Source organism: Kocuria sp. KH4 (assembly GCF_053711175.1).
In genome coordinates this window covers 1-54,539 of record NZ_JBSJYX010000027.1, presented here as the reverse complement: position 1 = coordinate 54,539, position 54,539 = coordinate 1, and the positions used below count along the sequence as shown (strand labels likewise).

Sequence of the window (54,539 nt, the reverse complement as noted above, 5' to 3'; positions counted from 1 at the left end):
GTAGTCGAGCTGGGCGGTCTCGGTCTTCTGTGCAGACTCGGTCATGTTCTTCGTCCTCCGCGAGTGGATTTCGGTGTCCGGTGTCCGGGGCGGCCCTGCCGGGCGGCACCGGTGGCGCAGCACGGGCGTGTCTCGGGACACAGCGATCGTCACGGTCCAACCTACCTGCTCCGTCGGCGGGCGGACCAATCCCGGCGCCGCGCGGCGGCGCCTCAGCCGCGGGAGAGCCGCTGCACGGCGGCGTCGATCCGCTCGTCCGTGGCGGTGAGCGCGAGCCGCACGTAGCCCTCCCCCGCCGTCCCGTAGAACACGCCCGGGCCCACCACGACGCCCCGCTCGGCGAGACGCCGGACCGTGGCCCAGGTGTCCTCCCCGGCCGTGCACCACAGGTAGAGCCCCGCCTCGGAGTGCTCCACGCGCAGCCCGAACGCCTCCACGGCGGGCACCAGGCGCTCGCGCCGGGCGCGGTAGAGCGCCTTCTGCGCCTGCACGTGGGCGTCGTCGCCGAGGGCGACCCGCATGGCCTCCTGGACGGGGGCCGGGACGATCATCCCGGCGTGCTTGCGCGAGTTCACCAGGTTGGCCATCAGTCCGGCGTCGCCGGCGAGGAACGCGGCGCGGTAGCCGGCCACGTTGGACTGCTTCGACAGGGAGTACGCCGAGAGCAGCAGGGAGGTGTCCCCGCCGCTGACCCGCGGGTCCAGCACCGAGGGGACGGGCGCCCCGTCCTGCTGGACGTCCCACCGGCCCCAGCCGAGCTCGGCGTAGCACTCGTCGGAGACGACCACCGCCCCGAGCTCCCGGGCCTGGTCGACGACGCGGCGCAGCGACTCGACGTCGCGCACGATGCCGGTGGGGTTGGCGGGCGAGTTCAGCCAGACCAGGCGCACCCGGGAGCGGACCCCGTCCTCGAGCTCGTCGAGGTCGTCGGCGGGAACCGCCTCGGCGCCGGCCAGCCGCGCCCCGATGTCGTAGGTGGGGTAGGCCACCGTGGGGCGCACGAGCACGTCCCCCGGGCGCAGGCCGAGCAGCAGCGGGAGCCAGGCGACGAGCTCCTTGGAGCCGACCGTCGGCATGACCGCGGCCGGGTCCAGGCCGGGCACGCCGCGGCGCCGGGCGTACCAGGCCACGACGGCCTCCCGCAGGGCGGGCGTGCCGTGGGTGGTCGGGTAGCCGTGGGCGTCCGCGGCGGCGGCCAGCGCGTCCTGGACCACCAGCGGGGTGGGGTCCACGGGCGTGCCGATCGACAGGTCCACGACCCCGTCCGGGTGCTCCGCGGCGACGGCGCGGTACGGCGCCATCGTGTCCCACGGGTAGTCCGGGAGCGCGAGGCCGAAGGACCGTGCCGTCTCGGTCACTGGGCGCCCTGGTTCTGCGGGGGCAGGGCCGCGATCATCGGGTGGTCCGTGTGGGTGTTGCCGAGCTTGGCGGCCCCGCCCGGGGAGCCGAGGTCGTCGAAGAACTCGACGTTGGCCTTGTAGTAGTCGGCCCACTCCTCGGGGGTGTCGTCCTCGTAGTAGATGGCCTCGACGGGGCAGACCGGCTCGCACGCGCCGCAGTCCACGCACTCGTCGGGGTGGATGTAGAGCGAGCGCTCCCCCTCGTAGATGCAGTCGACGGGGCACTCCTCGACGCAGGCCTTGTCCTTGACGTCGACACAGGGCTGGGCGATGACGTAGGTCACGGCGTTTCACACCTTTCTGCTGGATTTCTCCGACCAGTCTAGCCACCGTGTCCTGGCTACGATGACAGCCATGGTTCCCCCGACATCCGGCTCAACGTCCTCCCCCGTTCCGTCATCCGCGGCCGCGGACTTGCTCGCGGGCCTGCCGCCCGGTACACGGGTGAGCGTGCGCTACGCCCTGCCCGCCGACGACGCCTCCGGGCTGCCGCTCACCGACGCCCTGGGCGAGCTGGTGGACCCGGCCGCCGCGGGGGGTACTGGGACGGTGACGGTGCGTACCCGGCGCGGGGACGTGCTGATCCCCGCCGCCATGGTGCGGGCCGCCCGGGTGGTGCCACCGGCCCCGCCGCGGCGGCGTCCGCGCGGCGGCTGACCGGCCGGCGGGAGCGCGGGCGGCCGGGCGCTCAGGCGGGGCGGGCCGCCCGCCGCCGGGCCCGCACCCAGCGGCCCGTGACGAGCACGGAGACGATCGTCACGGCGAACACCACCACGAACCAGGCCAGGCCCAGGACGCCGACCACCGTGCGCGGGTCCGTCACCACGATCACCGACCCGTCCCCGCCGTAGGCGAAGAACCAGGACACGAGGTAGCCGATCAGCCCGGGCACGGCGGCGGCCCACACGCGGCGGGTGGCGGTGCCGACCCACAGGGACACGCTCAGCAGCAGAGCGGCGGCGAAGAGCAGCCCCCACGGGAGCCACCACCCCGCCGGCGCGTACCAGACCGCCCCGTGCAGCACCGTGGCCACGCTCGCGCCGGCGAGACCGGCGGCCACGGAGGTCACCAGGGTGGTGGGCAGCGAGGCCGGGGCGGCGTCGGCCCGCGTCCGCCCCGCGGCGGCGCCCGGGTCCCCGCTGAGCAGGCGGAAGGTCTCCAGGGCGCTGAAGGGCTGCCACACCCCGTTGGACAGGGCGAAGCGGCCGCCGTCCTCGGCGAGCACCAGCTGGGTGGCGTGGGCGGCCATCGCCGCCCGCTTGCGCCCGGCGGAGCCGTGCACCGCGGCCTGCGGGCGGGGGTCCTCCGCCCGGGCCTCCCCCTCGACGGCCCACACGAGGGGGGTGCGCCACGGCTCGGCGGTCCCGCCCGAGGCGTCCGTGCCCGGACCGGCGGCCAGCTCCGCCCCGCGCACCGCGACGGCGGCCGTGCGGACGTGGTCGGGGTGGCCGTAGCCCCCGTCGTCGTCGTAGGTGACGAGCACGTGGGGGCGGACGGCGCGCACGGCCGCGGCGACGTGGGCCGCGGCCTCCTCGGGGGACGCCGCGGTGAGGCTGTGCGGGGAGGAGTCCCCGGCCGGGGCCGCCCGGCCGTCGGGGCCCCAGGACATCCCGGAGTCGTGGTAGTGGCCCGTGCCGCCGGCGAAGCCCGCGGTCGGGTCCAGGGCGGGGGGCTCCCCCGCGAAGAAGCGGTCGGCCACCCCCAGCGCGGCGGCCGCGCCGTCGAGCTCCCCGACGCGGTAGCGGCCCAGGGCGGTGCCGTCGTCGGTGCAGCCGGGACGGCCGACCTCGAGCCCGCGCAGGGGCCCGGGGATCACCTCGCCGCGCTCCCCCCGGGTCATGGTGAGCAGCACGACCTGCGCGCCCAGCTCCGCGTACCGGCCCATGGTGGCGCCCGTGGCGATGGACTCGTCGTCGGGGTGGGCGTGCACGAACAGCAGCCGGGCGTCCTCCGGGCGCAGCCCGGCGGGCAGCAGACCCGGCAGGGCGTCCTCGCGCACGAGGACGCCCTGCTCGGGGTAGTACGGGACGGGCTGGGTCACGGGACGGCCTGCCGCGCTCGCCTGCTGGGCCGGTCGCTCAGGCGCGGGCGCGGGCGCGGTTGGCCTTGAGGCGCTCGTTGGCGTCCAGGACCACCTTGCGGATCCGGATCGCGTCCGGGGTGACCTCCACGCACTCGTCCTCGCGGGCGAACTCGAGGGACTCCTCGAGGGTCAGCTTGCGCGGGGGCGTGAGGTTCTCGAAGGTGTCCGAGGAGGCCGCACGCATGTTGGTGAGCTTCTTCTCCTTCGTGATGTTCACGTCCATGTCGTCGGCGCGGGCGTTCTCGCCCACGATCATGCCCTCGTACACCTCGGAGGTCGGCTCCACGAAGAAGGAGCCGCGCTCCTGCAGGTTGATCATCGCGAACGGGGTGACCACCCCGGCGCGGTCGGCGATCATCGACCCGTTGGTGCGGTACTCGATGTCACCGGCCCACGGCTCGTAGCCGTCGGCGTAGGAGGACGCGATGCCGGCGCCCCGGGTCTCGGTGAGGAACTTCGTGCGGAAGCCGATGAGCCCGCGGGAGGGGACCTTGAACTCCATGCGCACCCAGCCGGTGCCGTGGTTCGCCATGGCCTCCATGCGGCCCTTGCGGGCGGCCATCAGCTGCGTCACGGCGCCGAGGAACTCGTCCGGCACGTCGATGGTCATGTGCTCGTAGGGCTCGTGCACCTTGCCGTCGACGGTCTTGGTGACCACCTGCGGCTTGCCCGCGGTCAGCTCGAAGCCCTCGCGGCGCATCTGCTCCACGAGGATGGCCAGGGCCAGCTCACCGCGGCCCTGGACCTCCCAGGCGTCGGGGCGCTGGGTGGGGAGCACCTTGAGCGAGACGTTGCCGACCAGCTCCTTGTCGAGGCGGTCCTTGACCTGGCGGGCGGTGACCTTGGCGCCCTTGACCCGCCCGGCCAGCGGGGAGGTGTTGATGCCGATGGTCATGGAGATCGCGGGGTCGTCCACCGTGATCAGGGGCAGGGGCTGCGGGTTCTCCGGGTCGGTGAGGGTCTCGCCGATGGTGATGTCCTCGATCCCGGCCACGGCCACGATCTCACCGGGGCCGGCGGACTCGGCCGGGACCCGCTCCAGGCCCTTGGTGGCCAGCAGCTCGGAGATCCGCACGTTCTTCAGCTCGCCGTCCGCCCGCGCCCAGGCCACGGTCTGGCCCTTCTTCAGGGTGCCGTTGAAGATCCGCAGGAGCGCGAGACGGCCCAGGAACGGGGAGGCGTCCAGGTTGGTCACGTGCGCCTGCAGGACGCCCTCGGGGTCGTAGGAGGGGGCCGGGACGTGCTCGATGATCGTCTGGAACAGCGGCTCGAGGTCCTCGTTGTCCGGCAGGGACCCGTTGGCGGGCTGCTCGAGGGAGGCCCGGCCGTCGCGGCCGGCGGCGTAGACCACGGGCACGTTCAGGACGGCGTCGAGGTCAAGGTCCGGCTCGTCCTCGGAGATGTCGGAGGCCAGGCCCAGGAGCAGGTCCATGGACTCGCCCACGACCTCGTCGATCCGGGCGTCGGGGCGGTCCACCTTGTTGACCACGAGGATCACGGGCAGCTTCGCCTCGAGCGCCTTGCGCAGCACGAAGCGGGTCTGGGGCAGCGGGCCCTCGGAGGCGTCCACGAGGAGCACGACGCCGTCGACCATGGACAGGCCGCGCTCGACCTCGCCGCCGAAGTCGGCGTGGCCGGGGGTGTCGATGACGTTGATGGTGATGGTCTCGCCGTGGGCGGAGGGACCGTCGTAGAACACGGTGGTGTTCTTGGCGAGGATCGTGATGCCCTTCTCGCGCTCCAGGTCACCGGAGTCCATCACGCGCTCCTCGACCTCACCGTGGGCCGAAAACGCGTGCGTCTGCTGGAGCATCGCGTCCACGATGGTGGTCTTGCCGTGGTCGACGTGGGCCACGATGGCCACGTTGCGGAGGTCGGCGCGCTGGGCGGTGGTGGAGGTTACAGACATACGCGTGGGTCTCTCTTCGGGTGGAGATGCGGGGGGAGGTGCAGCCCTCCCGATGGGTGCGGCCGGGGCGCCGCCGCGCGCCCGGAGAGGCCCGGACGGGGGCACCCGCACAGCGGGCCACCGAACAGTCTACCTTGCGGGACCGCCCGGGCGGCACCCCGGCGGGCTGTGACCCCGCCGACCCCACCGCGCCGCCTCCCCCGCCGCGCCGGCCCGGCGGCCGGGGTCCCGGGGGCGGCGGCCGAGGGGTCAGCCGGTGCGCGGCGGGGCGGGGCTCACCAGGTGGGCAGCGCCGGCAGGGGCGTCTCCGCCGTGACGCGCCCGGCCTGCCCGCGCGCCAGCCACGCCAGCAGGCCGGCGCGGTCGGAGCGCACGCGCGCGGCGCCGTCCCCGATCACCCACTCGTCGCCCTCCTCGGTGAGCAGGGTCGTCCCGGGGGCGTCCTTGGCGCGCATGGTGCGCACCGCCGCCTCGAGGGCGTCGAGCAGGGACTCCGGCTCGGCGCGCTCCAGGGTCCAGGCCGTGTCGAGGTCGTGGTGGTGGACGACGATCTCCGCGTTGCGCAGCGCCACGACGGCGAGGGCGGGGATCCGCTTGCCGTGCATGTGCACCTCGTCTACGGCCAGGTCCCCGCCCAGCCGCCGGCACTGCTCGGCGAAGTAGGTCGCGTTCTCGCGGGTCCGGCGCAGCAGCTCCTCGCGCGGCAGGGCGGCGAACTCGTCGATCTCCTGGTTGCGGGCCTCGGGCGAGGCGTAGGGGCGCTGCTCCCGGCCCGTGACCGCCCAGTCGACCAGCCGGACCAGGGCCCGCCCGTTGGAGGCGAGGTGGGCGACGACGTGGGCGCGGCTCCAGTCGCCGCACAGCGAGGGCGCGGCCAGCTCCTCCGCGGTGAGGGACTCGGCCGTGGCGAGGAACCGGTCGGTCTCGCGCCCGAGGCGGGACAGGTCGGCGTGCAGGCGCGTGGGATCGCTCATGGGCCCACCCTATCCAGCGCCGTGCGGGCCCGGCCAGCACCGGGGATCCGCGGCCCGGCCGTGGCCGGCGGCGGCGGGACGTGCTCGGCGGCAGGGCCGGGACGCGTCACAGGACCGGCAGCCGCGCGAACGCCCGCTCGGCGGCGCGGCGGCGGGTGGCCGAGAGCTCCTCGAAGGGCTCCAGCACCAGCCCCGGCGCGCTCGCCCGGCGGCTGCGCGCCCAGGTGCCCACCACGCGTCCGCCGGCCACCACCGTGGGCTTGAAGACCCCGTTGGCGCCGGGGACGATGCGCGCGGCGTGCCGACCCTCCAGCACGTGGGAGCGGTCCCCGTAGCCCAGGACGTACTCGTCGAACGGCGGCAGCAGGTGCACCCCGGCGGCCCGGCGGTCCGCCCGCAGCCCGGCCTCGAGGACCTCGGGGGCGCACCACAGCTCCCGGCCGCCGGTATCGCGCACCGCCACGACGTCGTCGAGCGCCGCCACCGCCGCGCGCACCGTGGCCCGCGGCAGCGCCGCCCAGCGGGCGGCGTCGGCGACCGTGGCCGGGCCGTGGCTGCGCAGGTAGCGGCGCACCCAGCGCACCACGACGGGCGGCACCCCGGGGGCGGCGGGGGCGGGGTCGGGCTCCTCCCCCGTTCCCGGGACCCAGTCCGCGACGGGCACCACGAGCTGGTCGCGGGTGCCCCCGGCCAGCGGCCCCATGCACAGGGTCGCGTCCAGGTGCAGGGCCAGCATGAGGTGGTAGGCCCGGCCCGGGGCGCCCAGCAGCCCGGCCTCCTCCCACGCGGCGTGCAGCCGCTCCCGGGGCTGGGGCCCGTGGCGCAGGGCCGCCAGGGCGGTCTCCCGGGCGGCGTCCAGGCGCTCGTCGACGCCGAGCTCCCGCCGCCGGGCCGCCGTCGCGGAGGCGGTGCGGGGCCCGAGCACGACCAGCCACGCCCGCAGCTCCTCGGCGGGCACGAGGTGCAGGGTGCCGCGCATGGGCCACGTGCGCACGATCCGGCCCTCGGCGAGGGCCTCGCGCACCCCGGCGGCCCCGCCGCCCCGGCGCAGCCCGACCGACACGAGGGCGCCGGGCAGGTCCTGGGCCTGGACGGCCCCGAGGGCGCGCACGACGTCCTCGGGGGCCGCGTCGGCGGGGCGCACGAGCCCGTGCGCGACCAGCCGGGCGAGGCCGATCTCCCGGTCGCCGAGGACGGGCGGGGACGTCATGCCAGGGCCCGGCCGCGCTGCTCGGGCAGGACGAACGCCGCCGCCGCGGCCACGAGGAACGCGGCCCCGAAGACCGCGAACACCACGACCAGGTCGTAGCGCTCCCCGCCCAGGCCCAGCAGGACCGGCACCGACAGCGGGGCGAGGACGGAGGCGACCCGGCCGAACGCGGCGGCGGCGCCGGTGCCCGTCGCGCGCAGCGCGGTGGGGTACAGCTCGGGGCCGATGGCGTACAGCGCGCCCCACGCGCCCAGGTTGAAGAAGGACAGGGCCATGCCGGAGCCGATCACCTGCCAGGGGAGCACGACGGCGCCGACCGAGACGACGCCGAACAGCACCGCGCTCACCGCGGAGCCCCCGAGGAAGACCGCCAGGGTGAGCCGCCGGCCCCAGACCTCGATCAGCCAGGCGGCCGCGGCGTAGCCGGGCAGCTGGGCGAGCGTGATGACCAGGACGTAGCCGAAGGACGTGGTCAGCGTGAACCCCTGCTGGAGCAGCAGCGTGGGCAGCCAGGTGAACGCCCCGTAGTAGGCGAAGTTGACGCAGAACCACACGGTCCACAGCGCGCCGGTGCGCCGCCGCAGCCCGGCCGACCAGAGACCCGCCGACCCGGCCGCCGGTGCGGCCGCGGCCTCGGCGGCCCGGGCCTGCTCCTCCGGCTCCGCCCGGGAGCGGCCCAGGGCCCGGGCGCGCTCGAACGCGCGCACGGCCGCCTCGGCCTCCTCCGTGCGGCCCCGGCTCTCCAGGAAGCGCACGGACTCGGGCAGCGCTCGGCGCACGACCACCGCGTAGGCGGCCGGCACCAGGCCGACGACCAGCGCCCAGCGCCATCCGTCCGGGGAGGTCGGCACCACGAAGTAGCCGACGAGGGCGGCCAGGATCCAGCCGACGGCCCAGAAGGACTCGAGGACGACCACCAGGCGGCCGCGGATCCGGCGGGGCGAGTACTCGGAGACGAGGGTGGAGGCCACGGGCAGCTCCGCGCCGAGCCCCAGACCGACCACGAAGCGCAGCACGACGAGCGCAACCAAGGAGCCCGCGAGGGCGGACGCGCCGGTGGCCAGGCCGTAGACGAGCAGGGTCAGCGCGAACACCTGGCGGCGGCCGAGCCGGTCGGCGAGCAGCCCGCCCAGACCGGCCCCCACCGCCATCCCGACGAAGCCGATCGAGGCGAGCAGGGACAGCTCCCCCGAGCTCAGGGCCCACTGCTGGGCCAGGGCGGCCATCACGAACGACACGAGGCCGACGTCCATGGCGTCCAGGGCCCAGCCGACGCCGGAGCCGACGAGCAGCTTCCGGTGCTCGGTGGTGTAGGGCAGCCGGTCCAGCCGCTGCGACCGCGTCAGCGCGGACGTGCTGCCGGCGGGCCGCGGGCTCTCGTGCATGCTCCGGTCCTTCCCCTGTGCGCGGTGCGGCGACCGAGGCGGTGCTGGGCCGCCGCGGTGCTGCGACCACTGTAGGCGGTCGGCGGCCCGGGCGGCGCCGGCCGGGCGGACGGCCCTCCGGCCCCGCCGGGCGGGGGCCGCGCCCCTAGACTGGGAGGGTCACCACCCACCGGCCCGGCGAGGGAGCCTCCTGTGACAACGGTCGCCGTGTACCTGGTCGTCGCCTTCGGCGCGGGCGCCCTCGCCGTCCTGCTCCGGCTGCCGCCCCTGGTGGGGTTCCTGGCCGCGGGCTTCGTGCTCAACGGCCTGGGCGTGGAGCGGCTGGAGGCCGTGGAGGAGCTCGCCGACCTCGGCGTGACGCTCATGCTGTTCGGCATCGGGCTCAAGCTGGACGCCCGGTTCTTGCTGCGCAAGGAGGTCTGGGGCACCGCCGGGATCCACATCGTGCTGAGCACGGCGCTGGGCGCCGGCTTCCTGGGGCTGTTCATGCTGGCCGGCCTCGCCCTGCCCGACGCGGACCTGCCCACGCTCGCCCTGGTGGGCTTCGCGCTGTCCTTCTCCAGCACCGTGCTGGTGTTCAAGGTGCTGGAGGAGCGCAGCGAGACCACGTCCCTCTACGGGCGCGTGGCGATCGGCATCCTGGTCATGCAGGACATCGCGGCGGTCGTGTTCATCACCGCCACGAACGAGCACCCGCCGAGCCCCTGGGCCTTCGGGCTGGTGCTACTGGTCCCCGCCGCCTGGGTGCTCCGCCGGGTCTGGGACCGGATCGGGCACGGGGAGATGCAGGCGCTGTTCGGGGTGGTCGTGGCCCTGGTGCCCGGCTACGCCGCCTTCTCGGCGGTCGGGATCAAGGGGGACCTGGGGGCGCTGCTGGTGGGCATGCTCCTGGCCTCGCACGCGAACGCGGGCGAGCTCTCCCGGACCCTGTTCACCCTCAAGGACCTGCTGCTGGTGGCGTTCTTCGTCTCGATCGGGTTCAACGGCATGCCGGACTCCACGACGGTGCTCCTGGGACTGCTGCTGCTGGTGCTCGTGCCGGTGCAGGCGATGCTGTTCGTGCTGCTGCTGTGGCTGTTCGGGCTGCGCCGGAGGACGTCGCTGCGCGGCGGGCTGGCCCTGGCCAACCACTCCGAGTTCGCCCTGATCGTGGGGGCCATCGGGGTGTCGGCCGGGATGCTCACGGAGCGCTGGCTCGTGGTCCTCTCGGTGGCGGTCGCGGCGAGCTTCGTGGTCTCCGCGCTGGTCAACCGGCGCGGCTCCCCCCTGATCGGCACCCTGGCCCGGCGGCTCCCGGAGCACCCGGAGCACCGGCTGCACCCGGAGGACCGGCCCATCGACATCGGTCACGCCGACGTGCTGGTGCTGGGCATGGGACGGGTGGGGCAGGCCGCGTACCAGGAGTTCTCCGGGGAGCACGGGTTCACCGTGGTGGGCATCGAGAACGCCACGGACCGGGTCGAGCGGCTGTGCGCCCTGGGCTTCGACGTCCAGGAGGCCGACGCGACCGACCAGGAGTTCTGGGAGCGGGTGATCGCGACCGGCCACGTGCGGATCGCGGTGCTGGCCATGCCCTTCCACGGCTCCAACCTCGTGGCGCTGCGCCAGCTCACGGAGTCCGGGTTCACGGGGGCCGTGGCCGCCGTGGCGCAGTACGACGACGAGGTGCAGGAGCTGCGCGGGCACGGGGTGCGCACCGTCTTCAACCTCTACAGCGGCGCCGGGATCGCCCTGGCCGCGGAGACCGTCGAGGCCCTCGGCCGCCGGGCCGACTGACGGCCGCAGGTGCGGCCGGCCGGGCGGTCCGGCGGGACACAAATGTTCCCGATCGCAACACGTTGTCTTCGACTCCCGAACCCAATGTGTCCCAGGTCACTCGTGTGGTACTTTCATCGCGTTCGCACAAATGTTCCTCGGCGGTAACCCCAGGGTTTCCCGGGCTGCGAGTGCGGAAGTCGAAACCATCGCATGGCCGGCGCGCCCGCCGGCCGACCGGGAAATCGGAGACAGCCCATGTCCACATCCCCCTCCACCCGACGCATCACCCTGGCGCTCGCCGCCACGGCCGCGGCCGTGACGCTCACCGCCTGCGGCGGCGACAGCGGCTCTGAGGACGCGACCGCGGCCGGCGGCGACGTCGACTGCTCCGCCTTCGAGCAGTACGGCGACCTCAGCGGCAAGAGCGTGAGCGTCTACACCTCGATCGTGGCGCCCGAGGACCAGTCCCACATCGACTCCTACGCCCCGTTCGAGGAGTGCACCGGCGCGGACATCGTCTACGAGGGCTCCCGCGAGTTCGAGGCGCAGCTGCTCGTGCGCCTGCAGTCCGGCAGCGCGCCCGACGTCGCGTTCGTCCCGCAGCCGGGCCTGATCCGGACCATCGCCGAGGACCACCCGGACGTCATCCAGCCGGTCGGCGAGGACGCCACGGCCAACGTCGACGAGTACTACGACCCCTCCTGGAAGGAGTACGGCACCGTCGACGGCACCTTCTACGGCACCCCCCTCGGGGCGAACGCCAAGTCCTTCGTCTGGTACTCGCCCGCCATGTTCGAGGAGGCCGGCTACGAGGTGCCCCGGACCTGGGACGAGCTCATGGAGCTCTCGGACACGATCGCCGGGACCGGCGCCAAGCCGTGGTGCGCGGGCATCGAGTCCGGCGACGCCACCGGCTGGCCGGCCACCGACTGGCTCGAGGACACCATGCTGCGCACCGCCGGGCCCGAGGTCTACGACCAGTGGGTCAACCACGAGATCCCCTTCGACGACCCGCAGGTCGTCGAGGCCCTCGACGCGGCCGGGGCGATCCTCACGGACGACAGGATGGTCAACGGCGGCCTGGGCGACGTGCGCTCCATCGCCACCACGGCCTTCGGCGACGCCGGCCTGCCGATCCTCGACGGGTCCTGCTGGATGCACCGCCAGGCGTCGTTCTACCAGGCCAACTGGCCCGAGGGCACCAACGTGGCCGAGGACGGCGACGTCTTCGCGTTCTACCTGCCCGGCGAGTCCGAGGACGAGAAGCCGATCCTGGGCGGCGGCGAGTTCACCGTCGCCTTCGCCGACCGGCCCGAGGTCCAGGCCTTCCAGGCCTACCTGACCAGCCCGGAGTGGTCCAACGCCAAGGCCCAGGCCACCGAGTTCGGCTGGATCTCCGCCAACTCCGGTCTGGACCCGGAGAACCTGAAGTCCCCGATCGACAAGCTGGCCTACGAGCAGCTGACCGACGAGAACGCGGTGTTCCGCTTCGACGGCTCGGACCTCATGCCCGCGGCGGTCGGCGCCGGGTCCTTCTGGAACGGCATGACCGACTGGATCTCCCTCGGCGAGGACAGCGAGACCGTCCTGGCCGACATCGAGAAGAGCTGGCCGTCCGAGTGACCGCCGGCCGTCCGTGACGCACCGGCGGGCGGGCCGGGTCCCCGCGACCCGGCCCGCCCGCCCCGTACCGACGGACGGACCCGCGGCGCCGACCACGGCCCCCGGAACCGAGCCCTGAGGAGCTCTTCGTGGACTTCCTGCTGAACGCCGACACGACGGCGGAGAAACTGCTCGTCATGTGCGTGGCGATCCTGCTGTTCGTCGGGGTCACGGCCGCCGTGCTGTGGCTCGTCGACCGGCCCACCCTGCCCCGCTGGGTGCCCCTGGTGGGCTTCCTCGGCCCCGCCGTGGCCCTGCTGGTGTTCGGGCTGCTGTACCCGGCCGCCCGCACCGTGCTCGGCTCCTTCCAGGCCCGGGACCGGCAGACCTGGGTGGGCCTGGACAACTACCGCACCATCCTGACCGAGGGCGGCTTCCAGGCCGTCCTGCTCAACACCGCCCTGTGGGTGCTGCTCGTGCCCACCGTGGCCACGGCCGTGGGGCTGGTGTACGCGGTGCTCGTGGACCGCACCCGCTTCGAGAAGCTCGCCAAGACGCTGATCTTCCTGCCCATGGCGATCTCGCTGGTGGGCGCGTCGATCATCTGGAAGTTCGTCTACGAGTTCAAGCCGGACCAGCCCGGCGTCCGCCAGACGGGTCTGCTCAACCAGCTGCTGGTGTGGCTGGGCGTGCCGCCGCAGCAGTTCCTACTGGACCCGCCCGTCAACACCTTCTTCCTGATCGCCGTGATGATCTGGATCCAGACCGGCTTCGCGATGACCGTGCTCTCGGCGGCCATCAAGGCCATCCCGGACGACATCATGGAGGCCGCGCGGCTGGACGGCGCCGGGGCCTGGCGCATGTTCGTCTCCGTCACCGTGCCCTCGATCCGCCCGGCGATCGTCGTGGTCGTCACCACGATCGCGATGGGCACCCTGAAGGTCTTCGACATCGTCCGCACCATGACCGGCGGCAACTTCGGCACCTCGATCGTGGCCAACGAGTTCTACACGCAGAGCTTCCCGCTCGGGCAGCCGGGCATCGGCGCGGCGCTGGCCGTGGCGCTGTTCGTGCTGGTCGTCCCGATCGTGCTCTACAACGTCCGGCAGATGAGACTCTCCCAGGAGCAGCGATGACCACCGCCGCCAACATCCCGCCCGCCTCGCCCGAGGACCTCGTCGAGGACGGCCGCCCGGAGCGCCGCGGCCCCGCCGGCACCACCGTGGTCACGGGGCGGCGCCGCGGCCTCGGGGAGCGGGCCGCCCGGGCGCGGAGGAGGCTCAGCTCGCCGTGGGCCTCCCTCGCCGCGGTCGTCATCGCGGTGCTGTGGACGACCCCCACGCTGGGGCTGCTGATCACCTCCTTCCGCCCGGAGCTGGACATCCGCCGCTCCGGCTGGTGGACGTTCTTCGCGGACCCGTCCGTGACCCTGGCCAACTACGAGGAGGTCATCACCGGGTCCGCGACCTCGAGCTTCGCCGCGTTCTTCGTCAACTCCGTGGTGATCACGGTGCCCGCGGTGGTCATCCCGATCACGCTGGCCCTGCTGGCGGCCTACGCGTTCGCGTGGATCGACTTCCGCGGCCGGTCCTGGCTGTTCGTGGCCGTGTTCGCCCTGCAGATCGTGCCGATCCAGATCACGCTGATCCCGCTGCTGACCCAGTACAACCGGTGGGGGCTGTCCGGGTCCTTCTGGGCGGTGTGGCTCTCGCACACGATCTTCGCCCTGCCGCTGGCGATCTTCCTGCTGCACAACTTCATGATGGACATCCCCCGCACCCTCATCGAGGCCGCCCGGATGGACGGCGCCGGGCACGTGACCATCTTCTTCCGGGTGCTGCTGCCGCTGCTGGTCCCGGCGATCGCGTCCTTCGCGATCTTCCAGTTCCTGTGGGTGTGGAACGACCTGCTCGTGGGCCTGACCTTCGGTTCCAACCTCAACGTGGCGCCCCTGACGGTGCGCCTCGGGGAGCTGGCCGGCACGCGCGGCTCGGAGTGGCACCTGCTCTCCGCCGGGGCCTTCGTGTCCATGGTCGTGCCGATGGTCGTGTTCCTGGCCCTGCAGCGCTACTTCGTCCGCGGGCTGCTGGCCGGTGGCGTGAAGGGCTGAGCGCCCGCCGGCCCCGGCGCGCGGAGGAGCCCCCGGAACCGCCGGTCCGGGGGCTCCTCCGTGCGCCCGGACCCGGGCGGGGCGGGGCTGGGCTCAGCCGCCCTTCTGCACGGCCTTGCACAGCTGGACCAGTCCGCTGATCGCGCGGTGCGGGGCGCCGGTGGGCCGGAGCGCCTCCTCCCGGGCGGCGACGGTGAACCGCACGAGCGCCCACGCGCGCAGCCGTTCGGCGTCGGCGCCGGCCGCGAGGGACAGGGCCTCGATCCGGTCCTCGAGCGCCGCAGCCAGGGCCCCGCCGTGGCCGGCGGCGCCGGTCCGGGGCCACAGGGCGGGGACCAGGGCGAACTCCACGGTGCCGAGCACCGGGTCCGCCCCGGTGGCCAGCCACGGGGCGCGCCGGGCGGCGCACACGGCCCCCGGGTGCAGGTCCTGGTGCACGAGGGCGGTGTCCAGCTCGTCGCGCAGCAGCCGGTCCAGGGCCGCGACCGCCTGCCGCCGGAAGCGCCGCGGGAACCGGGCGTCCAGCTCCGCGGCACCGGCCAGCTCCTCCCGCCAGGCCCGGGCCGCGGCGGACAGGGCCGGGAACGGGGGCCGGGGCGGGCGGGCCAGGGTGCGGGTCAGCTCGCCCAGCACCCGGCAGGCCTCCAGGTCCGGCAGCTCCCGCAGGTCGCGCTCGCCGGTGCGCTCGAGCAGCAGCGCCCGGTCCGCGGGCTCCGCCCGGAGCAGCCGCACGGCGCCGCGCCCGCCCCACAGCCGCAGCGCCAGGTGCTCGTGCTCGGCCCGGGCGCCCGCCGGGCCCAGCCGCAGCAGCGCCGGCTCCCCCGCGCGGGTGCGCACGGGCAGCGCCAGGGCGCCGTCGTCGTCGCGGGACCGCCCGTCCGGGACCAGCTGCCAGGCGGCCAGGTAGCGCTCCGCGAGCCCGGCCCGGAGCCGGGCCGCGCCGTCGTCGGTCATGGGTCCGTTCTCCTCGCGAGTCACCGGACCATCTTCGCCCACGCCGCCGCCCGCCCCTCCCCCGTTCGCTAGACTGCGAGCGCCCATCCCCCGGACGGAACGGAGCCCACCCGCCCGTGCACGAGCTGCTGTTCGCCTTCGGGCTGACCCTCTTCGCGGGGCTGGCCACCGGGGCGGGGGCCTTCCTGGCCCTGGTCACCCGGCGCACCGACGCCAAGTTCCTCGCGGTCAGCCTCGGCTTCTCCGCCGGGGTGATGATCTACGTGTCCCTGGTGGAGATCTTCGTCAAGGCGCGGGTGGCCCTCGTGGCGGAGCTCGGGGAGCGCGCCGGGGCGTGGGCCACGGCGGGCGGGTTCTTCGGGGGGATCGCGCTGATCGCCGTGATCGACCGGCTCGTGCCCAGCCGCGTCAACCCGCACGAGTACCCGCACGACGACGGCGCCCGGCAGCGCCGGCTCATGCGCATGGGCACCCTGACGGCGGTGGCGATCGCGATCCACAACTTCCCGGAGGGCTTCGCGACCTTCGTCGCGGCGATGCAGGAGCCGTCCGTGGCGATCCCGGTGGTCGTCGCCATCGCCCTGCACAACATCCCGGAGGGCATCTCGGTAGCCGTGCCCATCCACTCCGCCACGGGCGACCGGCGCAAGGCGTTCCGCTACTCGTTCCTCTCCGGCCTGGCCGAGCCCCTAGGCGGGGTCCTCGGCTACCTGATCCTGCTCCCGTTCATGGGCGACGCCGTCTTCGGCGTGGTGTTCGCCGCCGTGGCGGGGATCATGGTCTTCATCTCCCTGGACAAGCTGCTGCCCACGGCCCAGGAGTACGGCGAGCACCACCTGTCGGTCTACGGTCTCGTGGCCGGGATGGCGGTCATGGCCGTGAGCCTGCTCCTGTTCGTCTGAGCCCGCCCGGCGCCGGCAGGTTCGAGGACCGACGTGCTCGGGACCGGCGTGCTCAGGGCCGGGGCCGCCGGGCGGGGTCGTCGTCGCTCGGGAGACCGGAATCCGGCAGCACCCCGGCGGCGCGCCCCGCCTCGGCGAAGGCCGCGGCCAGGCCCGCCCGGGAGGCGTGGGCGTTGAGCCCGCTGGGGCTGGGCAGCACCCACAGCTGCGCCCCGGCCAGCTCCCGCTCCTGGCGCCCCAGCACGGCGCGGGGCTCCGCGAACGCGTGCCGGTAGGCGGTGACCCCGGCGACCGCGACGACGGCGGGGCGCCGCTCGGCGACGAGCCCGGCCAGCCGCTCCCGCCCGGCCACGAACTCGGCGGGGTCCAGCTCGTCCGCCCGGGCGGTGGCCCGGCGCACGAGGTTGGTGATGCCGAGGCCACGGCCCACGACGTGCTCGCGGTCGGCCTCGCTCATCCCGGCGGAGCAGTCCACGAGGTGGCCGGTGAGGCCGGCGTCGTACAGGGCCGGCCAGAACCGGTTGCCCGGGCGGGCGAAGTGCGCCTGGGTGGCCGCTGCCCACAGGCTGGGGTTGATGCCGCAGACCAGCAGCCGCAGCCCGGGGCCGAGCAGGTCCGGCAGGGTCGTGTCCCGCGCGGCCTCCAGGTCCGCCCGGCTCGGCCGGGTTCCCCGCGGTGTCCGTGCTGGTGCCATCCCGCCATGCTAGGCCGTCCCGCTACCGTGGGGACCATGCCGCCACCGGACGAGATCACCGTGCCCACCGAGACCGGCCCCGGACGCCTCCTGGTGTCCGCGGCGTCGTGGCCTGCCGGCGCCCCCTGGTCCGTGCTGTGGCTCGGACACGGCGCGGGCGGCGGGGCGGACTCCCCCGACCTCGCCGCGCTCGCCGCCGAGCTGCCCCGGCACGGCGTCACCGTGGTGCGGCACGAGCAGCCCTGGGTGGTGGCCGGCAAGCGGATCGCGCCCCGCCCGGCCGCCCTGGACGCCGCCTGGCTGGCCGCCGCCGCGACGGTCGCCGAGCTCGCCGGCGCCGCGCCCCTCGTCGTCGGCGGCCGCAGCGCCGGAGCCCGCGTCGCCTGCCGCACGGCCGGGGCCGTGGGCGCCGCGGCCGTCGTGGGCCTGGCCTTCCCGCTCCACCCGCCGAAGCGGCCGGAGCGGTCCCGGGTCGAGGAGCTGCTGACGCCGCGGGTGCCGGTGCTGGTGGCGCAGGGCACGCGGGACGCGTTCGGCTCCGCGGCCGAGCTGCGGGCCGCCGTGCACGGGGCGCCGGCGGTCGAGGTGCTCACGGTCGAGGGCGCCGACCACGGCCTCAGGACGGCCCGGTCGGCGGCCCTCGGGCAGGAGGCGACGCTCGAGCGGGTGGCCGCCGAGGTGCTGCGCTTCCTGCGCGCGGCCGCCGCGCCGGACTGAGCCGGGCCGGGGGTTCAGCAGCGCCCCGCCGCGGGCTACGGTGGGACCACGAGCGACTCCGCGAGCGTCCGCACCAGCAGGGAGAGAACCGTCATGGCACGCACCCCCGATTCCCCCGACGCACCGCGTCCCGGCCTGCCTCCGGAGGACCGGCGGCCGGGCGAGCCGACGACGCCGGCTCCGCCCCCGGTGCGCACCGACCCCGCCCTCGACGAGCACCAGAAGCGGGGCGTCTCGGGTGCCATGTGGACGGCCCTGCTGCTCGGTCTGCTCATCCTGGTCCTGCTGCTGGTCTTCATCCTGCAGAACAACGTCCCGACGCAGTTCCGCTTCCTGGGCTGGGAGTTCGGCCTGCCCCTCGGCATCGCGATGCTCTTCGCGGCCGTGGCCGGGGCCCTGGTCATGGGTCTCGTCGGCTCCGTCCGGCTTTTCCGGCTGAGCCACCGGGTGCGCAAGCTGGAGAAGGAGCGCGCGGACATCAAGCGCGCCCTGCGCTGAGCCCCGGCCCGTCGGACGGGGCGCCGCGCCGGACGCGCCACGGCGCCCGGTCCGGCCCGGCGGGCGCAGGAGCGCGTAGCCTGACAGCACCCCGACGAAGGACGGACACCATGACCTGCCCCGCTCCCCCCGACGACGCGGCCGGCGCCCCCGACCCGGCCGCCCCCGCGACCGTGGTCGACCTCGCGGCCGGCGCCGCCCACATCACCCCCGTGGTGGTGGACGGCGAGGCCCGCTACGCCGTGGACCTGCCCGACCGGCTCCTGGACGAGGACGACGTGACGAGTCTGGCGGTGGCCCTGCAGGTGGCCCAGGCCGGGCCCGCCGTGCTGGTGGACGTCGAGGAGTACCGGGAGCTGGAGCAGGACCTCCCGGACGCCGGCGACCCCCGGCCCTAGCGCGCCGGAGGGCGTCCCCGCCCACGTCCGGAGCCGGGCACCCCGCCGGCGCACCGCCTGCGGCACGTGCACCGGCACGCGGTGCACTACGCGCCGCTCGACGCGGATCCCGGCGCCGCATGCAGACGGTCGCGACCCGGTGGGAATTCGTGCACCGGGGCCGCGTCGCGGCCCCGGCCTCGAGCGCCACGGGCGCGCCCCGCCGTCGGCGCCGCGCGCCCGAACGGGCACCGCTGGTCCGGAAAACGCACTGGTGGGAGCGGATGCTGGCGGGGCGCGCCGCCGGGCCCCGACCATGGAGGGGCGGCCGGGGCCGGCCGCAGCACCGTCGCGCACGGTCGTGACCACGGGTTCGGGGGCGGAGCCGGGGCGCGGGGACGAGCCAGGGGGAGGCAACGATGGACGACGTCGGACAGGCGGGAGCACGCCCGGACGCCGCGGATCCGGGGACCCGGTGGGTCGCGGAGGCCACGGTCCGCACGGACGGCCGGGTCAACGCCGGCACGGTCGAGGCGCTCGCGCGGGCCGGAGCGGTGGCCCGGTGCGCGGCCCGCTGCAGCGGGGCGCAGGGGCTCTCGGTGCGGATGGACGTCGTGGCGGAGAGCTGCGCCGGGGCCTACGGCGCGGCGCTGGCCCTGCTGGCCACCGTCATCCTGCCGCTGCTCGACGGCGCCGACCTGACCGACCTGCGGATCGTGCCGGGCGGCGAGCACCCCGGGGACCGGCACGGGCGGACGGAGCCGGCCGCCGCCTGAGCCTCAGCCGCCCCGGGAGACCCGGAGCCCCAGCCAGGCCGCGAGGTCCTCGAGCTGCTCGTCCACGGCCTCGGCCGTGGACGGGGAGAAGGGGACGTCCTCGTGCACCGCGGCGACGGCGAGCGTGCCGCTGCCGCGGTCGGCCGTGGCGTCGACCTTCCCGATCAGCCGGTCCCCGTGCAGGACGGGCAGCGCGAAGTAGCCCCACCGCCGTGCGGCGCGCGGCTTGTACATCTCCAGGGTGTACTCGAAGCCGAAGAGGTCCCGGATCCGGGTCCGGTCGTGCACCAGCCGGTCGAACGGCGACAGGAGCGCCGTGCGTCCCGCGAACGGCCGGCCCAGCGCCTCCGGGTCCACCCGCCACGTGCCCGGGACGCCCTCGACGACGGCCTCGACCCCGACCTCCCCGAGGGCCAGCGGCTCCGCGGGCGTGCCGGGCGCGCCGGCCCGCACGATGCCGAGGGAGCGCAGCCGCCGGGCGGTGCGCCCCCGGTGGGCCTCCTCCGGGGACAGCACCGGGGTGCCGGCGGGGTAGACGCGCTCCGCGAGGTCCCACAGCCGCTGCCGGCCCCGGCGCCCGGCCACGGCCACCTCACCGCGCAGCATGAGGAGCTCCAGCATCTGGGTGACGTTGCGGCTGTCGGTCCAGCCCGTGGACCGCCACGGCACCGCGCTGGTGTCCGGGATCTCGCGGGAGGGCAGCGGCCCCGCCCGGCCCAGCAGCTCCAGCACGTCGCGGCGAAACCGGTCGTTCGCGCGCAGCCACTCCCGCGGCGCCTCGCGGGTTGGCCAGGCCGCCATGGCCGGCAGGTGCAGCGCCAGGTCCTCCATCGGGCGCACCATGGCGTTGTGCTCGAAGAGCGTGCGGTCCCGCTCCAGGGCCTGCTGCAGCTGCGCCGGCCGGTAGCCGCGGCCCAGCCGGCTCCACAGGACGAGGTCGGCGCTGGGCGCCACGGCCGCGACCGGGTCGATCTGCAGGAGCGTGAGTCCGCGGACCACGGTGAGCAGGTCGTCCGGCCGCGGGGCGTCCAGCAGCTGCGCGCGCACGGCGATGCGCCGGGCCTCGGCGGGGTCGAGGCGGAGGACGGTCATGCCCCGAGGATAGCCAGGCCCCCGGACGCCCCGGCCCGGGACGGCACGAAGGCCCCGGACCGATGCGGTCCGGGGCCTTCCTGTGGTTGCGGGGGCAAGATTTGAACTTGCGACCTCTGGGTTATGAGCCCAGCGAGCTACCGAACTGCTCCACCCCGCGGCGACTCGTCGAGTGTACGCGCTTCCGGGCGGACATGCACATCGGGGACGCAGCGCCGCCGCCGCCGTCCGGACGGGAGGGACGGCGGCGGCCGCGTCGGGGGTGCGGCACAATCGGAGGGTGGACGATCTGCACGTGCCCGCGGGCCCCGGCGCGCCCCGCGGCCTCCGGGTGCCGGCGGGAGAGCTGCTCGAGCAGTTCTCCCACGCCTCCGGGCCCGGCGGCCAGGGCGTCAACACCGCGGACTCCCGGGTGCAGCTCTCCCTGGACCTGGCCACGACGACCGCGCTGAGCGACGCCCAGCGCGCCCTCGTCCTCGACCGGCTCGCCGGCCGGCTGTCCGGCACCGTGCTGACCGTCAGCGCCGCGGAGCACCGCTCGCAGCGGCGCAACCGGGCCGCGGCGAGGCAGCGCCTGGCCGGGATCCTCCGCGAGGCCCTGGTCCCGGCCCTCGTGCGGCGGCCGACCCGCCCCACGCCCGGCTCCCGGCGGCGGCGGCTCGAGGGCAAGCGCCGGCGCTCCGAGACCAAGCAGAACCGACGGCGCCCCGGCCCGGACTGAGCCGGGCGCCGTCGCGGACCGGCCCGTCGTCAGACGTTGAAGCGGAACTCCACCACGTCGCCGTCGCGCATGACGTAGTCCTTGCCCTCGATGCGCACCTTGCCGGCGGCCTTGGCCTCGGCCATGGACCCGGCGGCGTCGAGGTCCTCGAAGGAGACGATCTCGGCCTTGATGAAGCCGCGCTCGAAGTCGGTGTGGATCACCCCGGCGGCCTGGGGGGCGGTGGCGCCCACGGGGATCGTCCAGGCGCGGGACTCCTTCGGCCCGGCGGTGAGGTAGGTCTGCAGCCCGAGGGTGGAGAACCCGGTGCGGGCGAGCTTGTCGAGCCCGGCCTCGTCCTGCCCGGACATCTCCAGCATCTCCTTCGCCTCCTCCTCGTCGAGCTCCACGAGCTCGGCCTCGAGCTTGGCGTCGAGGAACACGGCGTCGGCGGGGGCCACGAGGTCGCGCAGCTGCTGCTGCTTCGCCGCGTCGCCGAGCACCCCGTCGTCGGCGTTGAAGACGTAGATGAACGGCTTGGCGGTGAGCAGGCTCAGGTCGCGCAGCTGGTCCAGCTCCAGCTTCTCTCCCTCGGCCGCCCCGAAGAGGGTGTCCCCGCGCTCGAGGACCGTCTGCGCCTGCTGCATCGCGGCGAGCTTGGCCGGGTCGGCCTTCTTGATCTTGACCTGCTTCTCCAGGCGCGGGATCGCGTTCTCGAGGGTCTGCAGGTCGGCGAGGATCAGCTCGGTGTTGATGGTCTCCATGTCGGAGGCGGGGTCGACCTCGCCGTCGACGTGGATGACGTCCGGGTCGTCGAAGGCGCGGACCACCTGGGCGATGGCGTGGGCCTCGCGGATGTTGGCGAGGAACTGGTTGCCCAGCCCCTCCCCCTCGGACGCGCCCTTGACGATGCCGGCGATGTCCACGAAGGACACGGTGGCGGGCAGGATCCGCTCGGAGCCGTGGATCTCCGCGAGCCGGTCCAGGCGGGGGTCCGGCAGGTTGACCACGCCGATGTTCGGCTCGATCGTGGCGAACGGGTAGTTCGCCGCCAGGACGGTGTTGCGGGTCAGCGCGTTGAACAGGGTGGACTTGCCGACGTTGGGCAGTCCGACGATTCCGATAGTAAGAGCCACGGGAGACCATCCTACCGGGGCGCCCCGCACGGTGCGCGCGGGGGCCGTCCGCCAGGAATCGCCCGGCGCCCGGTCCGTGCTCCGGCGCGGGGCATGGGCCAGAGTAGGGGCATGCACACCACCACCGGGACCGCGCCGACCGACGACGGCGCCGTGCCCGCGATCGAGGTCGTCGGCGCCCGCAAGCACTTCGGGCACGGGAGCCGCCGGGTGCAGGCCGTCGACGGCGTGGACCTGCGGATCGGGCGCGGCGAGGTCGTCGCGCTGCTGGGCCCCAATGGGGCCGGGAAGACCACGCTGCTGGACATGGTCCTCGGCTTCACCGATCCCGACGACGGCACCGTGCGCACCCTGGGCGCCGCGCCCCGCCGCAGCGTCCGGGCCGGGCGGATCGGCGCCGTCCTGCAGACGGGCGGGCTGCTGGACGACCTCTCCGTGCGCGAGACCGTCGCGATGGTCGCCACCCTGCACCGGCAGCACCTGCCCGTGGACGAGGCGCTGGCCCGGGCCGGCGCCGCGGACTTCGCGGGCCGGAAAGTCTCCAAGTGCTCCGGGGGCCAGCAGCAGCGCCTGCGCTTCGCCCTGGCCCTGCTGCCGGAGCCGGAGCTGCTGCTGCTCGACGAGCCGACGGCCGGGATGGACGTCAACGCCCGGCGGGAGTTCTGGACCGCGATGCACCAGGAGGCCGACCGCGGCCGGACGGTGGTCTTCGCCACCCACTACCTCGACGAGGCGGAGGAGTTCGCGGCGCGGACGGTGGTGATGAAGGGCGGGCGGATCGTCGCCGACGCCCCCACCGCGGAGGTCCAGTCCCTCGCCGGGACCCGGGTGGTCAGCTTCCGCTGGTCGGGGTCCGGACCCGTCGACGTGCCCGGCGCCACGCCGCTGCCGCCCGTGGGGGCGCGCCGGCGCCTGACCGGCCCGGACACGGACGCCATCGCCCGCCGGCTGCTGGCGGACCCCGCGGCGAGCGACCTCGAGATCAGCCACGCGGGCCTCGAGGAGGCCTTCCTGGGCCTCGTCGCCGACTGACCGCCCGCCCCGCACCCCGGCCCCGCCCGCCCTCCGGAAGGTCCCCGCCATGAGCCTCGCCTACGCCGCCCACGACCTGCGCCGCACCGTGCGGATGGTCCCCACCTCGTTCTTCGCCGTGGTCCTGCCCCCGGTGCTGTACCTCATGTTCACGGCGCTGCAGGACTTCGCGGACCTGCCCGTGGGGCACGGCAACGCCGGCGGGTACAACATGATCTCCATGGCGGTGTACGGGGCGGTCACCGCCACGACCTCGATCGCCGGCTCGGCCGCCGTGGAGCAGGCCCGCGGCTGGGGACGCCAGATCGGGCTGACGCCCGCGCCGCGGCACGGCTACGTGCTGGCCAAGGTGGCCGTGGCCCTGTCCGTGGCCGTGCTGCCGGTGCTCGCCGTGTACGCCGTGGGGGCCGTGACCGGCGCCGAGCTGGGCGGCTGGCGCTGGCCGGCCACGGGGGCGATCGTGGTGGCGGGCTCGTCCGTGTTCGCCCTGTACGGCCTGGCCGCCGGGCTGCTGTTCCGCTCCGAGTCCGCGGTCAGCGCCGCGTCGGGGCTGCTGGTGGTGCTCAGCTTCTTCGGCAACCTCTTCGTCCCGCTCACCGGGGTCATGCTCGACATCGCCCGGTTCACCCCGCTCTACGGCCTGGCCGGGCTCGCCCGGTATCCGCTGGTGGAGGGGGACGTCGTGGCCACGAGCGGGCCGCCCGTGGAGTCCGACCCCCTGTGGGCGCTGGCGCTCAACACGGGGGTCTGGGCGGTGGTCTTCGCCGTGGTCGTGCTGCTGGCCGTGCGCCGCACCACGATCCGCCGCTGACCGCCGGGCGGGCGGCGGCCCACGGCGGTCCTACCGTGCGGTGTCCGGGTGGCGTGCCACACTGCTGGGCATGACCGTCAGCCTCGCCGTCGCCCTCATCGTCCTCGCCCTGCTCGGGGGCGCCCTGCTCGGCGCCGCGGCCGCCCGGGCCCGCACCGCCCGGGAGGTCCGGACCGCGGAGGAGGAGCGGGCCGGGCTGCAGGCCGAGCTCGCCGCCGTGCAGGACCGGCTCGTGGACCTGGCCTCCGAGCGCGCCGCGGCCGTCGAGGCCCGGGCCCAGCTCGAGGACCGGCTGCGCGACGCCGACGCCCGCTCCGTGCAGGACAACAACGTGCTGCGGGCCCTGGCCCCGGTGGCCCACCAGCTGCGCTCGGTCGAGGAGCACGTGGCCGCGCTGGAGCGGGACCGCGCCGAGCAGTACGGCGGGATCACCCAGGCGCTGGCGCACACCCGGGAGGTCGGGGACCACCTGCGCACCGCCACCACCTCGCTGTCCTCCGCGCTGCGCTCGGGCTCCGCGCGCGGCACCTGGGGCGAGGTGCAGCTGCGCCGCGTGGTCGAGGCCGCGGGCATGACCGCCCACGTCGACTTCCGCGAGCAGGTCGCCTCCACCGGCACCACCGCCGACGGCGAGCGCAGCGCGATCCGCCCCGACATGGTCGTGCACCTGCCCGGCGGCCGGGACATCGTGCTGGACGCCAAGGCGCCCATGACCGCCTACCTGCGCGCCCAGGACGCCGGGGACGACGACGCCCGCCGCGCCCAGCTGGCCGCCCACGCCAAGGCCGTGCGCGGGCACGTGGACGCGCTGTCGGCGAAGAAGTACTGGGAGGCGCGGGACGCCTCCCCCGAGCTGGTGCTGTGCTTCCTGCCCGCCGAGTCGGCGCTGTCGGCGGCCCTGGACACGGACCCGACCCTGCTCGACCACGCGGCGGGCCGCAACGTGGCCCTCGTCTCCCCGGTCTCGCTGCTGGCCTCGCTCAAGGCCGTGGCGTTCACGTGGCGCCAGCACGGGCTCGCGGAGAACGCCAAGGAGCTCTTCGACCTCTCCCGCCAGCTCTACGAGCGGCTGGGCACGGTGGGCAAGCACCTCGACGACATGGGCCGGTCGCTGCAGAAGTCGGTCGAGACGTACAACCGGCTGGCCGGGTCCGTGGAGACCCGGGTCTTCCCCACGGCGCGGCGGATCAACGACCTCGACCCCACCCTCGCACCGGACGACCGGCTCAGCACGCGGCCCCTCGTGGTGGCCCCGCGCCCGCTCACCGCCCCGGAGTTCACCGAGGCGCAGTCCGCCGGGGCCCGTTCCACAGAGTCCCGGTCCGCCGAGGCGCTGCCCGGCCGGGCCGAGGTCGTTGCGTCCGAGGTCGCCGCGGCGGAGTTCCCCCGGGCGGAGCACGGCGGGGAGCGGGCGGCCGGCTGAGCCCCGGCGCCCGTCGCGCGGGGACGGGGCCCGGCGCGGGGACAGGGGTCAGCGCGTGGGGCGGGCCCCGCGGCCGCCGAGGCGGTGGGAGGTGTCCCCGGCCGCGGTGAGCCGGGCGCGCAGCTCCTTGGGCAGGGAGAACAGGACGTCCTCCTCGGCGGTGACGACCTGCTCCACCTCGCCGTAGCCGTACTCCGCCAGCAGCCGCAGCACGTCCTGCACGAGCACCTCGGGCACCGAGGCGCCGCTGGTCACCCCGACCGTGGCGACGCCCTCGAACCAGGCCTCGTCCACCTGGTGGGCGAAGTCCACGCGCTCGGCCCGGCGGGCGCCGTACTCCAGGGCGACCTCCTTGAGCCGCACGGAGTTCGAGGAGTTCGCGGAGCCCACCACGATCACGAGGTCGGCGTCCGGGGCGATCTTCTTGATCGCGGTCTGCCGGTTGGACGTCGCGTAGCAGATGTCGTCGCTCGGCGGGTCCTGCAGGGACGGGAAGCGCTCGCGCAGCCGCTGGACGGTCTCCAGGGTCTCGTCGACGCTGAGGGTGGTCTGGGACAGCCACACGACCTTCTCGGGGTCGCGGACCACCACCTGGTCGACCTCGTCGGGGCTGTTCACCACCTGGATGTGCTCGGGGGCCTCGCCGGAGGTGCCCTCCACCTCCTCGTGGCCGTCGTGGCCGATGAGCAGGATGTCGTAGTCGCTCCTCGCGAAGCGCACGGCCTCGCGGTGCACCTTGGTGACCAGCGGGCAGGTGGCGTCGATGGTGCGCAGCCGGCGGTCCTCGGCCGAGCGGACGACCGCCGGGGAGACCCCGTGCGCCGAGAAGATCAGCAGGGAGCCCTCGGGGACCTGGTCGGTCTCGTCGACGAACACGGCGCCCTGCTCCTCGAGGGTGCCGACCACGAACTTGTTGTGCACGATCTCCTTGCGCACGTACACCGGGGCGCCGTAGTGCTCGAGCGCCTTCTCCACGGCGATCACCGCGCGGTCCACCCCGGCGCAGTACCCGCGGGGGGACGCGAGCAGGACCTTCTTGGGGCCGTCGACGGGGGCGGCGGCGGCCACGTCCGCGGGCGAGCGCCGCTGACGGGGGACGGTGGGCATGGAGAGCGCAACGGGGGTCGGCATGGCCTCCATGCTACGCGGTGGGCCGGACACCGCGCCGTGATCCGCCCGACAGCGCGATCGCCCCCACGAGGCCCACCACGCCCGTGATCCCGGCGGCCCAGGCCGCCGTGGCCATCTGCTCGCCGAGGGAGCCGGTGAGCAGGACCAGCGTCCGGTCGGCGGCCAGCCGGACCACCGGGTCCGGGCCCAGCATGCTCGAGGCCCGCTGCACGCCCTCGCCCACGAGCAGCCACACCGCGCCGAGCCCGGCCAGCGAGCCCAGTCCCAGCACGGCCAGGGTGGCGAGGCGGTGCCGGGTCACCAGCAGCGCGAGCACCGCCAGCGCCGCGGCGGCCCAGGTCAGCGGTCCGGCCAGGTCCGTGAGCCGGGTCCCCGCCGCGATCAGGCGCCCGGTGTTCGAGCCCGGCACGGTGATGGTGCTCTCCCGCCCCGCGAGGCCGACGTCCACGCCCGCGGCCCGCTGCACGGCCGCGTCCACCTCCTGCAGGACCGGGCCGATGTCGAGCACGAGGTGCTGCGGCGGGGCGTCCGCCGCACCGTCGGCGGGGACGTTGGCCTCGTGGGTGCGGGCCAGCGCCTCCGTCCACGCGCGCTGGTAGGCGGGGTCGGCGGTGAGCCCGGCCGCGACGTCCGCGGCGCGGCGGACGGCGTTCTCCAGCATCCGGTCGAGGAAGCCGACGCCGGTGGCCCGCTCCCCCACGATCCGCTCGGCCGCGCGGTCCACCGCGGTGCGGGCGAGCTCCTCCTGGAACGGCTCGTCCTCCGCCAGGGTGCCCACCACCCGGGTGAAGCCGTCCTTCGACACGAGGGTGTCCCCGGCCCAGTGCAGCGGCACGAGCACCGCCACGAGCGCGGCGGCGGCCAGGCCCAGGACCGTGCCGAGGCCGGTGCGCAGGACGGTGGCGGAGCGTCGTCGGGGACGGTGTCCGGAGAGGGGGGGCGCGGAGGTCGTCACGGCACCACTGTACGGGCGGGACCCGCGCGCGGCTGTCCTCGCCGGGTGGTAAGCATGGGACATGACCTATCTCGAGCCGCAGGAGGACGTGCCGCCGGGCGGCGGACGCGAGCTGCCCGCGCGGGCGGACCGGACGACCCCGGAGAACCCCTGGCCGCTGCGGATGCTCTCGGAGAACCTGCACGCCTACATCGCCCGCTGCGCCCCCACGTGGGTCGAGGGCCAGATCATCGAGCTCAACAAGCGCGCGCGCGTCACCTACGTGACCCTGCGCGACGTCGAGGCGGAGATCTCCGTGCCCGTGACCCTCTTCGCCAACGAGACCGCGCACCTGGACCGCCCGCTCGAGAAGGGCATGCGGGTGGTCGCCCAGCTCAAGCCCGACTTCTGGGCCAAGACCGGCCGGCTGTCCATGCTCGGCCGCGGGATCCGGCCGGTCGGGCTCGGCGACCTCCTCGAGCGCCTGGAGCGGCTGCGCCGGGCCCTGGCCGAGGAGGGCCTGTTCGACGCCGGGCGCAAGAAGCCGCTGCCCCTGCTGCCCCGCCGGGTGGGACTGGTCACGGGGCGCAACTCGGACGCCGAGAAGGACGTGATCCGCAACGCCTCGCTGCGCTGGCCGGCGGTGCACTTCGAGGTCCGCGAGGTCGCCGTGCAGGGCTCCGGCGCGGTGCGGGCGGTGACCCAGGCCCTGCGCGAGCTCGACGCGATGGCCGAGGTGGACGTCATCGTGATCGCCCGCGGCGGCGGGTCCTTCGAGGACCTGCTGGCCTTCAGCGACGAGGCGCTGATCCGCGCCGTGGCCGCTGCGCGGACACCGGTGGTCAGCGCCATCGGGCACGAGAACGACCAGCCGCTGCTGGACTGGGTGGCCGACCTGCGGGCCTCCACCCCCACGGACGCCGGCAAGCGGATCGTCCCGGACGTCGTGGAGGAGCGGGCCGGGGTGGCGCGGGCCCGGGCGTCCCTGGACCGGGCCGTGCGCACCTTCCTGGACCGGGAGGCCGCGGGCCTGGCCGGGATGCGCTCCCGCCCGGCCCTCGCCCAGCCGGAGGACGTGATCCTGCTGCGGGAGGAGGACGTGGACCGGTGGCGCACCCGGGCGCTGTCCGCCGTGGACTCCCGGGCGCTGCGGGAGCGGGACGCCGTGCGCCACCTGCGCGCCCGCGTGCGCGCCCTGTCCCCGCAGGAGACGCTGCAGCGCGGCTACTCCGTGGTCCTGGACGCCTCCGGGGCGGTCGTCACCGACGCCGGGGCCGTGCGCGCCGGGGAGCTGCTGGGGGTGCGCCTGGCCGCCGGGGAGCTGGGCGTGCGGACCGAGACGGTCTCCGCCCGCCGCCCGGGCGAGCACCCCGGCGGCGCCTGAGCCCCGGCGCACACCCCGGCACGCGGCGGGAGCCGGAGAGTGGGAGAATGGGCGCAGCCGCGGGCCGGACGAGGTCCGCCCGCACCCCACGCACCGTTCCCGCCGCAGAGAGGCCCCACCATGGCGAGCACCGACCGTCCCGCAGCAGCGCCCGATCTGTCCGACATCGCGGACCTGGGCTACGAGCAGGCCCGCGAGGAGCTCGTGCAGGTGGTCTCCCGGCTCGAGGCCGGGGGGACCTCGCTCGAGGAGTCCCTGGCCCTGTGGGAGCGCGGGGAGGCCCTGGCCACGCGCTGCGAGCAGTGGCTGGACGGCGCCCGCGAGCGCCTCGACGCCGCCCGGGCCCGCCGCGCGGACGCCGAGGGCGACGACGACGCCCGCGGCTGACCGGTCCCCGCGCACCGGCGGGGCCGCGGCCCGGGCCGCTCAGAGCTCGGCGAGCCTGCGCCGCATCTCCGCGACGTCGTACTGGGGCTCCGGCCAGTCCAGGTGCAGTCCCGCCAGGGCGGAGATCAGCAGGTCCTGGACCACGGCGCGGGCGTACCACTTGCGGTCGGTGGGCACCACGTACCAGGGCGCGTGGTCGGCGTCGGTGGCGTCGATCGCCCGCTCGTACGCGGCCATGTAGGTCTCCCACCGGCTGCGGGCGGTGAGGTCCGAGGGGTCGAACTTCCACTGCTTCGTCCGGTCGCCCAGTCGCGCCATGAGGTTGCGGCGCTGCTCGTCCCGGCCCAGGTGCAGGAAGACCTTGACGAGGACGGTGCCGTCGTCGGCCAGCTCCTGCTCGAAGTTGCGGATCTCCTGGTAGCGCCGCTCCAGCTGCCGGTCCTCGAGCACGTCGTGGACCACGGGCACGAGGACGTCCTCGTAGTGGGAGCGGTCGAAGGCGCCGATCACCCCCGGGCGCGGCAGGTGCCGGCGGATGCGCTCGAGGAAGTGCTGGGACGCCTCCTCGGCGGTGGGCCGGCCGAAGCCGTGGGTGTGCACGCCGTGCGGGCTCAGCCCCCCGAGCACGTGCTGGATGACCCCGCCCTTGCCGGAGGTGTCCATGCCCTGGAGCACCAGCAGCACCCGGTGCCGGGCGCCGGCGGTGGCCTCGGCGTAGATGAGCCGCTGCAGCTCGGACAGCTCGTCCTCGCGGGCGGCGCGCAGGGCGGTGCCCAGCTTCTTGGACCCGGAGAACCCGGGCGTGGACCCGGTGTCCACGTCGGCGAGGGCCAGTCCCGGCCGGGCGCGCAGCAGCGGCCGCACGTCCTGCTCGAAGCCGGTGCCGGGCTTGCGGTCGACAGCGCTCATGCGGGGCCTCCTGGGGTGCGGGCCGCGGCGCGGCCGGCGGGTCACTGGCGGTAGCTGCCGAGGAACTCCTCGATCCGGTCCAGGGCGGTCGCGAGCACCTCCGTCGACGGCAGGAACACGAGGCGGAAGTGCTCCGGGGTGTTCATGTTGAAGGCGCTGCCGTGGCTGACGAGGATCTTCTGCTCCTTGAGCAGGTCCAGGGCGAACTTCTCGTCGTCGACGATGTTGAACTTCTCCACGTCGAGCTTCGGGAACAGGTAGAGCGCCCCGTCGGCCTGGCGGCAGGACACGCCGTCGATCTCGTTGAGCCTCCGGTGGGCGAGGTCGCGCTGGGCCTTGAGCCGCCCGCCCGGGAGGATGAGGTCGTTGATCGACTGGTAGCCGCCCAGGGCGGTCTGGATCGCGTGCTGGGCCGGGACGTTGGCGCACATCCGCATGTTGGCCAGCAGCTTCAGGCCCTCCAGGTAGGACTCGGCCTTCCAGTTGGGGCCGGTGATCGCCAGCCACCCGGAGCGGTAGCCGGCCACCCGGTAGGCCTTGGACAGCCCGGAGAACGTCAGGCACAGCACGTCCTCGCCGGTGAGGGTCGCGAGGTTGACCATCTCCGCGGCGTCGTAGGTGATCTTCTCGTAGATCTCGTCGGCGAACAGGATCAGCTCGTGCTCCCGGGCGAGGTCCGCGATGGCCTGGAGCACCTCCCGGGAGTACACCGCACCCGTGGGGTTGTTGGGGTTGATCACCACGATCCCGCGGGTGCGCGGGGTGATCTTCGCCGCGAGGTCCTCGAGGTCGGGGTTCCAGTCGTCGTCCTCGTCGCAGCGGTAGTGCACGGCGGTCCCGCCGGAGAGCGTCGTGGCCCCCGTCCACAGCGGGTAGTCCGGGGCGGGCACGAGGATCTCATCGCCCGGGTTGCACAGCGCCTGCAGGGCCATGCTGATCAGCTCGGAGACGCCGTTGCCCAGGTAGACGTCGTCGACGTCCAGGTTCATGATCCCCCGGGTCTGGTAGTACTGCACCACCGCCGTGCGCGCCGAGAAGATCCCGCGGGAGTCCGAGTAGCCCTGCGCGGTCGGCAGGTTCTTGATCATGTCCACGAGGATCGCGTCGGGCGCCTCGAAGCCGAACGGCGCGGGGTTGCCGATGTTGAGCTTGAGGATCCGGTGACCCTCCGCCTCCATGTGCTCGGCCTGCTCGAGCACGGGACCCCGGACGTCGTAGCGGACGTTCTTCAGCTTCTCGGACTGCTTCACCACTGACATGCGGTACACCCTACCCCCGGGCGAACCGCCTCCCGCGGCGGCGCTCAGGTGTCGCCGCCGCCCTCCAGCCAGTACCGCGCGGCCTCCTCGGGGGTGTACGGGTCGCGGGCGGTGGTCATCCGGGTCATCAGCACGAGGTCGTCGGTGTCGATCTGCGCGGAGACCTCCTCGACGACGTCCACGGCCGCGTCCGGCAGCTCCTCGGCGCCCACCGGGACCACGCGCTGGGGGACGAAGTTGTTGAGCGGGTCGGCGAGGACCACGAGGGCGTTGTCCTCGATCGCGGGGGAGGCCGTGAACAGGGCCGCGGCCTGCACCCGGTCCCCGAGCAGGGCGTCGACCAGCTCCGCCTGGTCGTCGAACGGCACGAAGCGCCCGGGGACGCACTCGTAGGCGTCCGCCAGTCCCTCCGGACCGGAGGAGCGGCCCGCGAAGTCCACGTCGGTGCCGAGGGCGAGCTCGTCGCACACGGGACCGAGGTCCTCCAGGTCCTCGAGCCCGTGCTCCACGGCGGTCGCCCGGGTGACCACGACGGCCACCGTGTTCTCCGCCGGCGCCGGCTCGAGGGCGCGCAGCCCCTCCGGCAGGACCTCGCGCACCCCGGAGAGCACGTCGTCGTCGTCCGCCCGCTCCTCGCCCAAACCCAGCAGCTCGGAGAGGTCCTCGGCGAGGCCCCCGTCCTCGCGGGCCGGCGCGGCGCCGGCGGAGCCCGTGGGCGCCGGTGTCGCGGACCCGACCGGGGCCCGCCCGCGCAGGTGCAGGTAGAGGTTGCCGGAGTAGTCGGCGACGAGGTCGACGTCGCCGCGCTCCAGGGCCGCGAGGTAGTCCCTGCGCTCGGTCCCCGTCCCGACCACGCGGGCGTCGAAGCCCGCCTCCCGCAGCCGCCCGGCGTAGACGTGGGCGAGCACGGCCGTCTGCCCGGTGGGTCCGGCCGCGATCCGGACGGCGTCCGCCGGGGCGGACGAGCCCGGGGCCGGGGAGGCCGGCGCCGGGACCCCGGAGGTGCCGGCGCACCCGGTGAGCACGGCGAGGGCGAGCAGCCCGGCGCCCGTGCGGCGGCGCCTCACCGCTCCCGCCCCGCGGGCCGCGCCGCGGCCGGGGCGAGGCCGGCCAGGTCCAGGCCCACCGTCACCAGGCTCACGAGCGGCAGCTGCGGGACCTCGTCGAGCGGGAACCAGCGCGCCTCGTCCGAGGAGCCGCCCACCTCGGCGGTGAGCGTCCCGCCCGTGATGTGCGCGCGGTAGATGACGCGCAGGGCGTGGAAGGGGCGGCCGCGCCCGTCCAGGCGCTCCTCGGGCCCCATGTGCCGGCTGTGCACGCCGAGCAGCTCGTCGAGCTCCACGGTGAACCCCGTCTCCTCGGCGACCTCCCGCAAGGCGGTCTGCGCGGGCTGCTCCCCGATCTCCATGCCGCCGCCGGGCAGGCTCCACGCCCCCCGCAGCGTGGGGTGGCGGGGGTTCCAGTGGCTCAGCAGCACCGCCCCGTCCTCGACGATGACGGCGTAGGCGCCCACCCGGGTGTCCATGGGGAAGCTCATGGGCCCATTCTAGGAAGACCGCGCGGGACCCGACGACCGGCGGCGGCGAGCGGCGGGCTCAGGAGTCCCCGCGCTCGCGCCGGGAGGCGTCGGACAGTCCCCGGCGGTTGCGCAGCACCCGCCGCACCACCCACCAGACCAGGAAGACGGCCACTGCGACGACCACGATCCGGGAGAAGATCCCGGCGTACTCCTCCGCCACGTGCCAGTTCTCCCCCAGGTAGTACCCGGCCAGCACGAAGAGGGTGTTCCAGATCAGGGAGCCCGCGGCGCTGAGCAGGACGAACAGCCCGAAGGACATCCGCTCGATGCCGGCGGGGACGGAGATCAGCGAGCGGAAGATCGGGATCATCCGGCCGAAGAAGACCGCGGCCTTCCCGTGCCGGTCGAACCACGCCTCCGTGCGGTCGAGGTCGTGCAGGTCCACGAGCGGCATCCGATCGACGATGACGCGCAGCCGGCGGCGGCCCAGGGCCGCGCCGATCCAGTAGAGGGCGATCGCGCCCACCACGGACCCGAGGGTCGTCCAGAAGATCGCCCCACCCACCGTGAAGCTGCCCTGGCTGGCGGTGAACCCGGCGAGCGGGAGGATCACCTCCGACGGCAGCGGCGGGAAGAGGTTCTCCAGCGCCACGAGCAGCCCGGCACCGGGGGCGCCGATCGCCTCCATGATGCTCACCGCCCAGTCGGCGATGCCGCCCAGGCTCTCCGCCGCGGGCTCGGCGGCGGGGTGGAGGGCTGCGGGCAGGGCGGTGCTGGGGAAGGTCATGGGGTCCTCGGGGTCGGGGCGTGTGCGGCGGCGCCACGGGTGCGTGCACCATTGTGCCCGACGGCCCCGGGTGCCGGCTGGGTGCCGCCCGCCGGGGCGACGACCAGTGCCGGGCTTCGCTACGCTTCCCCCATGCTGCTCCCCCGCTCCTCCCCCCTGCCGCTCCCCGCGCCCGGCCTCGGCTGGGACTTCTGGCTCGACAAGCCGCTGCGGATCGTCCTCGTCCTGCTGGGGGCCACGCTCCTGGCCGCGGTGGTGCGCCTGTTCCTGCGCCGAGTCACCGGCGGCATCGCCCGGGGCACCCGGTCGCGGATCGTGCGCCGGCTCGACCGGGGCCGGCCGCGCTGGGTCGAGGACGCCGGGCTCGCGGGCGCCCGGCAGGCCCAGCGCGCCCGCACCATCGGGTCGGTGCTGTCCTCCGTCGCCACCGTGGTGATCTGGGCGGTGGCGCTGCTGATGGTCGTCTCGGAGCTCGACTACGACATCGGCCCCGTCCTGGCCAGCGCCGGGATCGCCGGGGTGGCCCTGAGCTTCGGGGCGCAGTCCCTGGTGAAGGACTACCTGTCCGGGATCTTCATCGTGGCCGAGGACCAGCTCGGGATCGGCGACGTCGTCGACCTCGGCGAGGCCAGCGGCACCGTGGAGTCCGTGGGGCTGCGGGTGACGCAAGTCCGGGACGTCAACGGCACCCTGTGGCACGTGCGCAACGGCGAGATCCTGCGCGTCGGCAACCAGTCCCAGGGCTGGGCGCGCTGCGTGCTGGACCTGCCGGTGCCCTACGACACGAACATCGAGCTGATGAGCGAGCTCATCCTGCACGAGGCCACGCTCCTGCGGGACGACCCCAAGGTCGGCGAGTACATCACCGAGGACCCGGAGGTGTGGGGGGTGGAGGCCGTCACCGGCGAGTCGGTGACCGTGCGCGTCGCCGTGCGCACCGTGCCCCTCAAGCAGTGGGACGTGGCCCGGGCGCTGCGGCTGCGGATGAAGAAGATGCTCGACCGCGAGGGCCTGCACGTGCCGCTGCTGAACCAGACGGTGCTCCGGCAGGAGGGGGCGCAGCCCGGCCCCGCGGGGGCGCCCGAGACGGGACAGGTCCGGGCCGTCCGGCGCGGTGTGCCAGGATCGGGCGCATGAGCATCGTCAAGATCAACGCCATCACCGTTCCGGCCGACTCGGGGGACGAGCTGGGCCGGCGCTTCGCCGCCCACCGCGGGTCCATGGCCGGGGTCCCCGGGTTCGAGGGCTTCGAGCTGCTCCGGCCCACGGACGGCCGCACCCAGTGGCTCGTGCTGACCCGCTGGGCGGACGAGGAGTCCTTCGCGGCCTGGACGTCCTCCCAGGACTTCGCCCGCTCGCACGGCCGCGGCGGCGCGGGCGGCGCCGGCTCCGGGGCGGCGTCCTCGGGGCGCCCGGCCCCGGTGGGGACCTCCTCGGAGCTGTGGTCCTACACGGTGGCCCTCGACCAGCCGTAGGCGGCGCACGGTCGGCGCGGGGTCAGCGCCGGCCCCGGCCCCCAGAGCGGCGCCCGCCCTTGGCCCCTCGGGCTCCTCCGGCGCGCCCGCCCCCACCGCGGGCCGGGCCGCGCGGGACCCGGGCGGCGCCGCGGGAGGGCGCCGTCGTCCGCGCCTTCCCCGCCGCGGCCGCCCCGTCCTCACGGGCCGGTGCGGCCGCCGCTCCGCGGGAGCTGTTGAGGCCGCGGCCCCGGACCACGCCCACGAACTCCTGCACGAGCTCCTCCTGCTCCTCCGGCAGATCCTGCGGCCACACCAGCAGCACGGGCACCGTCGCGGCGTCCGGCACCACCCGGTGGACGAGGTCCTTGCGGTGGTGCAGCCGGGCCACCGACATCGGCACCACGACCAGTCCCAGCCCCGCGGCGACGAGCTCGATCGCGTCCCGGGCGTGGCGGATCGGCGGCAGCGGGGCGTCCGCGGCCGCCGCCTCCGGGGAGCGCAGCCGCTCCCGCTCGGGCAGCGTCGCGGGCTCCTGCAGCAGCACCTCGTCCACGAGCTCCGCGACGGGCACCTCCTCGAGCAGCGTCAGCTCGTGCTCGCGCGGCAGCACCACCACCTGCTGCTCCGCGTAGAGCTCCACGGCCCGGAACTGCCGGCGCAGGGCGGCGAGGTCGTCGGCGCCGGCCCGCGGATGGGCGGGCAGCCGCACGAAGCACGCGTGCGCGCGCCCCGCCTCCAGCTCTCCCCGCCACGCGTCCGTCTCCAGCGGGTGCTCGGCCAGGTTCCGGCCGCGGTTGCGGTCCCGCCAGCGGAAGAACCACTTGCCCGGCATCACCCCGGGCACGAACGCGACGGTGAGGTCGGCCGCCCTCCCGGCGTCGTCGTCGGTGGGGTGCAGGGGCCCGGGCGCGTCGTCCATGGCCGCCAATCTACCCACTGCCGGGACGGTTCCCCGACCACCGGGCGGCACGCTCCGCGGCACGCCGTTCCCCCGAGATGCGAAAACGGGCGCCGGGTGTATAGGATGGAACGGTTGCTCCGGGGCTATAGCTCAGTTGGTAGAGCGTTTCGTTCGCAATGAAAAGGTCAGGGGTTCGATTCCCCTTAGCTCCACCGGATCAGGAGGCCCCCACCAGGCAGGACGCCAGGTGGGGGCCTCCGTCGTGTCCGGGCTGGCCGGCCCCGGCGGGGCCCGCCGGCCCGGAGGCCCCGCGCTCAGGCGAGGTCCGCGCGCAGCTGCGCCAGCAGCACCCCCACGACCTCGGAGCCGCTCTCCGCGCCGGCGTGCAGCCGGGCCGCCTCGGCGCCGTGCAGCAGGCCCACCACGTAGCGGTCCTCCCCCGAGCCCGCCAGCGCCCTCGCCCGGCCCGCGAGCCACCGCTCGACCACCGTGGCGTCCATGACCCGGCCGAGCGCGTCCTGGTAGTCCTCCGCGTCCCGGGCGGCCCGGCGCAGCGCCTTCCCGGGGCGGAACCCGGCCCGGTCCAGGACGGCGTCGACGTAGCGCACCCGCTTGACGGCCTTGCGGATGTCGTGCAGGTGCTCCAGCCGCTGCTCTGGGGCCGTCTCCCCGGACTCCTCCGCGGCGGTCCCCCGCTCGGCCACCCGGACGACCTTGCGCAGGGCCCGCTGCACCAGGGCGTCGGCGACCTCCCGCGCCGAGAGCCCGGCGCACTCCTCGGTCAGCGGCGGCGCCGCCGCGAACTGCCGGACGTCCGCCAGCAGCTGCAGGTGCCCCGGGGAGGTGACGTGCCGGCGGACCGTGCCGGCGGCCCGGTGCGCCTGCTCCTCCGCGGCCCGCTGCAGCAGCTGCGCCGCGGCCGGACCCACCCGGCCGTCCAGGGCCGTCACCCGCCCGGCGAGCAGCTCCGCGGTCACCTCCGCGTCCCGCGCCGCGGACAGCGCCCCTGCGAGCGCGCGCAGCCGCCCGTCCAGCTCCTGCGCGGCGTCCCCGGCGAAGAAGGGTGCCGCCGCCCGCAGGACGCTGCGCAGCGACCGCGAGGTCACCCGCATCTGGTGGACGGCGTCCGGGGCATCCAGGCGGACCTTGAAGTCCCACAGCACCAGCTGCTCGGCCAGCCCGTGCAGCACCGCCCGGAGGACCGCCGGGCCCGTGCCCTCCGCCTTCGGGCCCTCGTCCTTCTGCTTCTTCGCCTTCTGCTTCTTCTCCGCTTTCTTCTTCGCCTCCGCCTTCTTCTTCGCCTTTCCCTGCTTGCCCTTCTTCCCCTGCTCGCCCTTCTGCGCCGAGTCCTTCCCCGTCTCCTGACCGGGCTCCTCGCCGGGCTCCGCCGCCCCCTCCGCAGGTCCGTCCGGCACGGCTGCGCCGGGCGTGCCCCCGGGCCCGTCCTCGGCGCCGAGCGCGCGGGCGATCTTCGCCCGCGAGCTCGAGCGCCGGCCGCCCACCGCGAAGATCGCGGACTCGACCGCGTCGAAGATCTCCTCCTGCCGGTCCTCGGGGATCGACCCGTCGAGGAGCTCGACCTCCCACTCGGACCAGGAGCGCGCCGTGCCCGTGCGCTCGTCGACGGCCTCGACGACGTCGGCGGCGAGCTCGGCGACCTCGTCCCCGCCGGCGTCGCTGACCGTGAGGACCCGCCGGACGGTGCGCAAGGTCGCGATCGGCCGCAGCGGCTCCCCCCCGGTGAGTCCGGCCAGCAGGTGGCGCACGGCCGCGGGCATCCGGTCCGGGGTCCGCAGCAGCGGGACCTGCCACTCCTGCCGGCCGGTGGCCTCGGAGAACTTCACGTGCCACCCGTCGTCGGCGCCGCCCCGGCGGCGGCGCAGCGCCACGGACCGCCGGCCCAGCGCCATGTCCTGGGTGTCGTAGTAGACCGCCTCCATGCGGTGCTCCACCGGCTCCGCGGAGACCGTCCAGCCCGGCAGCCCGCTCCAGTCGATGCGGTTCTCGGCGCCCTCCGGCACCTCGTACTTGCGCTCGACCTCGCGGTGGGCGACGGCGGTCATGGGTCCTCCTCGGTCGGGGCGTCCGACGGCGGGAGCCGGCGGCCGGCTGTTGCGGCGATGATACCGGGACGACCTGCACGGCCCCCGAACGGCTCCGCCGCCCGGTCGGCGACCGGGCGGCGGAGCGGGGTGCGGGCGGGCCGCGGCGCGGGCGCCTCAGGCGCGGCGGCGCTTCAGCACGTCGTCGAGGTCGAGGGCGGCGCGGCCGCGCTCCTCCCCCGTGCGCACCGCGTCCTTGAGGCTGCTGGAGCGGGATGCGGGCTGCTCGGGCACGGGCAGCGGCTCCGGGGCGGGGCGCTCCACCACCGGGGCCTCCGCGTAGGTCGGCCGCGGCACCGGCACCGGCTCCCAGGTGCGGGCAGGATCGGCGGACTCGCGCGCCACCCGCAGCGCCTCGGCTCGCAGCTCCTCCACGGTGAACGCCGGGGGAACCCGAGGCTGCTCGTGCTCGGCCGGGAGGTCGAGGTCCTCGGCGGGCTCGTCCTGGGCGGCGGGGAGCTGCGCGGCGGGGAGCTGCGCGGCGGGGAGCTGCGCGGCGGGGGTCTGCTCGACCGTCCCGTCCTCGTTGTCGAACAGGGCCACGTCCCCGCGGGGGGCGTGCGGGTCCACGGTCGCGGCCGGCACCGGGCGCGACCGGCGGCGGGTGGCCCGGTCCTGGACGGCCAGGTAGCGCAGGGCGAGCACGGAGCCCACCCCCAGCAGCAGGAGGAACACGGGCCACGGCCAGCTCACCGCGGCCGAGAAGGGCGCGACGACGGCGGTGAGGAGCGCGGCCAGGAGCGCGGTGCAGCCGGCCAGGAAGATGCCGGCGCGGCCGCGCCTGACGCGCAGCGTCCCGGGGCGGCGGGCCGCGCCGGACGACGGGGGAACGGTGTCGGTGGTCGCCATGGTGATCCTTCGTCGGCGGGACTCGGGGAAGGGAACCGCGGCCTGCGGGAGAAGCTCCCCCGCGGCAGGGGCCGCACCGGCCACGTCCGTGCCGGCGTCCTGGGCCCGCGCCGCGACGGGGACCCCGCGGCGGCGCTGCAGACGCGGTGCGACCCAGAACAGGCAGAGCGCGCACACCGCGGCCAGCACGGCCGAGCTGCTCACCCAGATCATGGTCGTGGTCCTGCCTCTGCGGTCGCTCGGACGAGCGGACGGGGACCGCCGGCGCGCGGCGTGTCCCGGCCCGGGGCCGGGCCGTGAGGCACAGCCTACTACCGGGGGGCGCCGCCTGTGGGTATCCCTGTGGACACGGCGGGCCCGGTCACTCCCACACGGCGGGCCGGTCCGAGCCGGTGAACCGCCGCACCAGCCCCTCGGGCACCTCCGGGGCGGTGATCGCGAAGCTGCGGTGGTCCGTCCAACGGCCGTCGATGTGCAGGAAGTCCTTGCGCAGGCCCTCGTCCCGGAACCCGAGCTTCTCCACCACCCGCAGGGACTTGGTGTTCTCCGGGCGGATGTTGATCTCCATCCGGTGCAGTCCCAGGCCCTGGAAGCAGTAGTCGGTGGCCATGGCGACCGCCATGGGCGCCACGCCGCGCCCCGCCTGCTCCCGGTCCACCCAGTAGCCCAGGCTCGCGGAGAGGAAGGACCCCCAGGCGATCCCGGAGACGGTGAGCTGGCCGATGAGGCCGAACTCCTCCGTCCCCGGGACCCGCTCCGTGATGACGAACGGGAGCGCCGTGCCCTGCCGCGCCTGCTGGTCCAGCGTGCGCACGAACTGCCCGAACGTGGGGGCCGCCCCGCCGGGGACGGGGTTCGTCGCCTCCCAGGGGTCGAGCCACTCCCGGTTGCGGGCGCGCACGACGTCCCACTCGCGGCGGTCCCCCCGGGCCAGGGGGCGCAGCCGGAGGTCGCCCCAGGAGACGACGACGGGCCACCGGAACTGTCCGGCCACGGGAGCGCGGTCTCTCAGCCGACCGGCAGCGACCGGGTGTAGTCCTTGAGCCACTCCCGCAGCTCCGGGCCCAGATCCTCCCGCTCCGAGGCGAGGATGATGTTCGCCTTCAGGTAGCTGAGCTTGTCGCCGGTGTCGTAGCGGCGGCCCTTGAAGACCACCCCGTACACCCCGCCGCCCGCCCCGTCGCGCCCGGCCAGGGTCTGCAGCGCGTCGGTGAGCTGGATCTCCCCGCCCCGGCCCGGGGCGGTGTTCTCCAGCACCTCGAACACGTCCGGGTGCAGCACGTAGCGCCCGATCACGGCGAGGTTGGAGGGGGCCTCCTCCGGGGCCGGCTTCTCCACCAGCCCGTTGATCCGCACGTACTCGTCGCCCTCCACCACGGTGACGTCGGCGCAGCCGTAGGCGCTGATCTGCTCGGGCTCGACCTCCATCAGCGCCACGACCGAGCCGCCGGTGCGCTCCTGGACGGCGATCATCTGGGTGAGCAGGTCGTCGCGGGCGTCGATGAGGTCATCGCCCAGCAGCACCGCGAAGGGCTCGTCACCCACGTGGATCTTCGCCCGCAGCACCGCGTGCCCCAGGCCCTTGGGGTCGGCCTGGCGCAGGTAGTGGATCTCCCCGAGCTCGGAGGCGTGCTCGACCTCGCGCAGCAGGGCGGTCTTGCCGGACTCCTCGAGCTGGTGCTCCAGGGCCGGCACCCGGTCGAAGTGGTCCTCGAGGGCTCGTTTGGACCGGCCGGTGATCATCAGCACGTCCTGCAGGCCGGCGTCCACGGCCTCCTGCACCACGTACTGGATGGCCGGGCGGTCCACGACCGGCAGCATCTCCTTGGGCATGGCCTTCGTCGCGGGCAGGAACCGGGTGCCGAGCCCGGCGGCGGGGATCACGGCCTTGCGGACCGCGCGGGGGTTGCTGTTTCCACTCATGGGCACAGGCTAACGGATCGGCGCGCCCGACCGGTTGATCCCCACGCCGCCCGCGGCTACCCTCGCACCACCGGCCCGGGCGGGCCGGTCGGTCCGGGACGTCGTCCCGGCCGGGCGCCGGACAGGAGCGGACGCGACGATGACCGACCCGGGGACCCCGGCCGAGGCGAAGGCCCGACTGCGCCAGGAGCTGCGCGCGGCCCGCAGCCGGCGGGCGCGTGCCGCACGCGAGCACGCCGCCGTGGGCTTCGACCGGCACCTGACGGAGCTGCTGGCCGGACGCCCCCACCTCGACGTCGCGGCCTACCTGCCGATGCCGACCGAGCCTCCCCTCGAGCCGGCCCTCGCCGCGGCGCACCGGCGCGGGCACCGGATCTGGGTGCCGGTGTGCGAGCCCGGCCGCCGGCTCGCGTGGGCGCACTGGACCCCGGACGCCCCGGTGCGCACCGGCGGGCTGGGCGGCCTGCGCGAGCCCGCGGGGACCCGTCACGGACCCGAGGCGATGCGCGCGGTGGGCGTCCTGCTGGTCCCCGCGCTCGCGGTCTCCCACGACGGCGGGCGGCTGGGCTTCGGCGGCGGCTACTACGACCGGTTCCTGGCGGACCTGCCCCGCACGGCGCACCCGGAGCTGCGCACCGCGGTGTGCGTGTTCGCCGACGAGGTGCTGCCCGCCGGTGCGGTCCCCCTGGAGCCGCTCGACGCCCCCGTGGGTCTCGCGCTCACGGAGGAGGGGCCCGTGCGCCTGGGCGCCCGCACGGGTGCCGGCACACGGTAGAATCAGCACTCGACACCTTCGAGTGCCAGAGAGCGCACCCGGCGACCGTTTCCAGGAGGACCCATGCCCGTCTACGCCTACGCCTGCAAGGACTGCGGCCACGCGTTCGACATCCGCCAGTCGTTCAGCGAGGACGCCCTGACCGACTGCCCGGAGTGCGGCGGCGGTCTGCGCAAGAAGTTCAACACGGTGGGCGTGGTGTTCAAGGGCTCCGGCTTCTACCGCAACGACTCGCGCTCCGACCGCTCCGGCACGAGCTCCTCCGCGCCGGCTCCCTCGGCCGCTGCCGCGACGGCCGAGGCCGCGCCGGCCGCCGCCGCGGCTTCCACGGCGTCCGCCGCCCCGTCCACCGCCGGGGCGTCCGCCGGCACGGGCGGCTCCGCCGCCTGACCCGGCGCCCTCCCGGCGTCCGCGCTCCACCGGCCCCGCGCCGGGGCCCGGCGCCGCGCCCCCGTCCCGGGGTCACCGTCCCGCCGTGCCCGGGGGCGCGCCGGGACCGTAGCGTGCCGGCCATGAGCCCTCGTCCGCGCCCCGTCCGGCGCCGCTACCCGCTGTCCCTGCACCTGCGCTCGGCGCTGTCCCGGCGCCGCCGGCTCGCCGCGGCCGTCCTCGTCAGTCTCGCCCTGGCCCTGGTGGTCCTGCGTCTGGGCCCGCCCCGCGCCGGCACCGTGCCGGTCGTGACCGCCGCCGAGACCCTGCCGGCGGGCACGGTGCTCGCGCCCGAGCAGCTCGCGGTGGCCGCCTATCCGCGCGGGCTGGTGCCCGAGGGCGCCCTCGCCGACCCGGCCGAGCTGGCCGGGCGCACCCTGGCGGGCGCCGCGGACGCCGGCCAGCCGCTCACCGGCGCCGCCGTCGTGGGCCCCGGTCTGCTCACCGGCCGCCCCGCGGGGGCCACCGCGGTGACGCTGCGCATCGACGACCCGGCCGTGCTGCAGCACGTGCGCGCGGGGGACCACGTGGACGTCGTCGGCCTCTCCGACGGCGACGTCTCCGGCGGCTCCACCGGGGATCCCGCCGACGAGCGGCGGGTCCTGGGCCGCGCCCTGCCCGTCCTGTGGGTCCCCTCCCCCGCCCCGGGGGCGGACGGCGGGCTGCTCGGCGCGTCGCCCGGGGAGGAGGCGGGCCTGCTGGTGGTGGGGGCCCCGCACGAGGACGCGGCCCGGCTCGCCGGTGCCGGGCCCAGCACCGTGGTGCTCGTGCCCGCCCCCGTCAGCCCCAGTGCGGAGGCCGCTGCGCCCTGAGCCAGTCCTCGTGCGCCTCGACCGCGGCCTCGTCCCCGACCTCGTCCCCGACCTCGTCCCCGGACGCCGGGCCGGTCAGGCCGGCCAGGCGCGGCTCCGCCCCGGAGAACGTGCCGCCGGTCGCCCGCCGGGGCCGGCGCCGCACCGCGGGCCGGTCCGGGGTGGAGCGGTCCTGGGCGGGGCGGTCCTGGGCGGGGCCGTCCTGGGCGGGACCGGGCGGACCCGCGGCCTCCGGGTCACCGGGCACGGGAGCCCCGCTCCGGACCGGTGGGCAGGCCGAGGTAGCGCCGGATCAGGTCGGCGACCGTGTCGGGGTCGGTGAAGACCTCGATCGTCCACAGGGTGAGGTAGTTCCAGCCGGTGCGCTCGAGCTGCTGCGGCCGCAGCCGCGAGCGCTCGCGCACGGACAGCGCCGCGGCCTCGGCGGAGCCGTCGGACTGCCCGGCCACGGGGATGCGCAGCGGGCGGCCCGCGGTGCGGGTCCGGCCGTCGAGCACGGCCCCGGCCGACATCGACTCGGTGTCCGCCCAGGCCACGAGGTCCACGGCCCCGGCGTGGTGCAGCCGCACCGAGGCGCCGCGCTCCGCGAGCCGGCGGGCGAGGTCCACCACCAGGGCGTCCTCGTGCGTGCGGCGCGCGCCCTCCCCGGGCGCGGCGCCGGCGCCCAGGTGCATGGCGAGCACGCGGGCGAAGTCCCGGGCGCCGTGCTGGAGACCCTTGGCCTCCACCTCCTCCGGGTGCAGCGAGGTCACGATCCGGGTGGTGTGCCGGGCCCGGGTCATGGCCAGGACGAACGCCTGCCGGCCGTGCCGTTCGGAGAGGGCGCCGAGGTACGGCACGGTGCGGCCGTTGGCGGTCTTGCCGAAGCCCAGGGAGAAGATCACGGTGTCCCGGACGATCCCCGCCGCACGGTGCAGGTCGACCACCCGGAAGGACTCGGGCCCCGGGGCGAAGAACGCCGCGGTGGCCGGCTCCTCCCGCATCCGCCGCCGGACGGCCTCGGCGATCCGGGAGGCGTGCACCGCGCTGGCCGTCACCACGGCCAGGGAGCGGCGCGGGTGGCGGGCCGCGTGCTCGAACACGAGCGCCACGACCCGGCGGACCTCGGCGGCGGGTGCCTGGATGCCCTCGATCCCGGCGGTCAGGGCGCCCACGCCGTCGGGGACGTACTCGACGGAGAGCGCCGGGACGGCGCCGGTGACGGACTCCCCGTGCGGCAGCCGGCGCAGCCGCCCGCCGTAGAACTGCTCGTCGAGGTAGCGGAACACCCCCTCGTCCATCGACCGGTGGACGGTGCGCAGCGTCCGCTCCGGCACTACGCGCGAGAGGGCGTCGAAGGCGCTGTCCACCTCGACCACGGGGTGGGCGCCCGGGGCCGGGGCCGCGGTGGGCGCCACGGTGAAGGGCTGGGGCCGGCCCAGGTGCGGGTCGCCGAACGCGATGACCTGCCGGCAGCGGGTCAGCGCCGGCAGCACCGCCGCGAGCGGGGAGCTCTCGGCGTCGAGCACCACCACGGCGTCGAACTCGTGCTCCTCGGGCAGCGCCGCCGAGAGGACGAGCGGGCTGGCCGTCCACACGGGCACCAGCGCGCCGATCAGCTCGCCGGCGGAGGCGCTGACCTCCTCCAGCGGGGCGGCCCCGGCGCGCAGCATCCGGCGCAGGGCGGCGCCGGCGCGCGGGGACCGCCGCACGGTGCGCTGCCAGCGGTCGGCGAGCTCCCACAGCAGCCGGCCGGCGCCGGAGGCGATGTGCGCCGCGTCGGCGCGCCGGAACGTGGACTCCACCGCGCGCAGGGTGTTGCCCTCGGGCATCGCCAGGAAGTCGTCGCCGGTGATCATGGCCTCCAGGGTGGACTGCCACCACGCCAGGTCGAACTCCCCGGGGACCTGCTCGCGCGGCACGGTGCGCCGCACCAGGTCGTCCACGAGCTCGCCGAGACCCTGGCCGCGCAGCTCGTCGAGCAGGACCGTGCGCTCGGGCAGCATCTCGAGGTTGTCCTCGTCGTTGATCAGCCCGTCCAGGACCTCGCGCAGGCGCTCGACCGGCCGGACGAGGAGGTCCTCGCCGGCCGGGGAGCCCTCGAGCGCGATCGCCAGGCCCTCCAGGTCCTCCACGAACCGGGCCTGCACGGCCGCGAGCTCCTCCACCCGCTCCGAGACCACGGGGTGCTTCGACGACGTGGCCCACTCCTGCCACCGCTCCCGCTGCGACTGCACCCGCACGAGGGCGCTGTGCAGGTCGGGCAGGTGCACGCCGTGGCGGATGTACTCCTTGGCGGCCTTGCGCAGCCGCGAGCGCTGCAGGCCGGTCATCTCGATCCCGTGCTCGCGCCGCCAGGCGGAGCCGGCGGTGGCGGCGACCAGGTCCGTGACCGGCCGGTCGTAGATGTCCGGGGTGAAGCGGGTCAGGGAGTCCTGGACCTCCTGGAGCAGACGCAGCTGCCGCCCCCACTCCGGGACGGTCGTGCCGCCGCGCAGCCCGCTGGTGGCGAGCACGTGGCGCATCCCGGTCTCCAGGGTGGTCAGCTCGAGCAGCAGGGACTGGGCGAGGCGGTGGGCCTGACGGGACTCGTCCTCGTTGACCAGCCGCGCCCCGCTCCAGGGCCCGGCCAGCATCCCGGCGTCGAAGGCCCCCAGCTCCGCGGCGCGCTCGAGGCGGGCGACCACGGCGTCCCGGTCCGCGACGGCGTCGAGCACCGAGCGCGGGAAGCGCACCGCGGTGGCCGGGGCCGGGCGGCGGGAGGTCAGCTCGGCGAGGGCCTGCACCGCCCGGTACGGGGAGACGGACCAGCGCGGACGCACGGTGTGCAGGGACCGGACGTGCTCGGCCAGCTGGTCCCGGCTGGTGCGCAGCGTCTCGTGCAGCTCGGCGAGGTCGGGGCGCTCGGCGCGCTCGTTGCGGGCGACCGCGCGGATGAGCTGCTGGGCCACGTCGGCGTCGCTGAGCTGGGAGGACAGCGGCAGCACCGCGGTGCCCAGCCCGAGCCCGTCCATCCGACGCCCGAACGCCGCCAGCGTGGTGCGCCGCTCCCCCAGCACCAGGACGGTGCGCCCGGCGGCCACGAGGCTGCCCACGGTGTTCACGGCGGTGTCGAGCTGTCCCGTGCCGGGCGCGGCGGTGACCACGAAGGAGTGTCCCTGCGCCGCCAGGTCGAGGACCTCCTGCTGGGGACCGTCGGCGTCGAGCAGCAGCAGCTCGCCGGCGGGGTCGCGCTCGTCCAGCGGCGGCGCGTCGTGGGCGATCTCCTGCACCTGGGGCATGCGCCCCACGGCGGCGGCCTTGAGCCGGGCGAGGTCCCGCACGACCGCGGTACGGGCGACGACCGACAGGTCGGCGGGACGGTCGTGCAGGTCCGCGAACGTGGAGACCAGCAGCCGGTGCTCCACGTGCATCCCCGGCACCGCCCCGGCCAGGGTGCGCAGGGTCTCCAGGGCCGGGGCGGGGTCCAGCCGGCGGGTGCCGTAGGCGAGCCGGGCCAGCTCCCCGGAGGTGAGGTCCACGCCGTGGTCGGCCGCCAGCCGGCGGACCATCGCGGGGTTGAGCCGGGCGGGGCCCACGAGCTGCAGCTCGAAGTCGTCGAGCTCGGGGCGCGGCCTGAGCCGGAGCGGGGCGAGCAGCACCGGGGCGATCCAGCGCCGCTGACCCGCACCGGTCGGGTCCGAGCCCTTGGGGCGGGCCAGCCAGGAGGCCGTGCCGGCGGCGAGGTACGCGGCGTCGAGCCCGTGGTTGACCGACAGCTCGTGGATCTTGGTGCGCAGGGAGCGCGCGGCCCGCACGGCCAGCCCGTAGGCCTGGGGGTCGTGCACGATCGTGGACAGGCGGGTGGGCCGGCCCATGAGCAGCTGCGCCTGGCCCGAGGAGTTCGCCTCGGTCAGGTCGATGCAGACGTTGTCGACCTGGTTGAAGTCCAGCAGGGTGTCCGGGCCGGTGTAGGCGTCCATCTGCCGGGTCCACGGCTGCAGCGAGACGCGCTCCGGCGACGTCCCGGGGGTGTCCGACGTCCGGGGGGTGCGGTCGGATCCGATCGACATGGTTCTCCTCCTGCGCCGCGGCCAGGGGCCGGGCGCGCACGGGTCGGGCGGTCCGCGCGGACCGCCCGACCCCGGCTGCTCGTGTCTCGCCCGTGCGGGGGGCGGGCCCGGCGGGCCTGCGCCCGCGCGGTGCCTACCCCCGCTGGATGCCTACTCCCACTCGATGGTTCCCGGGGGCTTGGACGTGACGTCCAGCACCACCCGGTTGACCTCTTCGACCTCGTTGGTGATCCGGTTGGAGACGCGGGCGAGCAGGTCGTAGGGCAGGCGCGACCAGTCGGCGGTCATGGCGTCCTCGCTGGAGACCGGGCGCAGCACGATCGGGTGCCCGTAGGTGCGGCCGTCGCCCTGCACGCCCACCGAGCGCACGTCGGCCAGGAGCACGACCGGCATCTGCCAGACCTCGTCGTCGAGCCCCGCGCGGGTGAGCTCCTCGCGGGCGATGGCGTCCGCCCGGCGCAGCACCGCGAGGTTGGCCTCGGTGACCTCCCCGATGATGCGGATGCCCAGGCCGGGGCCGGGGAAGGGCTGGCGGCCCACGATCTCGTGCGGCAGGCCCAGCTCCCGGCCCACGGCCCGCACCTCGTCCTTGAACAGGGTGCGCAGCGGTTCCACGAGCTCGAACTGCAGGTCCTCGGGCAGCCCGCCCACGTTGTGGTGGCTCTTGATGTTGGCGGCGCCCTCCCCGCCGCCGGACTCGACGACGTCGGGGTAGAGGGTGCCCTGGACGAGGAAGCGCACGGGCTCCCCCTCCTGGGCGGCGGTGCGGGCCACGGCCTCCGCGGCGGCCTCGAAGGAGCGGATGAACTCCCGGCCGATGATCTTGCGCTTCTGCTCCGGGTCGGTGACGCCGGCGAGGGCGCCCAGGAAGCGCTCCTTCTCCTCGGCCACGTACAGGTTGACGCCGGTGGCGGCGACGAAGTCCTTCTCGACCTGCTCGGCCTCACCCTCCCGGAGCAGGCCGTGGTCCACGAAGACGCAGGTGAGCTGGTCGCCCACGGCCCGCTGGACCAGGGCGGCGGCCACGGCGGAGTCCACGCCGCCGGAGAGCCCGCAGATCACGGAGGCGGAGCCCACCTGCTCGCGGATCCGCTGGACGTGCTCCTCGATGATGTTGCCGGTGGACCAGGTCGGCTCCACGCGGGCGCCGTCGAACAGGAAGTGCTCCAGCACCTGCTGCCCGTGCACGGAGTGCTTGACCTCGGGGTGCCACTGCACCCCGTACAGCCGGCGGGTGTCGTCGGCGAACGCGGCCACCGGGGTGGTCTCGGTGGAGGCGAGGACCTCGAACCCGGCGGGCGCCTCGACCACGGAGTCGCCGTGGCTCATCCACACGGTCTGGGTGCCGGGCGAGCCCTCCAGGATGGAGGCGCCGGGTCCGCCCACGGCGGTCGCGGTGGTCGCGCCGTACTCGCGGGCCCCGGTGTGCGCGACCGTGCCCCCGAGGGCCTGGGCCATGGCCTGGAAGCCGTAGCAGATGCCGAAGACGGGCACGCCGGCCTCGAAGAGGGCGGGGTCCTGCTGCGGGGCGTCCTCGGCGTAGACGGAGGAGGGCCCGCCCGAGAGGATGATCGCCGCCGGCTGCTTGGCGAGGATCTGCTCGGTGGACCAGGTGTGCGGGACGATCTCGGAATAGACGTTGGCCTCGCGGACCCGGCGGGCGATCAGCTGCGCGTACTGCGCGCCGTAGTCGACCACCAGGACCGGGCGCTGCTCCAGCTCGGTGCGGGTCTCAGGTGTTTCGGTCACGCCCTCCATCCTAGGCCAGGCGCGGGAGGGGCTCAGTACCGCTTGGCGGCCTTCGGATTGGCGCGCAGCTCCGCGGTGGTCGAGGCGTGGATCTTGCGCTCCACCACGAAGGACAGGAACGGCACCACGCCGCCGAGGGCCATGACCACCAGCTGGGGGAAGGGCCAGCGCATGAGCGTCCAGACCCGGAAGCAGGAGACGAGGTAGACCACGTAGAACCAGCCGTGCACGATGAGGATCCACGTGGAGATGTTGACGCCGCCGGCGAGGTTCTCCAGCTCCAGGTCCTGCCAGCCCAGCGCCACCGTCTGCCCCGTGAGCTTGTCCGTGCCCCCGGCGATCAGGTCGTAGCCCAGCCCGTAGCGGGTGATCATCTCGGCCACGAGCAGCAGCAGGAACGTCCCGGAGATCCAGGCGCAGACCATGTAGAAGGTCAGCGCGCCCCGGATCTGCGCCTCGGTGCCGCCGAAGCGCCGGCGCGGCTGCAGGGCGGCCCGGCGCGGGACCCGGCCGGGTCCGCCGGACGCGGGCCGGGCGTCCTGCGGGAGCGAGACCCGCACCCCGTCGGTGCGCTCCTTCGGGGAGGGGGTCGGCTGGGTGGGTTCAGTCATGGTGGGCTCCGGTCCTGTCCTGGGTCCTGTCCTGGGTGCTGTCGCGGGGGCTCGCTCCGCCGGCGCGGTCGCCGGGCCCGTCTGCGGGCTGGTCGTCGAACCAGTAGTACTCCCCCGCCTCGCGGTCGTAGTAGTAGTAGCGCCCGCTGGCCTCGTCGCGGTAGTACTCGCCCTCGAAGTAGAAGTACTCCTCCGGGTGCTGCTCGCGCAGCCACTCGTCGCGCACGAACCGCCACCAGATGTAGAGGGCGAAGCCGGCGAAGACCACCCACTCGACCGCGTAGAAGAGGTTGAGCAGGTTCACCGACTCGTCCGTGGGCTGCTGGTCGATCTCCAGCTCCGACAGCTGCGGGCTCAGCAGCGCCGGGTCCGCGACGAGCGTCCCGTCCTCGCGGAGCTGGAAGGGCGCGGAGGCCGGGTTCTCGGCGAAGGCCGCCACGAACCCGGCGTAGAGCGGGGCGTCCCAGAGGTTGGTGAGCTGGGCCGGGGAGACCGTGCCCACCTGGCCGTCCGGCAGGTCCGCACCGGGCACCGGGCCCTCGGCGGGCAGGTAGCGGCCGACCACGCCGACCCGTCCCTCGGGCTCCGCCGGCACGGCCGCGGGATCGGCGGTCCAGCCGCGGGCCACGGCCACGGTGAGCTCGCCGCCGGCGGCCGGCCACCGGTCCGCGCTGTCGGCCACGGTCAGGGCCGAGACGACCCAGTAGCCCTCGGTCCCGCCCTGCAGCCGCCCGGGGACCAGGAGCGTGGAGCCGTCCCGGTACTCCCCGGTGACCGTGATCAGCTGATCGGCCTGCGCCGTGGTGACGGGAGCGCCGGCCTCGGCCGCCTCGGCGAGCGGGGCGGCCACGTCCTTGGCGGGGTCCGCCACCGTGCGGGCCTGCTCGCTGGACTCCAGCTGCCACTGGCTGAGCAGCACGAAGGCCACGGCCAGCCCGAGGCTCACGAGCAGCGTGAGGATCGATCGGGGGCGCAGGGCGGTCGTGAGCACCCGTCAAGGCTAGTGCGCCTACCTGGGCGTTCGCCAATTCCTGTCCCGCCCGCACGGCGCGGCGGCGCCGGCCCCGCGCCGGGGTCCGCGGGGACCCCGGCGCGGGCCGGGCTCAGCCGCGGATGACCACCTCGGCGCGCTGGAACTCCTTGAGCTCCAGGTACCCGGTGGTGGCCATCGAGCGGCGCAGCGCGCCCACGAGGTTGGAGGTGCCGTCCACGTGCCGGGAGGGCCCGAAGAGGACCTCCTGCAGCGGCCCGACCGTGCCCACCCGGGTGCGCAGCCCGCGCGGGAGCTGCCCGTGGTGGGCCTCCGCGCCCCAGTGCCAGCCCTGCCCGGGGGCCTCGGCCGTGCGGGCCAGGGCGGTGCCCAGCATCACGGCGTCGGCGCCCATCGCGAGGGCCTTGACGATGTCCCCGGAGACCCCCACGCCGCCGTCGGCGATGACGTGGACGTAGCGTCCGCCGGACTCGTCGAGGTAGTCCCGGCGGGCGGCGGCGACGTCGGAGATCGCCGTGGCCATGGCCGCGTGGATGCCCAGGGTGTTCTGGATCCGCATGGACGCGCCGCCGCCGAAGCCCACGAGCACCCCGGCGGCGCCCGTGCGCATGAGGTGCAGGGCGGGGGTGTAGCCCGCCGCGCCGCCCACGATGACCGGGACGTCGAGGTCGTAGATGAACTTCTTCAGGTCCAGGGGCTCCTGGTTGCGGGAGACGTGCTCCGCGGAGACCGTGGTCCCGCGGATCACGAAGACGTCCACCCCGGCGTCCAGGACCGTGCGGTAGTGCTCCACGGTGCGCTGCGGGGTGAGCGAGCCCGCCACGATCACGCCGGCCTCCCGGACCTGGGCGAGCCGGGCGGTGATCAGCTCGGGCTGCACCGGGGCCTCGTAGAGCTCCTGCATCCGGCGGGTCGCGGCCGGGGCATCGTCGCCGGAGAGGTCCGCGATCTCGTCGAGCACGGGCTGCGGGTCCTCGTAGCGGGTCCACAGCCCCTCGAGGTCCAGCACGCCCAGTCCCCCGGCGCGGCCGAGGGCGATGGCGGTCTCCGGGGACGTGGCCGAGTCCATCGGGGCGCCCAGGAAGGGGATCGAGAACCGGTAGGCGTCGATCTGCCAGTCCGTGGAGACGTCCCGGGGGTCGCGGGTGCGGCGGGAGGGGACGAGGGCGATCTCGTCCAGGGAGAAGGTGCGGCGGGCGCGTTTGGACCGGCCGATCTCGATGTCGTAGCTCATGGTGTCCTTTCCGGAGGGTGCTCCAGGTCGCCGCTCAGCGCTGGTAGTTGGGGGCCTCGACGGTCATGGTGATGTCGTGGGCGTGGGACTCCTTGAGCCCGGCCGAGGTGATCCGCACGAAGCGGCCCTTCGTCTTCAGCTCCGCGACGTCGTGGGCGCCCACGTAGAACATGGTCTGGCGCAGGCCGCCGTCGAGCTGGTGCACCACGGCCGAGAGCGGCCCGCGGTAGGGCACCTGGCCCTCGATGCCCTCGGGGATGAGCTTCTCGTCGCTGGCCACGTCCGCCTGAAAGTAGCGGTCCTTGGAGAAGGAGGTGTTCTTGCCGCGCGACTGCATGGCCCCCAGCGAGCCCATGCCGCGGTAGGTCTTGAACTGCTTGCCGTTGACGAACACCAGCTCCCCCGGCGACTCGTCGCAGCCGGCGAGCAGCGAGCCGAGCATCACGGAGTCCGCACCGGCCACGAGGGCCTTGCCGATCTCGCCGGAGTGCTGCAGCCCGCCGTCGGCGATGACGGGGACCCCGGCGGGGATGGCGGCCTTGGCGGCCTCGTTGACCGCGGTGATCTGCGGGACGCCCACGCCGGCGATGATGCGGGTCGTGCAGATCGAGCCCGGGCCCACGCCGACCTTCACGGCGTCCGCGCCGGCGTCGACGATGGCCTGCGCGCCGTGGCGGGTGGCGGCCTGGCCGCCGATCACGTCCACGTGGGCGGCGGCCCGCTCCGCCTTGAGCCGGGCGATCATCTCCAGCACGCCCTGGGAGTGCCCGTTGGCGGTGTCGATGAACAGCGCGTCCACCCCGGCCTCCACGAGGGCCATGGCGCGCTCGAAGCCGTCGCCGAAGAAGCCGACGGCGGCGCCGACGCGCAGGCGCCCCTCGTCGTCCTTGGTGGCGTGCGGGTACTGCTCGGCCTTGGTGAAGTCCTTGATGGTGATCAGCCCGGTGAGCCGGCCGGCGTCGTCGACGAGCGGGAGCTTCTCGATCTTGTTCGACGCCAGCAGGGCGTGGGCGTCGTCCTTGGCCATCCCGACCTTGCCGGTGATCAGGGGCATGGGCGTCATGATCTCGTGCACCCGGCGCTTCGGGAAGTCGCTCTCCGGCAGGTAGCGGGTGTCCCGGTTGGTGATGATGCCGAGCAGCTTCTGCTCCGCGTCCACCACCGGCAGCCCGGAGACCCGGTAGTAGCCGCAGAGGCGGTCGAGCTCCTCGAGGGTCGCGTCCGGGGAGATGGTCACGGGGTCGGTGATCATGCCCGACTCGCTGCGCTTGACCCGGTCCACGTGCTCCGCCTGGTCCTCGATCGAGAGGTTGCGGTGGATCACGCCGAGGCCGCCCTGGCGGGCCATCGCGATGGCCATCGGGGACTCGGTGACGGTGTCCATGGCGGCGGACAGCAGCGGCACCTCCAGGGTGATGCGCCGGGACAGGCGGGTGCGCGTCGAGGCCTCCGACGGGATGACGTCCGTGTTGCCGGGCAGCAGCAGGACGTCGTCGTAGGTCAGCCCGGTGAACCCGAACGGGTCCTCGGACAGGGCGGTGGGGACGGCGGTATCCGACACGGTGGGGCCTTTCAGCTTCGAGGGAATCCCGACCATTCTACGGGCCCGGCCCCGGTCCGGACCCGGCCGGGGGCCGGGCTGTGCCCGGTCTCACGGTGCCGGGCGGGGCGCGACGCCGTCGGCGGCCAGGGCGTCCCGGACCCGCTCGACGAACATGGGGGCCAGCGTCCGCACGTACTCGACGGTGAGGTGGTTGTTGTCCCAGTAGGTGTACACGTTGCCGACGACCGGTGGGCAGCGTCCGTCCGGGCAGATCAGGTCGCCCATGTCGACCATCGACACCCGCTCCAGCTCGTCGGCCACCGGCGCCAGCGGGCTGTCCGGGCCCAGGATCGAGTGGGAGGCGGCGCACTCGGGGGCGTCGGCCCCGTGGTCCACCGCGCACTGGGCGGGGACGAAGTCGAAGCGGGCGTTGTCGCGCAGCGCGACGACCTGGATGCCGCGCTCGGCCAGGCCGCGGATGCGCTGCTCCGTCCCGGGGGTGAACTCCTCCTCGCCCTCGTTCGTGCTGCGGGTGCCCTGCAGCAGCACCAGGTCCGGATCCACCGCCTCGACCACGGGGTCGGTGCCCTCCAGCCAGCGGGTGCAGGCCTCGCGGTCGACCTCCTGCTCCTCGACGGTGGAGTAGGTGCAGCTGCCGCGGATGTAGGTGACTACCCGCCAGTCGTTGGCCGCGGCCAGCCGCTCGATCGCCGGGATCCACATGTGCACGTGGCTGTTGCCGACCACCAGCAGGGTCGCGGCGGGCTCGGCGTTCGGGACCGTGTCGAAGCACCACTGCTGAGAGCTGTCAGGAACCTCCAGCTCGGCCGGGCAGGGCTCGCCCAGCCCCGGCTTCTGGTAGTAGTCGCCGGTGACCACCGGGATGGCCGGCGCGTCCGGGTCGGCCTGGCCCCGGAACCCGGGCAGCAGGACGGCGGCCCCGGGGTTGTTGCGATCCGCCGCGGCCAGGACCTCGGCGGCACGGCGGTCCTCGACGTGCTGCAGGAACAGCACCGGGGCCGCGACCAGGACCAGGCAGAGCACCACGACCCCGGCCAGGCGCCGCTTGGTGCGCTCGGGCCAGGTCCAGGACTTCAGCCGGTCCTCGACGAACCGGGTGAGCAGCACCGCCAGCAGCACCGACAGCAGCACCAGGGCCACCCCCGAGCGGGGTCCGGCCATCGGCCGGTCGCGCAGCACCAGGTAGGTGATCAGCAGCGGCCAGTGCACCAGGTACAGCGCGTAGGAGGCGTCCCCCAGCCGCACCAACGGCTTCGAG

At 75.1% G+C, this 54,539-nt stretch carries 53 protein-coding genes and 2 tRNA genes (1 of these 55 running past the window's edge); 22 read left to right on the top strand and 33 right to left on the bottom strand.

What is annotated here, in order from left to right; genetic code table 11:
• From ACWCOM_RS16395 to fdxA, 3 genes are all read right to left on the bottom strand, one after another.
• On the bottom strand, positions 1–45 hold the beginning of the coding sequence (locus ACWCOM_RS16395) for a citrate synthase (RefSeq protein ID WP_454549806.1). It extends 1,254 nt beyond the left edge of the window; the window shows 45 of its 1,299 coding nt (coding positions 1–45); the start codon lies at positions 43–45; its stop codon lies beyond the left edge, outside the window.
• Between the two features lie 167 nt (positions 46–212).
• Positions 213–1,358 (bottom strand): succinyldiaminopimelate transaminase, encoded by a 1,146-nt coding sequence (dapC, locus tag ACWCOM_RS16390; protein ID WP_454549804.1) that lies wholly within the window; start codon positions 1,356–1,358, stop codon positions 213–215.
• Entirely contained in the window at positions 1,355–1,684 is a 330-nt protein-coding gene (gene fdxA / locus ACWCOM_RS16385; RefSeq protein ID WP_047801516.1) for a ferredoxin, read from the bottom strand. Before fdxA ends, dapC begins: the two co-directional genes overlap by 4 nt.
• A gap of 130 nt (positions 1,685–1,814) precedes the next feature.
• Between fdxA and ACWCOM_RS16380 the strand changes: the two genes are divergently transcribed.
• Positions 1,815–2,057 carry a putative acetyltransferase gene (locus ACWCOM_RS16380; RefSeq protein WP_454549809.1) on the top strand — a complete coding sequence of 81 codons (243 nt, stop codon included), beginning with the start codon at positions 1,815–1,817 and terminating at the stop codon, positions 2,055–2,057.
• Between the two features lie 31 nt (positions 2,058–2,088).
• On the opposite strand, the gene ACWCOM_RS16375 is transcribed toward ACWCOM_RS16380, so the two are convergent.
• The 5 genes from ACWCOM_RS16375 to ACWCOM_RS16355 all read right to left on the bottom strand — a co-directional run bounded on the left by ACWCOM_RS16375 (position 2,089) and on the right by ACWCOM_RS16355 (position 8,961).
• Positions 2,089–3,441 carry a PIG-L family deacetylase gene (locus tag ACWCOM_RS16375; protein WP_454549803.1) on the bottom strand — a complete coding sequence of 451 codons (1,353 nt, stop codon included), beginning with the start codon at positions 3,439–3,441 and terminating at the stop codon, positions 2,089–2,091.
• 37 nt (positions 3,442–3,478) lie between these two features.
• Positions 3,479–5,392, bottom strand: a complete 1,914-nt coding sequence (gene typA / locus ACWCOM_RS16370) for a translational GTPase TypA (protein WP_454549802.1) — start codon at positions 5,390–5,392, stop codon at positions 3,479–3,481.
• A gap of 275 nt (positions 5,393–5,667) precedes the next feature.
• Positions 5,668–6,366: a maleylpyruvate isomerase family mycothiol-dependent enzyme gene (locus ACWCOM_RS16365; protein WP_454549801.1), complete on the bottom strand. Its 699-nt coding sequence runs from the start codon at positions 6,364–6,366 to the stop codon at positions 5,668–5,670.
• Positions 6,367–6,472: 106 nt separating this feature from the next.
• Positions 6,473–7,576 carry a winged helix DNA-binding domain-containing protein gene (locus ACWCOM_RS16360; RefSeq protein WP_454549800.1) on the bottom strand — a complete coding sequence of 368 codons (1,104 nt, stop codon included), beginning with the start codon at positions 7,574–7,576 and terminating at the stop codon, positions 6,473–6,475.
• Positions 7,573–8,961, bottom strand: coding sequence for an MFS transporter (locus tag ACWCOM_RS16355; protein ID WP_454549799.1), 1,389 nt, complete (start codon positions 8,959–8,961; stop codon positions 7,573–7,575). The genes ACWCOM_RS16360 and ACWCOM_RS16355 overlap by 4 nt, the downstream gene beginning before the upstream one ends.
• A 192-nt stretch (positions 8,962–9,153) precedes the next feature.
• Here ACWCOM_RS16355 and ACWCOM_RS16350 point away from each other — a divergent pair, with 192 nt between their 5' ends.
• From ACWCOM_RS16350 to ACWCOM_RS16335, 4 genes are all read left to right on the top strand, one after another.
• The gene (locus ACWCOM_RS16350; RefSeq protein ID WP_454549798.1) at positions 9,154–10,737 is read left to right on the top strand and encodes a cation:proton antiporter domain-containing protein; all 1,584 of its coding nucleotides are present in this window, start codon (positions 9,154–9,156) and stop codon (positions 10,735–10,737) included.
• Positions 10,738–10,974: 237 nt separating this feature from the next.
• A complete protein-coding gene (locus ACWCOM_RS16345) occupies positions 10,975–12,342 on the top strand; it encodes an ABC transporter substrate-binding protein (protein WP_454549797.1) in 1,368 nt (455 codons plus the stop codon).
• 128 nt (positions 12,343–12,470) lie between these two features.
• Entirely contained in the window at positions 12,471–13,457 is a 987-nt protein-coding gene (locus ACWCOM_RS16340) for a carbohydrate ABC transporter permease (protein ID WP_454549796.1), read from the top strand.
• Positions 13,454–14,431 carry a carbohydrate ABC transporter permease gene (locus tag ACWCOM_RS16335; RefSeq protein ID WP_454549795.1) on the top strand — a complete coding sequence of 326 codons (978 nt, stop codon included), beginning with the start codon at positions 13,454–13,456 and terminating at the stop codon, positions 14,429–14,431. The genes ACWCOM_RS16340 and ACWCOM_RS16335 overlap by 4 nt, the downstream gene beginning before the upstream one ends.
• A gap of 93 nt (positions 14,432–14,524) precedes the next feature.
• Here the strand turns inward: ACWCOM_RS16335 and ACWCOM_RS16330 are convergent, their stop codons facing one another.
• Complete coding sequence (locus ACWCOM_RS16330) at positions 14,525–15,385, bottom strand: aminoglycoside phosphotransferase family protein (RefSeq protein ID WP_454549794.1); 861 nt, start codon at positions 15,383–15,385, stop codon at positions 14,525–14,527.
• A gap of 116 nt (positions 15,386–15,501) precedes the next feature.
• Here ACWCOM_RS16330 and zupT point away from each other — a divergent pair, with 116 nt between their 5' ends.
• Positions 15,502–16,287, top strand: a complete 786-nt coding sequence (gene zupT / locus ACWCOM_RS16325; protein WP_454549793.1) for a zinc transporter ZupT — start codon at positions 15,502–15,504, stop codon at positions 16,285–16,287.
• 52 nt (positions 16,288–16,339) lie between these two features.
• On the opposite strand, the gene ACWCOM_RS16320 is transcribed toward zupT, so the two are convergent.
• Positions 16,340–16,981, bottom strand: coding sequence for a mismatch-specific DNA-glycosylase (locus ACWCOM_RS16320; protein ID WP_454549792.1), 642 nt, complete (start codon positions 16,979–16,981; stop codon positions 16,340–16,342).
• 36 nt (positions 16,982–17,017) lie between these two features.
• On the opposite strand from ACWCOM_RS16320, the gene ACWCOM_RS16315 reads away from it, so the two are divergent.
• From ACWCOM_RS16315 to ACWCOM_RS16300, 4 genes are all read left to right on the top strand, one after another.
• Positions 17,018–17,698, top strand: a complete 681-nt coding sequence (locus ACWCOM_RS16315; RefSeq protein ID WP_454549791.1) for an alpha/beta hydrolase family protein — start codon at positions 17,018–17,020, stop codon at positions 17,696–17,698.
• A 93-nt stretch (positions 17,699–17,791) separates the two neighbouring features.
• On the top strand, positions 17,792–18,196 hold the full coding sequence (locus tag ACWCOM_RS16310) for a LapA family protein (protein ID WP_454549790.1): 405 nt from the start codon (positions 17,792–17,794) through the stop codon (positions 18,194–18,196).
• A gap of 110 nt (positions 18,197–18,306) precedes the next feature.
• Positions 18,307–18,594 (top strand): hypothetical protein, encoded by a 288-nt coding sequence (locus ACWCOM_RS16305; protein WP_454549789.1) that lies wholly within the window; start codon positions 18,307–18,309, stop codon positions 18,592–18,594.
• A 398-nt stretch (positions 18,595–18,992) separates the two neighbouring features.
• A complete protein-coding gene (locus ACWCOM_RS16300) occupies positions 18,993–19,349 on the top strand; it encodes a hypothetical protein (protein WP_454549788.1) in 357 nt (118 codons plus the stop codon).
• A gap of 3 nt (positions 19,350–19,352) precedes the next feature.
• On the opposite strand, the gene ACWCOM_RS16295 is transcribed toward ACWCOM_RS16300, so the two are convergent.
• Together ACWCOM_RS16295 and ACWCOM_RS16290 are read right to left on the bottom strand one after the other, a co-directional pair.
• Entirely contained in the window at positions 19,353–20,441 is a 1,089-nt protein-coding gene (locus tag ACWCOM_RS16295) for a DNA glycosylase AlkZ-like family protein (protein ID WP_454549787.1), read from the bottom strand.
• An 83-nt stretch (positions 20,442–20,524) separates the two neighbouring features.
• Positions 20,525–20,601, bottom strand: a tRNA-Met gene (locus tag ACWCOM_RS16290).
• 120 nt (positions 20,602–20,721) lie between these two features.
• Between ACWCOM_RS16290 and arfB the strand changes: the two genes are divergently transcribed.
• Positions 20,722–21,162, top strand: a complete 441-nt coding sequence (gene arfB, locus ACWCOM_RS16285; RefSeq protein ID WP_454549786.1) for an alternative ribosome rescue aminoacyl-tRNA hydrolase ArfB — start codon at positions 20,722–20,724, stop codon at positions 21,160–21,162.
• A 29-nt stretch (positions 21,163–21,191) separates the two neighbouring features.
• Here the strand turns inward: arfB and ychF are convergent, their stop codons facing one another.
• On the bottom strand, positions 21,192–22,277 hold the full coding sequence (gene ychF / locus ACWCOM_RS16280; protein ID WP_454549785.1) for a redox-regulated ATPase YchF: 1,086 nt from the start codon (positions 22,275–22,277) through the stop codon (positions 21,192–21,194).
• Positions 22,278–22,388: 111 nt separating this feature from the next.
• On the opposite strand from ychF, the gene ACWCOM_RS16275 reads away from it, so the two are divergent.
• The 3 genes from ACWCOM_RS16275 to ACWCOM_RS16265 all read left to right on the top strand — a co-directional run bounded on the left by ACWCOM_RS16275 (position 22,389) and on the right by ACWCOM_RS16265 (position 25,543).
• The gene (locus ACWCOM_RS16275; RefSeq protein ID WP_454549784.1) at positions 22,389–23,309 is read left to right on the top strand and encodes an ABC transporter ATP-binding protein; all 921 of its coding nucleotides are present in this window, start codon (positions 22,389–22,391) and stop codon (positions 23,307–23,309) included.
• 49 nt (positions 23,310–23,358) lie between these two features.
• Positions 23,359–24,120, top strand: a complete 762-nt coding sequence (locus ACWCOM_RS16270; protein ID WP_454549783.1) for an ABC transporter permease — start codon at positions 23,359–23,361, stop codon at positions 24,118–24,120.
• Positions 24,121–24,190: 70 nt separating this feature from the next.
• Positions 24,191–25,543, top strand: a complete 1,353-nt coding sequence (locus ACWCOM_RS16265) for a DNA recombination protein RmuC (protein WP_454549782.1) — start codon at positions 24,191–24,193, stop codon at positions 25,541–25,543.
• Between the two features lie 48 nt (positions 25,544–25,591).
• On the opposite strand, the gene ACWCOM_RS16260 is transcribed toward ACWCOM_RS16265, so the two are convergent.
• The gene (locus tag ACWCOM_RS16260; protein WP_454549781.1) at positions 25,592–26,674 is read right to left on the bottom strand and encodes a 4-hydroxy-3-methylbut-2-enyl diphosphate reductase; all 1,083 of its coding nucleotides are present in this window, start codon (positions 26,672–26,674) and stop codon (positions 25,592–25,594) included.
• Positions 26,675–26,684: 10 nt separating this feature from the next.
• Positions 26,685–27,629 (bottom strand): hypothetical protein, encoded by a 945-nt coding sequence (locus ACWCOM_RS16255; RefSeq protein ID WP_454549780.1) that lies wholly within the window; start codon positions 27,627–27,629, stop codon positions 26,685–26,687.
• Positions 27,630–27,690: 61 nt separating this feature from the next.
• Here ACWCOM_RS16255 and xseA point away from each other — a divergent pair, with 61 nt between their 5' ends.
• A complete protein-coding gene (gene xseA / locus ACWCOM_RS16250; RefSeq protein WP_454549779.1) occupies positions 27,691–28,992 on the top strand; it encodes an exodeoxyribonuclease VII large subunit in 1,302 nt (433 codons plus the stop codon).
• 120 nt (positions 28,993–29,112) lie between these two features.
• Entirely contained in the window at positions 29,113–29,379 is a 267-nt protein-coding gene (locus ACWCOM_RS16245; RefSeq protein ID WP_454549778.1) for an exodeoxyribonuclease VII small subunit, read from the top strand.
• Positions 29,380–29,418: 39 nt separating this feature from the next.
• Here ACWCOM_RS16245 and ACWCOM_RS16240 read toward each other — a convergent pair whose 3' ends face one another.
• Genes ACWCOM_RS16240 through ACWCOM_RS16220 form a run of 5 tightly spaced genes read right to left on the bottom strand, consistent with a single transcriptional unit; the run spans position 29,419 to position 33,853 of the window.
• Positions 29,419–30,288 carry a PPK2 family polyphosphate kinase gene (locus tag ACWCOM_RS16240; protein WP_454549777.1) on the bottom strand — a complete coding sequence of 290 codons (870 nt, stop codon included), beginning with the start codon at positions 30,286–30,288 and terminating at the stop codon, positions 29,419–29,421.
• A 41-nt stretch (positions 30,289–30,329) separates the two neighbouring features.
• Positions 30,330–31,547 (bottom strand): pyridoxal phosphate-dependent aminotransferase, encoded by a 1,218-nt coding sequence (locus ACWCOM_RS16235; RefSeq protein WP_454549776.1) that lies wholly within the window; start codon positions 31,545–31,547, stop codon positions 30,330–30,332.
• Positions 31,548–31,591: 44 nt separating this feature from the next.
• The gene (locus ACWCOM_RS16230) at positions 31,592–32,614 is read right to left on the bottom strand and encodes a glycine betaine ABC transporter substrate-binding protein (protein ID WP_454549774.1); all 1,023 of its coding nucleotides are present in this window, start codon (positions 32,612–32,614) and stop codon (positions 31,592–31,594) included.
• Positions 32,611–33,084, bottom strand: a complete 474-nt coding sequence (locus ACWCOM_RS16225) for an NUDIX hydrolase (protein WP_454549773.1) — start codon at positions 33,082–33,084, stop codon at positions 32,611–32,613. Before ACWCOM_RS16225 ends, ACWCOM_RS16230 begins: the two co-directional genes overlap by 4 nt.
• Positions 33,085–33,142: 58 nt before the next feature.
• Positions 33,143–33,853, bottom strand: a complete 711-nt coding sequence (locus ACWCOM_RS16220; protein WP_454549772.1) for a DedA family protein — start codon at positions 33,851–33,853, stop codon at positions 33,143–33,145.
• A gap of 132 nt (positions 33,854–33,985) precedes the next feature.
• Here ACWCOM_RS16220 and ACWCOM_RS16215 point away from each other — a divergent pair, with 132 nt between their 5' ends.
• Complete coding sequence (locus tag ACWCOM_RS16215; RefSeq protein ID WP_454549770.1) at positions 33,986–34,990, top strand: mechanosensitive ion channel family protein; 1,005 nt, start codon at positions 33,986–33,988, stop codon at positions 34,988–34,990.
• Positions 34,987–35,328 carry an antibiotic biosynthesis monooxygenase family protein gene (locus tag ACWCOM_RS16210; protein WP_454549769.1) on the top strand — a complete coding sequence of 114 codons (342 nt, stop codon included), beginning with the start codon at positions 34,987–34,989 and terminating at the stop codon, positions 35,326–35,328. Before ACWCOM_RS16215 ends, ACWCOM_RS16210 begins: the two co-directional genes overlap by 4 nt.
• 22 nt (positions 35,329–35,350) lie before the next feature.
• On the opposite strand, the gene ACWCOM_RS16205 is transcribed toward ACWCOM_RS16210, so the two are convergent.
• Positions 35,351–36,229, bottom strand: coding sequence for a LysR family transcriptional regulator substrate-binding protein (locus tag ACWCOM_RS16205; RefSeq protein ID WP_454549768.1), 879 nt, complete (start codon positions 36,227–36,229; stop codon positions 35,351–35,353).
• A 121-nt stretch (positions 36,230–36,350) separates the two neighbouring features.
• On the opposite strand from ACWCOM_RS16205, the gene ACWCOM_RS16200 reads away from it, so the two are divergent.
• Positions 36,351–36,423, top strand: a tRNA-Ala gene (locus ACWCOM_RS16200).
• A 102-nt stretch (positions 36,424–36,525) separates the two neighbouring features.
• Here ACWCOM_RS16200 and ACWCOM_RS16195 read toward each other — a convergent pair.
• From ACWCOM_RS16195 to galU, 4 genes are all read right to left on the bottom strand, one after another.
• Entirely contained in the window at positions 36,526–38,274 is a 1,749-nt protein-coding gene (locus ACWCOM_RS16195; RefSeq protein WP_454549767.1) for a CYTH and CHAD domain-containing protein, read from the bottom strand.
• Between the two features lie 156 nt (positions 38,275–38,430).
• Complete coding sequence (locus ACWCOM_RS16190) at positions 38,431–39,375, bottom strand: hypothetical protein (protein WP_454549766.1); 945 nt, start codon at positions 39,373–39,375, stop codon at positions 38,431–38,433.
• A gap of 148 nt (positions 39,376–39,523) precedes the next feature.
• Positions 39,524–40,156 carry a GNAT family N-acetyltransferase gene (locus tag ACWCOM_RS16185; RefSeq protein ID WP_162459258.1) on the bottom strand — a complete coding sequence of 211 codons (633 nt, stop codon included), beginning with the start codon at positions 40,154–40,156 and terminating at the stop codon, positions 39,524–39,526.
• Between the two features lie 14 nt (positions 40,157–40,170).
• On the bottom strand, positions 40,171–41,085 hold the full coding sequence (gene galU, locus ACWCOM_RS16180) for a UTP--glucose-1-phosphate uridylyltransferase GalU (RefSeq protein WP_454549765.1): 915 nt from the start codon (positions 41,083–41,085) through the stop codon (positions 40,171–40,173).
• 139 nt (positions 41,086–41,224) lie between these two features.
• Here galU and ACWCOM_RS16175 point away from each other — a divergent pair, with 139 nt between their 5' ends.
• From ACWCOM_RS16175 to ACWCOM_RS16165, 3 genes are all read left to right on the top strand, one after another.
• A complete protein-coding gene (locus ACWCOM_RS16175; protein ID WP_454549764.1) occupies positions 41,225–41,860 on the top strand; it encodes a 5-formyltetrahydrofolate cyclo-ligase in 636 nt (211 codons plus the stop codon).
• Between the two features lie 63 nt (positions 41,861–41,923).
• On the top strand, positions 41,924–42,250 hold the full coding sequence (locus tag ACWCOM_RS16170) for an FmdB family zinc ribbon protein (protein ID WP_454549763.1): 327 nt from the start codon (positions 41,924–41,926) through the stop codon (positions 42,248–42,250).
• Between the two features lie 122 nt (positions 42,251–42,372).
• Positions 42,373–43,101, top strand: a complete 729-nt coding sequence (locus tag ACWCOM_RS16165; protein ID WP_454549762.1) for an SAF domain-containing protein — start codon at positions 42,373–42,375, stop codon at positions 43,099–43,101.
• Here ACWCOM_RS16165 and ACWCOM_RS16160 read toward each other — a convergent pair.
• From ACWCOM_RS16160 to ACWCOM_RS16125, 8 genes are all read right to left on the bottom strand, one after another.
• Complete coding sequence (locus ACWCOM_RS16160; RefSeq protein ID WP_454549761.1) at positions 43,070–43,348, bottom strand: hypothetical protein; 279 nt, start codon at positions 43,346–43,348, stop codon at positions 43,070–43,072. The two genes, ACWCOM_RS16165 and ACWCOM_RS16160, sit on opposite strands and share 32 nt — an antisense overlap.
• Positions 43,338–47,132, bottom strand: a complete 3,795-nt coding sequence (locus tag ACWCOM_RS16155; protein WP_454549760.1) for a hypothetical protein — start codon at positions 47,130–47,132, stop codon at positions 43,338–43,340. The genes ACWCOM_RS16160 and ACWCOM_RS16155 overlap by 11 nt, the downstream gene beginning before the upstream one ends.
• Positions 47,133–47,282: 150 nt before the next feature.
• On the bottom strand, positions 47,283–48,890 hold the full coding sequence (gene guaA / locus ACWCOM_RS16150; RefSeq protein WP_454549759.1) for a glutamine-hydrolyzing GMP synthase: 1,608 nt from the start codon (positions 48,888–48,890) through the stop codon (positions 47,283–47,285).
• Between the two features lie 23 nt (positions 48,891–48,913).
• Positions 48,914–49,492 carry a DUF3817 domain-containing protein gene (locus tag ACWCOM_RS16145; protein WP_047801798.1) on the bottom strand — a complete coding sequence of 193 codons (579 nt, stop codon included), beginning with the start codon at positions 49,490–49,492 and terminating at the stop codon, positions 48,914–48,916.
• The gene (locus ACWCOM_RS16140) at positions 49,485–50,483 is read right to left on the bottom strand and encodes an SURF1 family protein (RefSeq protein WP_454549758.1); all 999 of its coding nucleotides are present in this window, start codon (positions 50,481–50,483) and stop codon (positions 49,485–49,487) included. The genes ACWCOM_RS16145 and ACWCOM_RS16140 overlap by 8 nt, the downstream gene beginning before the upstream one ends.
• A 112-nt stretch (positions 50,484–50,595) precedes the next feature.
• A complete protein-coding gene (locus tag ACWCOM_RS16135) occupies positions 50,596–51,717 on the bottom strand; it encodes a GuaB3 family IMP dehydrogenase-related protein (protein WP_454549757.1) in 1,122 nt (373 codons plus the stop codon).
• A 34-nt stretch (positions 51,718–51,751) separates the two neighbouring features.
• Positions 51,752–53,314: an IMP dehydrogenase gene (gene guaB, locus ACWCOM_RS16130; RefSeq protein ID WP_454549756.1), complete on the bottom strand. Its 1,563-nt coding sequence runs from the start codon at positions 53,312–53,314 to the stop codon at positions 51,752–51,754.
• 54 nt (positions 53,315–53,368) lie between these two features.
• The coding region (locus tag ACWCOM_RS16125) for an SGNH hydrolase domain-containing protein (RefSeq protein ID WP_454549755.1) at positions 53,369–54,539 on the bottom strand (1,171 nt) is incomplete at its 5' end.

What these genes read in the sequence shown, in the direction of transcription:
- ACWCOM_RS16275 (WP_454549784.1), top strand. Translation starts at nt 22,389, where the DNA reads ATGCACACCACCACCGGGACCGCGCCGACCGACGACGGCGCCGTGCCC.
- ACWCOM_RS16175 (WP_454549764.1), top strand. Translation starts at nt 41,225, where the DNA reads ATGACCGACCCGGGGACCCCGGCCGAGGCGAAGGCCCGACTGCGCCAG.
- ACWCOM_RS16335 (WP_454549795.1), top strand. Translation starts at nt 13,454, where the DNA reads ATGACCACCGCCGCCAACATCCCGCCCGCCTCGCCCGAGGACCTCGTC.
- ACWCOM_RS16235 (WP_454549776.1), bottom strand. Translation starts at nt 31,547, where the DNA reads ATGTCAGTGGTGAAGCAGTCCGAGAAGCTGAAGAACGTCCGCTACGAC.
- ACWCOM_RS16155 (WP_454549760.1), bottom strand. Translation starts at nt 47,132, where the DNA reads ATGTCGATCGGATCCGACCGCACCCCCCGGACGTCGGACACCCCCGGG.
- guaA (WP_454549759.1), bottom strand. Translation starts at nt 48,890, where the DNA reads ATGGAGGGCGTGACCGAAACACCTGAGACCCGCACCGAGCTGGAGCAG.
- ACWCOM_RS16240 (WP_454549777.1), bottom strand. Translation starts at nt 30,288, where the DNA reads ATGAGCGCTGTCGACCGCAAGCCCGGCACCGGCTTCGAGCAGGACGTG.
- ACWCOM_RS16355 (WP_454549799.1), bottom strand. Translation starts at nt 8,961, where the DNA reads ATGCACGAGAGCCCGCGGCCCGCCGGCAGCACGTCCGCGCTGACGCGG.
- ACWCOM_RS16295 (WP_454549787.1), bottom strand. Translation starts at nt 20,441, where the DNA reads ATGACCGTCCTCCGCCTCGACCCCGCCGAGGCCCGGCGCATCGCCGTG.
- ACWCOM_RS16220 (WP_454549772.1), bottom strand. Translation starts at nt 33,853, where the DNA reads ATGACCTTCCCCAGCACCGCCCTGCCCGCAGCCCTCCACCCCGCCGCC.
- ACWCOM_RS16320 (WP_454549792.1), bottom strand. Translation starts at nt 16,981, where the DNA reads ATGGCACCAGCACGGACACCGCGGGGAACCCGGCCGAGCCGGGCGGAC.
- ACWCOM_RS16315 (WP_454549791.1), top strand. Translation starts at nt 17,018, where the DNA reads ATGCCGCCACCGGACGAGATCACCGTGCCCACCGAGACCGGCCCCGGA.
- ACWCOM_RS16365 (WP_454549801.1), bottom strand. Translation starts at nt 6,366, where the DNA reads ATGAGCGATCCCACGCGCCTGCACGCCGACCTGTCCCGCCTCGGGCGC.
- guaB (WP_454549756.1), bottom strand. Translation starts at nt 53,314, where the DNA reads ATGGTCGGGATTCCCTCGAAGCTGAAAGGCCCCACCGTGTCGGATACC.
- ACWCOM_RS16205 (WP_454549768.1), bottom strand. Translation starts at nt 36,229, where the DNA reads ATGGACGACGCGCCCGGGCCCCTGCACCCCACCGACGACGACGCCGGG.
- ACWCOM_RS16330 (WP_454549794.1), bottom strand. Translation starts at nt 15,385, where the DNA reads ATGACCGACGACGGCGCGGCCCGGCTCCGGGCCGGGCTCGCGGAGCGC.
- ACWCOM_RS16165 (WP_454549762.1), top strand. Translation starts at nt 42,373, where the DNA reads ATGAGCCCTCGTCCGCGCCCCGTCCGGCGCCGCTACCCGCTGTCCCTG.
- ACWCOM_RS16210 (WP_454549769.1), top strand. Translation starts at nt 34,987, where the DNA reads ATGAGCATCGTCAAGATCAACGCCATCACCGTTCCGGCCGACTCGGGG.
- ACWCOM_RS16265 (WP_454549782.1), top strand. Translation starts at nt 24,191, where the DNA reads ATGACCGTCAGCCTCGCCGTCGCCCTCATCGTCCTCGCCCTGCTCGGG.
- ACWCOM_RS16260 (WP_454549781.1), bottom strand. Translation starts at nt 26,674, where the DNA reads ATGCCGACCCCCGTTGCGCTCTCCATGCCCACCGTCCCCCGTCAGCGG.
- ACWCOM_RS16345 (WP_454549797.1), top strand. Translation starts at nt 10,975, where the DNA reads ATGTCCACATCCCCCTCCACCCGACGCATCACCCTGGCGCTCGCCGCC.
- ACWCOM_RS16300 (WP_454549788.1), top strand. Translation starts at nt 18,993, where the DNA reads ATGGACGACGTCGGACAGGCGGGAGCACGCCCGGACGCCGCGGATCCG.
- typA (WP_454549802.1), bottom strand. Translation starts at nt 5,392, where the DNA reads ATGTCTGTAACCTCCACCACCGCCCAGCGCGCCGACCTCCGCAACGTG.
- ACWCOM_RS16310 (WP_454549790.1), top strand. Translation starts at nt 17,792, where the DNA reads ATGGCACGCACCCCCGATTCCCCCGACGCACCGCGTCCCGGCCTGCCT.
- ACWCOM_RS16225 (WP_454549773.1), bottom strand. Translation starts at nt 33,084, where the DNA reads ATGAGCTTCCCCATGGACACCCGGGTGGGCGCCTACGCCGTCATCGTC.
- ACWCOM_RS16215 (WP_454549770.1), top strand. Translation starts at nt 33,986, where the DNA reads ATGCTGCTCCCCCGCTCCTCCCCCCTGCCGCTCCCCGCGCCCGGCCTC.
- ACWCOM_RS16305 (WP_454549789.1), top strand. Translation starts at nt 18,307, where the DNA reads ATGACCTGCCCCGCTCCCCCCGACGACGCGGCCGGCGCCCCCGACCCG.
- ACWCOM_RS16145 (WP_047801798.1), bottom strand. Translation starts at nt 49,492, where the DNA reads ATGACTGAACCCACCCAGCCGACCCCCTCCCCGAAGGAGCGCACCGAC.
- ACWCOM_RS16270 (WP_454549783.1), top strand. Translation starts at nt 23,359, where the DNA reads ATGAGCCTCGCCTACGCCGCCCACGACCTGCGCCGCACCGTGCGGATG.
- ACWCOM_RS16245 (WP_454549778.1), top strand. Translation starts at nt 29,113, where the DNA reads ATGGCGAGCACCGACCGTCCCGCAGCAGCGCCCGATCTGTCCGACATC.
- xseA (WP_454549779.1), top strand. Translation starts at nt 27,691, where the DNA reads ATGACCTATCTCGAGCCGCAGGAGGACGTGCCGCCGGGCGGCGGACGC.
- ACWCOM_RS16135 (WP_454549757.1), bottom strand. Translation starts at nt 51,717, where the DNA reads ATGAGCTACGACATCGAGATCGGCCGGTCCAAACGCGCCCGCCGCACC.
- ACWCOM_RS16170 (WP_454549763.1), top strand. Translation starts at nt 41,924, where the DNA reads ATGCCCGTCTACGCCTACGCCTGCAAGGACTGCGGCCACGCGTTCGAC.
- galU (WP_454549765.1), bottom strand. Translation starts at nt 41,085, where the DNA reads ATGAGTGGAAACAGCAACCCCCGCGCGGTCCGCAAGGCCGTGATCCCC.
- ACWCOM_RS16195 (WP_454549767.1), bottom strand. Translation starts at nt 38,274, where the DNA reads ATGACCGCCGTCGCCCACCGCGAGGTCGAGCGCAAGTACGAGGTGCCG.
- ACWCOM_RS16190 (WP_454549766.1), bottom strand. Translation starts at nt 39,375, where the DNA reads ATGATCTGGGTGAGCAGCTCGGCCGTGCTGGCCGCGGTGTGCGCGCTC.
- ACWCOM_RS16360 (WP_454549800.1), bottom strand. Translation starts at nt 7,576, where the DNA reads ATGACGTCCCCGCCCGTCCTCGGCGACCGGGAGATCGGCCTCGCCCGG.